This window comes from Pseudomonas putida (genome assembly GCF_026625125.1).
Classification (GTDB): domain Bacteria; phylum Pseudomonadota; class Gammaproteobacteria; order Pseudomonadales; family Pseudomonadaceae; genus Aquipseudomonas; species Aquipseudomonas putida_X.
Map to the genome: position 1 here is coordinate 337,667 of NZ_CP113097.1, position 54,942 is coordinate 392,608.

Here is a 54,942-nt window from a genome sequence, read left to right on the forward strand (position 1 = left end):
TCGTCGCTGGTGACCTTCTGGCCCTACAACATGACCCTGTCGTTCAAGCATTACATGTTCGAGGACACCGCAGGGGGCGGCTGGCTGGCGTATCGCAACAGCGTGACCATGGCCCTCGGCACCGCCCTGATCGGCAGCATCGTGATCTTCGCCGGTGCCTACCTGATGGAGAAAACCCCGGGGCAGCGCCTGCTCAATCAGGCACTGCGCCTGCTCAGCTTCATTCCCATGGCGGTGCCCGGGCTGGTGCTGGGCCTGGGTTACGTCTTCTTCTTCAACCTCAATGGCAACCCACTGCATGTGTTCTACGGCGGCATGGGGCTGCTGGTGGTATGCACCATCGCCCATTACCTGACCACCGCGCAGATGACCGCCACCACCGCGCTACGCCAGCTCGATGGCGAGTTCGAGGCCGCCGCGCTGTCGCTCAAGGCACCGCTGTACAAGCACTTCGTGCGGGTCACCGTGCCGATCTGCCTGCCTGCGCTGCTGGACATCATCCGCTACCTGTTCGTCTCGGCGATGACCACCGTTTCGGCGGCGATTTTCCTCTACAGCCCGGACACCATCCTCGCCGCCGTCGCCGTGCTGAACATGGACGATGCCGGCAACGTGGGTGGCGCTGCCGCCATGTCGACCTTGATCCTGCTGACCAGCGCCGCTGCATCCCTGCTGCTGGCCGGTGCTTCCCGCGGCCTGCTGCGCCGCTCCCAGGCCTGGCGCCAGCGCGCGCCTGGCCATTGACCGACTGCCCACTCTGATAGGAACCGCATCATGTTCAAGCCCCTTGCACTTGCCGCTGCCGTATCCGCTGTATTCAGCCTGCAGGCCTCGGCCGCCAGCACGCAGCTGACCGTCTACACCGCCCTGGAAGCCGAGCAGCTCAGGAGCTACAAGCAGGCCTTCGAAAAGGCCAACCCGGACATCGAGATCAAGTGGGTGCGTGACTCCACCGGCATCATCACCGCCAAGCTGCTGGCCGAGAAAGACCGCCCGCAGGCCGATGCAGTGTGGGGGCTGGCGGCTTCCAGCCTGGCCATCCTCGACCAGAACGGCATGCTCGAAGCCTATGCACCGAAAGATCTGGGCAAGATCTCCGCTAACTACCGTGACGCGGCCAACCCGCCAGCCTGGGTCGGCATGGACGTTTGGGCCGCGACGATCTGCTTCAACACCATCGAGGCTCAGAAGCAAGGCCTGAGCAAGCCGGTGAGCTGGCAGGACCTGACCAAGCCGGAGTACAAGGGCAAGATCGTGATGCCGAACCCGGCGTCGTCCGGTACCGGCTTCCTGGATGTGAGCGCGTGGCTGCAGACCTTTGGCGAGCCGCAAGGCTGGGCTTACATGGACGCGCTGCACCAGAACATCGGCCAGTACGTCCATTCCGGCTCCAAGCCGTGCAAGCTGGCAGCGGCGGGCGAGTTCCCGATCGGTATATCGTTCGAGTACCCGGCCGTGCAGCTCAAGCGCCAGGGCGCACCTCTGGACATCGTCCTGCCGAAAGAAGGGCTAGGCTGGGAAATCGAGGCGACCGCGCTGATCAAGGGCTCGCCAAAGGTTGAAGCCGCCAAGCGTCTGGCCGACTTCTCGGCAAGCCCGGCGGCGATGGAGCTGTACAAGGAGAACTTCGCCGTGCTCGCCGCACCAGGCATTGCCAAACCGCAGACTGAACTCCCGGCCGACTATGAGCAGCGCCTGATCAAGAACGACTTTGCCTGGGCCTCGAAGAACCGTGACCAGATCCTGGCCGAGTGGCGCAAGCGTTATGATGGCAAGTCGGAGAAAGTAGCGCAGCAGTAACCCGAGGAAGCCATTGGATGACCACGCCAGTCCAGATTATCGACCACACGTTTGCCCTGTATGACCGCCACGGCAGCGACGACTACATCGGCGAAGCCATCACCCAGCTGGAGCACATGTCCCAGGCTGCGCAATTGGCCATGGAAGAAGGCTTCGACGACGACGTGGTGCTGGCCGCGTTCTTCCACGATATTGGCCACCTGTGTGGCGGTGAAGGCGACATGGGCGGTTATGGCGTGGTCAGCCACGAGCGCATCGGCGCTGAATACCTGCGCCGTTGCGGTTTTGGCGAGCGCATGGCGCGGCTGGTGGAGTATCACGTCGAGGCCAAGCGTTATCTGACGCTGCGCAAGCCGGGTTATTACACCCTGCTGAGCGAGGCCAGTCGGCGGACGCTTGAATATCAGGGGGGCGTGATGACTGAAGCGCAGGCGGATGCCTTTGAGCGGGATCCGCTGTTCTGCGTGAGTTTGCGCATGCGGGAATGGGATGAGCGGGCCAAGGAGGTTGGCGTGCCAGTGATTGATCTGGCGGCATTGAAACGCAAGGCGTTGGCGTTGCTTCAAATGGATGCTGCCTGAGCAGGCTCCTTTTCGGGGAAAGCCCGCGAATAGGGCCTGCCAGGCACCCTCAAATCTGCAAAACCAGCGCCTCCAGCTGCTCCTGCCGCTCAGGCTGATTCACCCGCGCCCCAGGGTTGAGCGTGGACCACTGCGGATGTGCCCTGGCCTTGCTCAAGGCCTCGGGTAGCTTGCCTTCGCGCCAGGCCTTTTCATCCAGCTCACCGAGGCGAATGCTGTTCTGCGCCGCATGCCCGCGGCTGTCCAGCGCAACCATCAACTGCTGCTGACGCAACGCCAGCAAGCGCAGCACGGTATCGTCCACGGTCAGTTCGCGCTGGCCCTTCAACTTCCCCAGCAATCTAGCGCCATAATTGCGCGCAGTCTGCAGCGCGCCTCCGGCAATGGCGCCGGCCAGTGCTGCAGCACCTAGCGTGATACCACCGACCAGCAAATCGACGCCGGCACCGGCCGCGGCACCCGCCGCCACGCCGCTGCCCAGGCGCACGCCGAGCAGCTTCAGGGTTTCGGGGTTGAACAAGTCATCGCCCCAGCGCCCATCCAGCAACGGCAGATCCCCGGCATTGGCATCCTCGCGGCGGAACGCATAGAGCTTGAGCAACGCCTCTACACAACGCTGCTCACGTTGGCGTACGTCCTGGCGCAGCGCTTCGATAGCCTTGGCCTCGGCTGCCGGTTCGGCTGCAACGCTGCGCCGGCAAGCGGCGCAGTCCAGCAGCAACTCGGCGATCAGCCGCTTGCCGCTTTGCTGGCGAGCGATGCGCTGCGCCTGTTGGTCGTCGATCAACCGCTGCAGCGCTGGGCGGGCGTCCTCCAGCAGCAAGGCCAGGCTTTCGTAAAGGCGACGCTCGCCGTCTTCCGGGGGCGCCACGCTGTCGAACCGCACCAGCGCATGCAGGCCCAGGCGGGCCAGGGCATCACGCCATTCGGGTTCACGATGCTGGCTGCTGGCGACGAAGTTGAGCACCGGCAACAGCGGTTTGCCGCAACTGGCCAGTACTTCCAGTTCATCGCGGTATTTGGCCAGCACCGGCTCGCGGGCATCGATCACATACAGGCCGGCGTTGCTGGCCAGCAACTGGCGCAGCACCTTGGCCTCCTGCTCGAAGCGCTGGCGCGCCTCGCTGCCTTGCAGAAACCGCTCCAGGCGTGCCGGGCCGTCGAGGCGCTCGCCCGGGCGCTCCAGGCGCTCCAGGTAATCGAGCAGGGCGATGGCATCTTCCAGGCCCGGGGTGTCGTAGAGTTCGAGCAGCGCTTGGCCGTCCACCGACAGGCGTGCGCCTTCGACGTGGCGGGTAGTGCTTGGGCGATGGGACACCTCGCCGAATCCTACATCGCGGGTAAGCGTGCGCAGCAACGAGGTCTTGCCGACATTGGTGTGGCCGACCACGGCCAGTTTCAGCGGCTCAGTCATGGCCATGCTCCAGCCAGGTCAGCGGTGAGGTGTCAGCGTGAGGCAGGCCGAGGCGCTCCAGTGCTTCGTGCCAGTCGCCCAGGCGCTCGGCGTCCAGGGCCTGGCCGGGTTCCGCCTGCAGCAACCAGATGCGCGTGGCGCCGGCATTGCGTGCCAGTTCGGCCAGCAGCGCGAGGCTGCCACGGTCCGGCGAACGGCGCGGGTCGCAGGCGATCGCCAGGCGCGCCGGGGGGAAGCGGCTGAGCTGTTCGAGCAGGCGGTTGCGCGACTCGCGGCTGTCGAGCACACCCGCGTCGGTCACGCCCTTGCTCAGGGCAGGGGGCCACGGGCGCTGGTCGTCCAGTTCCAGCCCGACCAACAGGGCGCCGCTGCTGCCGGAATCCAATTGGCCAGCCTGGAATTGGGGCAGGGAGTGGGGCGCCGTATCTTGCACGCCGATACGTTCGCTGCGCGGCATCAACGCTTCACGCAGTTGCGCATAGCCTGGCAGGCTGAGGTCCAGGGCCAGGCGTTGGCCGCCCTGGCGCCAGCGCCACAGGCACAGCCCGGCCAACAGCACACGGGGCAGCAGGCCATACACCAGCACCACGCCGAGCAGCCAGCTGGCCCACGCCTGGCGGGCGATGTCGAGGGCGGGCAGGGTGTCGCCGCTGAGGCGGATCATGCTCTCGTCCGGCACGGCGAAGCCGAGCAGCGAGGGCAGGGCGCCGAGGGCCTGGGTCAGGTTGACGAAGGGGTCGGCAGCGAGCAGCGTGGTCTCCCAGACGAAGCCATAGCGCCGGGTGGCGAGTAGTGCCAGCAACAGCGCCAGCGCGCTGAGCATGGCCAGCGTCCACAAGCTGTGGACCAGCAGGCCAAGCAGCCAGCGGTTCAGGCGCTCGCGTTGCAGCAGCACCAGCAGCGCCGGGGCCAGGTGCGCGGCCTTGGCATCGCGGGCGAAGCGTTCGCTCAGCCACAACCACAGCCGCCCTAGGTTGGCGCCGTGTTCGCCGCTCAGCACCAGGCCTGCGGCCCATCCCAGCAGCATCAGCAGGTTCAGCCCGAGCAGGCTGCCCAGCGCCCAGAAGACGTTGACCGGGCGTTGCCCGTCGCCCAAGGCGGCAAAGGCCATGCCGGCGCCACTGACGACGGCCAGCAGCGTCAACGCCAGCAGCGCCAGGCGTGCGCCTTGCTTCCAGCGCTGCAAGGCGGTGCTGATGCCATCGCGTTCCGCCAGGAACATTGCGCGTGCTTCGATGCGCGCGGCCAGGTCGCCCCCGTGCTGGCGGGCGTGGCGGTTGGCTTCCTGGTCTTCCAGGGGGCCGGCGTGTTCCTCGCGCAGGCGTATCGCTTCGGTGAGCCAGCGCTTGTCCAGTGGAGTCGGTCCAGTCACAAGGTCTTCCATTGCACGGTTCAGGGCGCAAGCATAACCCACTGCGGGTTTGCTATCCTCGCCGGCATGACTACCTCACTCCCTCTCAGCCTGATTGCGGCGCTCGCCGAGAACCGCGTGATCGGCATCGACAACTCCATGCCCTGGCACTTGCCGGGGGACTTCAAGTACTTCAAGGCCACCACCTTGGGCAAGCCGATCATCATGGGCCGCAAGACCTGGGATTCGCTCGGCCGGCCGTTGCCAGGGCGCCTGAACCTGGTGGTCAGCCGCCAGCCGGGCCTGGTGCTGGCCGGCGCCGAAGTGTTCGCCTCGCTGGAAGATGCGCTGCTGCGCGCCGAACAATGGGCGCGTGAGCAAGGCGTCGATGAGCTGATGCTGATCGGCGGCGCGCAGTTGTATACCCAGGCGTTGGACAAAGGCCTGGTCAGCCGCATGTACCTGACCCGGGTGGAACTGGAGCCGCAAGGCGATGCCTGGTTCCCTGAGTTCGACAAGGGGCAATGGCGGCTGGCTTCGAGTGAGCCGCAGGCCGAACCGGACAAGCCTGCTTATCACTTCGAGGTGTGGCACAAGCGTGGTTGAAAGGGGGGCTGCAGCAGCGGCCCCCCTTCATTTCAGGAGTGGCTCAGCTCGGCGTGCTCATCGCCGGCCAGCACATCCTTGTCGGTTTCTTTGAGCAGTTGGCTGGTCACCACGCCCGCCGTCATCGACCCGTTCACGTTCAGCGCCGTGCGGCCCATGTCGATCAGCGGCTCGACTGAAATCAGCAGCGCCACCAGTTCCACTGGCAGGCCCATGGCCGGCAGTACGATCAGCGCCGCGAAGGTAGCACCACCGCCCACACCGGCAACGCCCGCTGAGCTCAGGGTGACGATCGCCACCAGGGTCGCGACCCACAGCGGGTCGAACGTATCGATGCCTACGGCCGGGGCTACCATTACCGCCAACATTGCCGGGTACAGGCCGGCGCAGCCGTTCTGGCCGATGGTGGTGCCGAACGATGCGCTGAAGCTGGCGATCGACTGCGGCACGCCCAGGCGGCGGGTTTGCGCTTCGATGTTCAGCGGGATGCTGGCGGCGCTGGAGCGGCTGGTGAAGGCGAAGGTCAGCACTGGCCAGACCTTGCGGAAGAAGCGCAGCGGGCTGACGCCGGTGGCGGCGAGGATGATGCCGTGCACCACGAACATCAGGCCCAGGCCGATGTACGACACCACCACGAAGCTGCCCAGTTTGAGGATGTCATCCAGGTTGGAGCTGGCCACGACCTTGGTCATCAGCGCCAGCACGCCATAGGGGGTGAGCTTCATCACCACGCGCACCAGGCGCATCACCCAGGCTTGCAGGGTGTCGATGGCCGACAAGGCCCGCTGGCCCTTTTCGGCATCGTCCTTGATCAGCTGCAACGCGGCCAGCCCGACGAACACGGCGAAGATCACCACGCTGATGATCGAGGTCGGTTTGGCCCGCGCCAGGTCGCCTACCGGGTTGCTGGGGATGAACGACAGCAGCAATTGCGGGATGTTGAGGTCGGCGACCTTGCCCGCGTAATCGCTGTGGATAACGTGCATGCGTGCACTTTCCTGGGCACCGGCGACCAGGCCTTCGGCGCTCAGGCCGAACAGGTTGGTCAGGACGATGCCGATCAGCGCAGCGATGGCGGTGGTCAGCAGCAGGGTGCCGATGCTCAGCACGCTGATGCGGCCCAGTGAAGAGGCATTGTGCAGGCGGGCCACGGCGCTGAGGATCGAGGCGAAGATCAGCGGCATGACGATCATCTGCAGCAAGCCGACGTAGCCGTTACCGACCAGGTCGAGCCAGCCGATGGTGGCTTTGAGGACCGGGTGGCCTGCACCGTAGATCGTGTGCAGCACCAAGCCGAAACCTACGCCCAGTGCCAGGCCCAGCAGGACTTTCTTGGCCAGGCTCCAGTCAGTATGGCGAGTTTGCGCCAGGCCCAGCAGCAAGGCCAGGAACACCAGCAGGTTGAGAGACAGCGGCAGGTTCATTGAAGCTCCAGGAAAAAGCAGAAGAGGCATCGCCTCTGTGAGCGATTGCGAACGGAAATGCTAACAGCCTGAAAACAAACGAATTTATACCCAAAAGTAATTGGATTAGTCGTTTATGGAATAACAGGCTGTCGCTAATAGCAATGAACACGACGTTTACCATTGTGTGAACGTCGTAGTGAAAGGGCGCACGGGTGGATTGTTGGTCTAGTTTTTCCCGGTCACTTCAGGAGATTGATATATGAAGTTTGCTCCGAAAGCCTTGGCCATCGGTTTGTCCCTGCTGTTCAGTATCGAAAGCGGAGCCACCGAGCTCAAGCATTGGCCAGCCGAGGCGGCCAAGCAGCTCGACGCGATGATCGCCGCCAATGCCAATAAGGGCAATTACGCGGTCTTCGACATGGACAACACCAGCTACCGCTACGACCTTGAAGAAGCCTTGCTGCCATTCATGGAGAACAAGGGCCTGCTGAGCCGTGAAAAGCTCGACCCCTCACTCAAGCTGATCCCGTTCAAAGACACCGAAGAGCACAAGGAAAGCCTGTTCAGTTATTACTACCGCCTGTGCGAAATCGACGACATGGTCTGCTACCCGTGGGTGGCTCAGGTGTTCTCGGGCTTCACACTGAAAGAGCTGAAAGTGCAGGTCGATGAGCTGATGGCGTCTGCCAAACCTATCCCCAGCACCTACTTTGACGGTGACCAGGTAAAAGCTATTGAGGTGCAACCCCCCAAGGTCTTCGCCGGCCAGGCCGAGCTTTACAACAAGCTGATGGAAAATGGCATCGAGGTGTATGTCATTTCGGCCGCCTCCGAAGAGCTGGTACGCATGGTGGCGTCCGACCCCAAGTATGGCTACAACGTGAAACCGCAGAACGTCATAGGCGTCAGCCTGCTGCTCAAGGACCGTACCAACGGCCACTTGACCACCGCACGCAAGCAGATCAGTGAAGGCAAGTACGATGCGACGGCCAACGCTGGCCTGGAACTGACCCCCTACCTATGGACGCCGGCGACATGGATGGCGGGCAAGCAAGCGGCGATCCTCACCTACATCGATGAGTGGAAGAAGCCGGTGCTGGTGGGGGGGGATACCCCGACCAGTGATGGCTACATGCAGTTTCATGGCGTGGACGTTGGCAAGGGCGGCATCCACCTGTGGATAAACCGCAAGGCCAAGTACATGGACCAGTTGAACGGGATGATCGCCAAAAACGCGGCGGCCCAGGCCAAGGCGGGGTTGCCGGTGACAGCAGACAAGAATTGGGTGGTGGTCACACCGGAGCAGATTCAATAGGCCATTGGGGCTGTGCAACGCCTCGCCGGCAGGCCAGCGCCCCGTACCTGTGGGCGCTGGCTTGCCGGCGATGGGCCGCAAAGCGGCCCCAAATCGCTTGACTGACTCGCATCAGCGCTCAGGGCCTCACAGCCCTTCCAGCATCGCCTTGTTGCGCACCGCACCCTTGTCGGCACTGGTCGCCAGCAGGGCGTAGGCCTTCAGCGCGGTGGTCACCTTGCGTGGGCGCACTTCGGCCGGTTTCCAGCCTTTCTTGTCCTGCTCCACGCGGCGCGCAGCCAGCTCTTCATCGCTGACCTGCAGGTTGATCGAACGGTTGGGGATGTCGATCAATACCTTGTCGCCGTCACGTACCAGGCCGATCGCGCCGCCAGCAGCGGCCTCGGGCGAGGCGTGGCCGATCGACAGGCCCGAGGTACCACCCGAGAACCGGCCATCGGTGAGCAACGCACAGGCTTTACCCAGGCCTTTGGATTTCAGGTACGAAGTCGGGTAGAGCATTTCTTGCATGCCCGGGCCGCCTTTCGGGCCTTCATAGCGGATGATGACGATGTCACCAGCCTTCACTTCGTCGGCGAGGATGCCGCGCACGGCGCTGTCCTGGCTTTCGAAGATCTTGGCGTTGCCTTCGAACACATGGATCGACTCATCGACACCTGCGGTTTTCACCACGCAGCCGTCCAGGGCGATGTTGCCGTACAGCACGGCCAGGCCGCCTTCCTGTGAGTAAGCGTGTTCGAAGCTGCGAATGCAGCCGTTTTCACGGTCGTCGTCCAGGGTTTCCCAACGGGTCGACTGGCTGAAGGCCGTCTGGGTCGGGATACCCGCCGGGCCGGCTTTGAAGAAGGTGTGCACCGCTTCATCGTCGGTTTGGGTGATATCCCACTTGGCGATGGCTTCTTCCATGCTGCGGCTGTGAACCGTCGGCAGGTCGGTGTGCAGCAGGCCGCCACGGGCCAGCGAACCGAGGATGCTGAAGATGCCGCCGGCGCGGTGCACGTCTTCCATGTGGTACTTCTGGATGTTCGGCGCCACTTTGCACAGCTGCGGCACTTTGCGCGACAGGCGGTCGATGTCGCGCAGGTCGAACGCCACTTCGCCTTCCTGGGCTGCGGCCAGCAGGTGCAGGATGGTGTTGGTCGAGCCGCCCATGGCGATGTCGAGCATCATGGCGTTTTCGAACGCCTTGAAGTTGGCGATGCTGCGCGGCAGGACCGACTCATCGTTCTCGCCGTAGTAGCGCTTGCACAGCTCGACGATGGTGCGCCCGGCAGTGAGGAACAACTGCTCGCGGTCGGCGTGGGTGGCCAGGGTCGAGCCGTTGCCCGGCAGGGCCAGGCCCAGGGCCTCGGTCAGGCAGTTCATCGAGTTGGCGGTGAACATGCCGGAGCACGAACCGCAGGTCGGGCAGGCGCTGCGCTCGTATTCGGCGACTTTTTCGTCGGACGCCGTGGAGTCGGCGGCGATGACCATGGCGTCGACCAGGTCCAGGCCGTGGCTGGCCAGTTTGGTCTTGCCGGCTTCCATCGGGCCACCGGAAACGAAGATCACCGGGATGTTCAGGCGCAGGGCAGCCATCAGCATGCCGGGGGTGATCTTGTCGCAGTTGGAGATGCACACGATGGCGTCGGCGCAGTGGGCGTTGACCATGTATTCCACGGCGTCGGCAATGATCTCGCGGCTTGGCAGCGAGTACAGCATGCCGTCGTGGCCCATGGCGATGCCGTCATCGACCGCGATCGTGTTGAATTCCTTGGCCACGCCACCGGCGCGTTCGATTTCGCGGGCGACCAGCTGGCCCAGGTCCTTCAGGTGCACGTGGCCCGGGACGAACTGGGTGAACGAGTTGGCGATGGCGATGATCGGTTTCTTGAAGTCTTCGTCCTTCATCCCGGTGGCGCGCCACAGGGCACGGGCGCCGGCCATGTTGCGGCCTTGGGTGGAAGTCTTGGAACGATAATCAGGCATGAAGCACTCCTGGCGGCTTAATCAGGTCACAAAAAGGGGAGTGAGCTTCTCTTTTCCTATGCGCCTCAGGCCGGTTGCCACTGGCACGGATGGGGCCGAAGACACTACGGGATCGCCGCGTGCTCGACCAGAGCTCATAAACCCGCCGGGGATGACTGGCGATGAATAGCCCGATTCTACACCGCTGGGGCGGTGAGGGAATGGCGATGTGTCTGGGCGGTGGTTTGGGAAGTGTGACCGGCACTTTGTAGGACCCATCCGAAAAGCCCGATGCGCTGCTGACAGGTGCGTCCTGGCTGCTTATGATCCGCCGCGCCGCATGTGCGGCTTCACGAGACACTACCTCAATGGACCTTCCCAGTTTCAGTTCTTACAGAACCTGCAAATTGGCGCTGAGCGCGCCGTCGTCAGGGCTTGCGAAGGCTTGAGTCGATCAGGCTGAGGTTCGCGGGTGCCTGTGTCGGCGCCTGGAGAATCTCATGCAACACACGTCCGATTTCGTCGTTTCCCCGCTCGACCTGCGTCAGGCTGCCCAGGCGCGGCGTGACGGCCTGCTTCATCCTGAAGGCTACGTCGAAGGCACTGCCGGCTACCTGATGACCAGCGAGTATTCGTGCCTGGATGCCGGCCTCACTGCCAGCCAGGCGATCGACATGCTGCGCCGTGAGGCTGCAGATGCCGAAACCATCTATCAGTCCTATGTGCTCGACGAGAGCCGCAACCTGCTGGGTACGCTTTCCCTGCGCGAGCTGATCCTTGCCGCGCCTGAACAGCCGATCGAGCAGCTCATGGTGCGCAAGGTCATCTACGTATTCACCTCGACCCGCCAGGAGGAAGTGGCGCGGTTGATCCGCGAGCACGACCTGCTGGCGCTGCCGGTGCTGGATGAGGCCGGCCGGCTGGTGGGCCTGGTGACCTGCGATGACGCACTCGATGTGGTTGTCGAAGAGGCTACCGAAGACTTCCACAAGGGCGCATCCATCACCAACCACGTGGGCAACCTCAGGGACGCCACTGTCAGCCTGCTGTACCGCAAGCGGGTGCTGTGGCTGGTGCTGCTGGTGTTTGGCAATCTGTTTTCGGGGGCGGGGATCGCGGCATTCGAGGAAACCATCGCCGCGCATATCGTCCTGGTGTTCTTCCTGCCCCTGTTGGTGGACAGCGGTGGCAACGCGGGCGCGCAATCGGCGACATTGATGGTGCGTGGCCTGGCAACGGGCGAGGTGGTGATGCGCGACTGGTTGCGCATGCTGGCACGTGAATGCGCGGTGGCGCTGGCGCTGGGCGGCACCATGGCGGTGGCGGTGGCATCGCTGGGGGCGCTGCGCGGTGGGGCAGAGGTGGCCTTGATCGTTGCCAGCAGCATGCTGGTGATCGTCCTGCTAGGCAGCCTGATTGGCATGAGCCTGCCCTTCATGTTCACCAGGCTCAAGCTTGACCCGGCCACTGCCAGCGGGCCGCTGGTGACTTCGATCGCCGATGCGGCAGGGGTACTGGTGTACTTCGGTATCGCTTCTTACGTGCTCGGCATCTGAGGCACCCAGGGGGCCGCAACGCGGCCCCTGGGCGTAAATCAGCTGTTGGGCAGCAGCCGGCAGGTAATGCTCTTGATGTAGCGGGTTTCAGCGATGGCCGGGTGAACCGGGTGGTCCGGGCCTTGGCCGCCGCGCTCGAGCATTTGCAGGTTGCGGTCCAAGTGGCGGGCGCTGGTCAGCAGGATGTTGTTCAGGTCGTCCTCGGGCAAATGCATCGAGCACGAGGCGCTGACCAGGATGCCATCCTTGGTCAACATGCGCATGGCCTGTTCGTTGAGGCGGCGGTAAGCGGCTTCGCCGTTTTTCAGGTCTTTCTTGCGCTTGATGAACGCGGGTGGGTCGGCAATGATCACGTCGAAGCGCTCTTCAGCGGCCTTCAGCTCGCGCAGTGCCTCGAATACGTCGCCTTCGATGCAGGTCAGTTTTTCGCTGATGCCATTGAGCGCGGCATTACGTTCCACGCCATCCAGGGCAAAGCCTGAGGCATCCACACAGAACACTTCGCTGGCGCCGAATGCGCCGGCCTGCACGCCCCAGCCACCGATGTAGCTGAACAGGTCGAGCACACGCTTGCCTTTGACGTAGGGCGCCAGGCGTGCGCGGTTCATGCGGTGGTCATAGAACCAGCCGGTTTTCTGGCCTTCGCGTACCGGCGCTTCGAACTTCACGCCGTTTTCTTCCAGCGGGACCCAGTCCGGCACTTCGCCGTAGACGGTTTCGACATAACGCTGCAAGCCTTCGGCGTCACGGGCGGCGGAGTCGTTCTTGAACAGGATGCCGCTGGGCTTGAGCACCTGGACCAGGGCGGCGATCACGTCGTCCTTGTGCAGCTCCATGGTGGCGGAGGCCAGCTGTACCACGAGAATGTCGAAGAAGCGGTCGACCACCAGGCCCGGCAGCAGGTCAGAATCACCGTAGACCAGGCGGTAGCACGGCTGGTCGAACAGGCGCTGGCGCAGGGACAGGGCGACGTTGAGGCGGTGTACCAGCAGCGACTTGTCCAGCGGCAGCTTGGCGTCGCGCGACAGCAGGCGGGCGCAGATCAGGTTGTTCGGGCTCAGCGCCACGATGCCCAGCGGCTTGCCGTTGGCAGCCTCGAGAATTGCCTGTTGGCCGGCCTGAAAGCCTTGCAGCGGCGTCGCGGTGACATCGACTTCGTTGCTGTAGACCCACAGGTGGCCGGCGCGCAGGCGGCGGTCGGCATTGGCTTTGAGGCGAAGGCTGGGCAGGGACATGACGTCGCTCCGGGAAAAAAGAGCGGGAGTATAACCGGTTGGCCCTTGGTTCGGTGCAGGGCACGACAAAGTGCCCTGCCTGTTCGCCAGCACAAGCGCTACAAGTCGAGCGAGCTACAGGGTTAGAATCGCTCGTCCTCAAAGAGTATGTACGTATGTCCCAAGAACTCAGCGCCGAACAGATCCAGCAAGCCTTGCAAGGCATTACCATCCCGCCGCAACCGCAGATCATGGTCGACCTGCAGTTCGAGCAGTACATGCCCGACCCGGACCTGGAAACCATCGCCAAGCTGATTTCCCAGGATCCGGGCCTGTCCGGTGCCTTGCTCAAGCTGGTCAACTCGCCGCACTTCGGGCTGTCCAACAAGATCGGTTCGATCCAGCGTGCGGTGAACCTGCTGGGTAGCCGTTCGATCATCAACCTGATCAACGCCCAGTCGATCAAGGGCGAGATGAGCGACGAGACCATCGTCACCCTCAACCGCTTCTGGGACACTGCCCAGGATGTGGCCATGACCTGCCTGACACTGGCCAAGCGCACCGGCATCCAGGCGGCGGACGAGGCCTACACCCTGGGGCTGTTCCATGATTGCGGCATCCCGCTGATGCTCAAGCGCTTCCCCAGCTACATGGATGTCCTGGAGGAGGCCTACGCCAAGGCTGATGTGCAAACCCGGGTGGTCGACACCGAGAACCGTGCATTCAATACCAACCATTCGGTGGTCGGCTATTTCACCGCCAAGTCCTGGCGGCTGCCGGAGCACATCAGCGCGGCCATCGCCAACCACCACAATGCCTTGGCCGTGTTCCGCGAGGAGTCGCTGCGCAACACCCAGAGCCAGCTGAAGAACCTGCTGGCGGTGCTCAAGATGGCCGAACACATCTGCGCGTCCTACCGTGTGTTGGGCAACCAGCCTGTCGACCACGAGTGGCATGCGGTCGGCCCGCTGGTACTGGACTATATCGGTTTGTCGGAGTACGACTTCGAGAACCTCAAACAGACCATTCGCGAGCTGGGCGGGCACTGATTCATGCCGGAATTACCCGAAGTCGAAACCACGCGGCGCGGTATCGCGCCGCATCTGGAAGGCCAGCGGGTCAGCCGCGTGGTGGTGCGAGACCGGCGTTTGCGCTGGCCAATCCCGGAGGACCTGGACGTGCGTTTGTCCGGGCAGCGTATTCTCAGCGTTGAGCGGCGCGCCAAATACCTGCTGATCAACGCCGAGGTGGGCACCTTGATCAGCCATCTGGGCATGTCGGGCAACCTGCGCCTGGTGCAGATGGGGCTACCGGCGGCCAAGCATGAGCACGTCGACATCGAGCTGGAGTCAGGGCTGGTGCTGCGCTACACCGATCCGCGTCGTTTCGGCGCCATGCTCTGGAGCCTCGACCCGCTCAATCATGAGTTGCTGCTGCGCCTGGGCCCAGAGCCGTTGACCGACCTGTTCGATGGCGAGCGCCTGTTCCAGCTGTCCCGCGGGCGGACGATGGCAGTCAAACCGTTCATCATGGATAACGCGGTGGTGGTGGGTGTGGGCAATATCTACGCGACCGAGGCGTTGTTCGCCGCCGGTATCGACCCACGCCGTGAGGCGGGTGGGATATCCCGTAGCCGCTACCTGAAGCTGGCCATCGAGATCAAGCGCGTGCTGGCGGCTGCCATCGAGCAAGGGGGCACGACGTTGCGCGACTTCATTGGCGGCGACGGGCAGCCGGGTTACTTCCAGCAGGAACTGTTTGTCTACGGCCGAGGCGGGCTGCCGTGCAAGCTGTGCGGCACTACCTTGCGTGAGGCCAAGCTCGGGCAACGGGCCAGCGTTTACTGCCCTCGTTGCCAGCGTTGAATGGTATGGCCCAATCGCCGGTTTAGCAGCGAGTGGGCCATACGCAGCAGCGCATCGATCACGCCTTGCCGGTGATCCGGCGGTACTTGGCCATCAACTGCTCTTCGGTTTCCGGGTGCGCCTCATCCAGCGGGATGCAGTCGACCGGGCAGACCTGCTGGCACTGCGGCTCGTCATAATGACCCACGCACTGGGTGCACAGGTTCGGGTCGATCACGTAGATCTCTTCGCCTTGGGAGATGGCCTCGTTCGGGCACTCGGGTTCGCAGACGTCGCAGTTGATGCAATCGTCGGTGATAATCAGGGACATGGGGACTCCGGCCGGGGCTCACCGCCCGGGCATGTTCAACGCAATGGGCACAATTGTGCCGCATTCGCGCCCGCAGTGCACGCGGGCGCGATAATCAGCGCTCAGGCTTACTTCTTGAAGCGTTCAGTCAGCGCTTCGGCCACCACTGGGTGCACGAACTTGGTGATGTCGCCTCCCAGCGCAGCGATTTCCCGGACCAAGGTCGAAGAAATGAACGAATAACGCTCCGACGGCGTGAGGAACAGGCTTTCGACCTCAGGCGCGAGTTGCCGATTCATGTTCGCCAACTGGAACTCGTATTCGAAGTCGGACACCGCCCGCAGCCCCCGCAAGAAGACGTTGGCGCCCTGTTCCTTGGCAAAATGCGCAAGCAGGGTGGAGAAGCCGATGACTTCGACATTGGGCAAGTGCCTGGTGACCTCACGGGCCAGCGCTACACGTTGCTCCAGCGGGAACAGCGGGTTCTTCTTCGGGCTGGCTGCCACAGCGATGATCACGTGGTCGAACAGCCGCGAGGCGCGCTCGACCAGGTCGCCATGGCCCTTGGTAATAGGGTCGAAAGTACCCGGGTACAACACTCGGTTCATCGCGTCATCCTGGCTGGAGTGCGTTGGGGAGTCGGATGGTAGCGCAGCGATTGCGCCCGGCCAAGTCATGCGGCCGGCTGATGGCACTATAGACAGCAGGGGCATTTGTTGTCATGCACTGTGTGCCAGGCGGGTTATCAGGGCGTCGGTGAGCTTCGCGCTGATGGCGTAGACCGACAGCTGTGGGTTGGCACCGATGCTGGTCGGGAACAACGAGCCGTCGTGAATCGACAGGTTTTCCAGCTGATGGTGACGGCCCAGGCTGTCGCACACCGCATGCTGTGGATCTTCGCCCATTGCGCAGCCGCCCATCACGTGGGCGCTGCCCAACCGCGTATGGAACGGCTCCAGGCGCAAACCGTCGATCATGCGTTGGGCCTGCGCCAGGCGAGTAGCTGCGCGGGCATCGCTGTGCGCGGGTGTCACCTGCGTGGCGCCCGCGGCGAACTGGATCTGCGCCATGCTGTGAAAGGCGCGGCGCAGGCCGTCTCGCAAGTAGTCGGTGACCGGGTAATCGAGCACCGGTGAGCCATCGCCACGCAGCTCCACCGTGCCGCCTGGGCTTTCGGGATGGAACCCGTCGCGCAACAGCGCAAGCATGACGTGGGTGTGCGGCAGCTCGGCCATGCGCTGGGCATTTTCGACACCCTCGCCACCGAGCAGGGTGCTGGCCAGCGCCGGGTGCAGGGGCGGCACTTCAAGTTTGTAGCCGACCGCGCCATCGACGCCGTCCTGCCATTGGAAGTGGTCACTGTAGATGGACTGCGGGGCGCCGTAATAGGGGTCGATGCGTGCGTCGAAGCGGGCCGCGCTGAAGTTGACCAGGTGCAGGAAGGTCCGTTTGCCCAGGCACTCGTGGGGGTCAGGAGCCTTGGAGCGCAGCAGCAGGGCGGGGCTGTTGATGCCGCCGCCCGCGAGGATGTAGTGGCGGGCGCGCACCGTGATGCTGCGCCCGTTGGGGTGTAGGCCTTGCGCGTCCAGGCCTTGGCAGCGCAGCTGCGCAATGCGTTCGCCGTCATGCTCGAAGCGTTCGGCCCGGGCCAGGTACAGCAGCTCGCCGCCCTTGTCGAGCAGGGCTGGAATGCGCGTCACCAGCATCGATTGCTTGGCGTTGACCGGGCAACCCATGCCGCAATAGCCAAGATTCCAGCACCCCCGGACATTGCGTGGGATCACCGCCCATCGGTAGCCGAGCTGTTCACACCCACGGCGCAGTACGTCGTTGTTGGCGTTTGGCGGCATCGCCCAAGGGGTGATGCCGAGGTCTTGCTCGATGCGTTCGAACCAGGGGCGCAGTGCGTCGTCGCCCAGCCCTTTGACGTTGTGGGCCGTGGCCCAGTGGGCCAAGGTCGGCGCGGGTGTGCGAAAGCTGGAGGTCCAGTTGACCAGCGTGGTGCCGCCCACTGCGCGGCCCTGCAGAATGGTGATGGCGCCGTCCTTGCTCATCCTGCCCAGGCCTTCCTGGTAGAGACTGGCGTAGGCCTCATTCTCTAGCAGGCGGAAGTCACTGCTGGTCTTGAGCGGACCTTCCTCGATCAGCAGTACCTTGAAGCCTGCGGCGCTGAGCATCTGCGCGCTGGTAGCGCCGCCGGCGCCGCTGCCTATCACGGCGATGTCGGCTTGCACGCTGAGGTCCTGCCCCAGGCGCGAGGCGTCATGGGTGATCCAGCCGCGTTCGAGGCCTTGGCGAAACAGGTCGATGGCAGGCATTGAAAGTGCTCTTGTTGTTGTTGTTGTTGTTGTTGTTGTTGTTGTTGTTGTTGTTCAGATTGTCGGTGGCCCCGGGTAGCCACAGGCGGCCCAGCTTTCCGGGCATTCATACCAGGCCATCGTCAGCAGTTGCACGATCGACGCGTGCCCCATGCGCAGCAGGTTCAGGGAACTGCTCTGCCAGCGTTGCAGAAACGCCGCTATCTGCTGTTCACCCGCCTGGTTCCAAGCGCCCCAGACCCCAGTCAGTGGGCCGCGGGTCAGCGGCAGGCTGAGCACATCGAACAGTTGCCGGGTGAGCTTGAGCATTGGCGGGGACAGGGCCGCCAGTTTGTCGTCCAGCCTGGGCAGCACGAGTGTTGCGCTTGCCGACGTACCGGCAAGCACCACCGGGATCAGTGCCCGCAGCAATGGCAGGTCGTCATCGCGCAGTACCTGGTACCCGGTAGCACGCCCCTGCGGGCTGCAGCCGACCAGGCTGGCACTGGCCAGAAACACGCTGGCGCCCAGGCTGAAGCGCAGAAGGTCACGACGTTGCATGGCCCAGACCTCAGCGGATGAACAGTGTGTAGACCAGGCGCTGCAGCGCCTTGCCATACGGCGGGTAAATCAGGCGCGCGGCGTTCAGGCGCTGCTTGGCCAGCACCGCCTTGGCCTTGCTGAAGGTCAGGAAGCCGTCACGGCCGTGGTAGTGGCCCATGCCCGAAGGTCCGATGCCGCCGAACGGCAGGTCGTCCTGGGCGACATGCAGCAGTGTGTCGTTGATACAGACGCCACCGGAGTGGCTGCGCTGAAGCACATGCTCTTGCTCGGCATGGTCGTAGCCGAAGTAGTACAGCGCCAGTGGGCGTGGCCGTTCATTGATGTAGGCCAGTGCACCGTCGAGGCTGTCATAGGGCACTACCGGCAGCAGCGGGCCAAAGATTTCGTCCTGCATCACCTGCATGCTGTCATTCACCTCCAGCAGCACGTGCGGCGGCAGGCGCCTGCCCTGGCGGGGCTCGTCCGGGTACAGGTCGATGACCTGCGCGCCCTTGCTGCTGGCGTCGTCCACCAAGTGTTGCAGGCGCTGCAATTGCCTCGGATTGATGATGGCGCTGTAGTCGGGGTTGTCGGCGATGCGCGGGTACAGCCGGTGGACCGCCCTGCGGTAGGCCTCGCTGAAGGCGTTCAGGCGCTCGCGTGGCACCAGGACGTAGTCTGGGGCGACACAGGTCTGGCCGGCATTGAGGGTCTTGCCGAATGCGATACGCTCGGCGGCGCTATCGAGCGGCACGCTGGACGAAATGATGGCCGGTGACTTGCCGCCGAGTTCCAGTGTGACCGGGGTCAGGTTCTGTGCAGCCGCCAGCATGACCTGGCGGCCGACGCTGGTGGCGCCGGTGAACAGCAGATGGTCGAAGGGCAGCCGGGCAAATGCCTGGCCGACTTCCACCTCACCCAGCACCACGCTGACCAGGTCGTTGGGGAATACCTGCTCAAGCAAGGCTTTGAGCGCCAGGGCGCTGGCAGGGGTGGCCTCACTGAGCTTGAGCATCACGCGGTTGCCGGCGGCCAGGGCGCACGTCAGCGGGCCGATGGCGAGAAACAGCGGGTAGTTCCACGGCACGATGATGCCCACCACCCCCAGCGGCTGGTACAGCACGCGGGCGCTGGCCGGCTGGAAGGCCAGGCCGACCGCTCGCCTGGCGGGTCGCATCCAGCCCTTGAGGTGGCGTTCGGCATGGCGAATCCCCTGTACGGAGGGCAGTAGCTCGGCCAACAGGGTTTCGTCGGCGCTGCGCCCGGAAAAATCCGCATCGATCGCCTCTATCAGCCGTTGTCGATCCGCCAGCAATGCTTCGCGCAGGCTTTTCAGCCATTGCCGGCGTTGGGCCAGCGGCGGCATGGGGTTGCCGGCAAATGCCTTGCGCTGGGCGGTGAATGTGCTTGTCAATTCAGTGTCGAACTGCAGAGGGGGCAAGGCGATAGGAGAAGTCACGGCGGCTCCCGTAGGGGCTGAGAATCTCTAGAGCCTATACTCTAATCGGTACGATGGTGCGATTTTTTTCGCGCCAGCGCACGGTGCATCCGGGCCCTGTTACACCGTAAGATGAACCCCTTACCGTAAGCCTGCAGACTGGGAGCTGAGCATGGCCCCGCGCATCAAGACCCGAGAGCGCATCGTGCAGAACAGCCTTGAACTGTTCAATCAACAAGGCGAGCGTAGCGTGAGCACCAACCATATTGCCGCGCACATGGAGATTTCGCCCGGCAACCTCTACTACCACTTCCCCAACAAGCAGGCGATCATCGCACTGTTGTTCAGCCAGTATGAAGAATTGGTGGACAGCTTCCTGCGCCCCCCGCAGGGCCGCGCCGCTACCGTCGAAGACAAACGCTTCTACCTCAAGGCATTGCTCGCAGCGATGTGGAACTACCGGTTCCTGCACCGTGATCTCGAGCACCTGCTCGACAGCGACCCTGAGCTGGCTGCCCGTTACCGACGCTTTTCCGAACGTTGCCTGCGCCAGGGCCAGGCGATCTACCGGGGCTTCGTCGAGGCCGGCATTCTGGTCATGGCCCCTGCCCAGATCGAATCGCTGACCATCAACGCCTGGATCGTACTGACCTCTTGGGTCCGCTTTCTCAGCACCACGCGGGAGCACTCCGCTCATCTGGGTGAAGAAGCCTTCAAGCGTGGGGTGTATCAGGTGCTGGTACTGGAACTCGGCTTCGTCACCGCCAACGCCCGCAGTGCCGTGGATGCCCTGTGCCATGAATTCCATGTTCCGTTCAACCAGGCCCTGGAGCGTTAGCCCAGAGCCTTCGTGCCATCGATCAGGAGATTGTCATGCCTCTTGCGCAATTGATCACCCCGCAGCAACTGGCCGAGCGTCTGGGCTCGCCCAAGCTGGTGATCCTCGATTGTCGGTTTGCCTTGGAAGACGCGGATTATGGCCAACGCAGCTATGCCGAGGGGCATATAGCCGGGGCCCACTTCGCCGACCTGGAGCGCGACCTGAGTGGCCCGGTAATCAAGGGCCAGACCGGCCGCCATCCCTTGCCTGATCCGCAGCGGCTGGTCGAGCGGCTGCGTGAGTGGGGGCTGGACAATGACAGCGAGGTGGTGCTGTACGACGACGGGCCTGGTGCCTTTGCCGCTCGTGCCTGGTGGCTGCTGGCCTGGTTGGGCAAACGCACCGGTGTGGCCATTCTCGACGGAGGCCTCAAGGCCTGGCACGCCGCGGGCCAGCCATTGAGCCTGGACGCGCCGGCACGGTACGAGGGGACGTTCAGCGGCAAGCCGGATACCAAGCTGCTGATTGACGCCGAGCACATGGTCACCGAGCTAGCAAGCCCCGAGCTGACGTTGATCGATGCGCGTGCCTTGCCGCGTTTTCGTGGGGATGTGGAGCCGATCGACCCGGTGGCCGGGCATATACCCGGCGCTCAGTGCGCAGCTTTCACCGACAATCTGAACGAAGAGGGGCGCTTCCTGGCGCCAGAGCAGCTCAGGCAGCGCTTTGCCGAGAAGCTGGCGGGGCGTTCAGCGGAACGTTTGGTGGCCTATTGCGGCTCGGGCGTGACGGCTTGCCATAACCTGTTTGCCCTGGCGTTGGCGGGGTATCCGCTGGGCAGGCTGTATGCCGGATCGTGGAGTGAGTGGATCAATGATCCCGCGCATCAGGTTGCCACGGGCGACTGAGCCGCGGGTTCATCGCCCATCCACCAGCCACTGCGGAATCCGCCGCTCAAGGTAATACCCCGGGTTTCGCAGGCTGCCCTCGACAAAGCCCACATGCCCACCCCGCTCATGCAGCTCGAACTGAGTCTGCGGTGCCAGCTCGCTCGGCGTGGGCTGGCTGTGGCGGGATACGAACGGATCATCGTTTGCGTGGATGATCAGCGTCGGCGTGCGGTTCTCCCCGAGGTAGTAGCGGCTCGATGAGCGACGGTAGTAGTCGTGTACATCGTCAAAGCCGTTGAGTGGCGCGGTCACTTTGCCGTCAAAATCCCAGAAGGTCCGCAGTTTGCGCAACGATCCGAGGCGGTCGAGTGCGGCAAGCCCTTCATGATGGCCCTGAGCACGAAAATGCCGCTGCTTCACCTGCACATAGGCCATCATTTCGCGCATGAAATGTGCCTGATAGACCTTCGAAAAGCCCTGGCCGATGCGGTCGGCGCACTGATCCAGGCGAAACGGTACCGACACCGCCACGGCCGCCTGCAGTTGGCTGGCGCTGCCACTTTCACCCAGGTACTTGAGCAGTACATTGCCGCCCAGCGAATAGCCGACGGCATACAAAGGGGCCAGCGGGCGTTGGGCACGCAGATGGGCGACCACCTCGGCCAGGTCCCCGCTGGCCCCGGAATGGTAACTGCGTGCCAGCAGGTTCGGCTCGCCCGAGCAGCCGCGCCAGTTCACCGCAACGCTGGCCCAGCCGCGGGCATCGAGCGCCTGCTGCAGGCCTTTGACATAAGGCGAATGGGACGAGCCCGTCAGGCCGTGCAGCACCAGCACCAGCGGTGTATCTGGCTGGTGCGGCCCGTGCCAGTCGAGGTCGATGAAGTCACCATCGGCCAGCCACAGGCGCTCGCGTTTGCGCTCAAGCGCAGGCAGCTTGCGCCACAGCGGGCCCCAAAGGGTTTGCAGGTGAGGGTTGGATAACCCGGTGGCCGGGCGGAACGTGGCGGTAAGGCTGGGCATGCTGGGCGACTCGTGTTGTGCCGTCCTAGATTGCCATGAAATACCGCCGTTGTACCCGCGCTATTGGTCGGTCAGCTCGGTTCGGGCAAAGGTTGTTGCGCAGGGGCCGGGCCGACAGTGATGAATACTTCCTGCGCAGGGGTCAGCCATATCCGGGCTGCTTCGCGAATGTCCATGGGTGTCAGCGCTGCCAGGCGCTGGACATAGGTCGCAAAGTGATCGGCGGGTTGCCCCAGGTGGCTTGAGGTTGCCAGGCTCTTGGCCAGCTCTGCGTTGCTCACCAGGGTGCGATGCAACCTGCCTGCTATCTGGTTGCGCGCCATGTCGCACTCCGCCTGGCTTGGGCCATGCTCGCGCAGGCAAGCCAGCATCCCTGAAACCAGCTCACGTGAGGCATCTCGGTATTCGGGTGCGATGTCCCATTGAATCTGCAGCAGGCTCGCCGCATCGAAGGGGGTGAGCGATGAGTGGATGCTGTAGGTCAAGGCACGTCGGCTTCGCAGCTCTTGTGTAAGGCGCGACTCGTAGCCGCTGCCGAGGATTTCATCGAGCATGGTCAGCGCTGCATACCCTGGCTTGTCGGGGGATGTGGGCAACAGCAGCGCCAGCGTGGCCAGTGTGGTACTTGCGGTGTGTGGTTGATGCCGGGTGAGGGGCTCTGGCAACGGTGCCGGTGGTGGGGCCTGTCCCGCCCAGTGTTGCGGTAGCGCCTGAAGGAGTTCCGTGATGAGGGTTTGCGCCTCGTCACGCGACAGGTCGCCCACCAGGCCGATATCGAGGTTGTTGGCAGAGTAGGCGCGTCGGTGGAAAGCCCGCATTTGCTGCTCGTCGATCCGCTCGAGGCTTTCAGGCGTGCCAGCCCAATGGGTGGCGTAGGGATGGCCATCGAACACATGGCTCATGATCGCCGGGGACACCCCATAGACCGGGCTCGACGCCATTGCGCGAGCGTGATTGAGCAGTCGTTCGCGGATGCCTGCGACGGCTTCCTCGCGGAAGGCGGGGCGTGCCAGCATTTGGGTGAGCAGTTGCAGGGCGCTTGTGCGAAGCGCCGGCAGGCTCAGGCAGCGCAGCGTGATCACCGCCTCGTCCTGGTTCACCCGCCTTGCCATGATCGCACCGAGCCCCTCCATAGCCTGAGCGAACTGGGCGGCGTCCAGAAGCTCGCTACCCTGATCGAGGCTGTAAAGGACAAGTGCGGCGAGGCCCGGGCTGTCGTCATCGAGCGCACTGCCAGCGCGAAAGCGCAGCGCCAGGTCGAATATCGGGCGGCCATGGGACGGGCTGAAGCTGACCCTGGCGCCTTCGTCGGTCTGCCATTGCTGTATCTGGGCCGGCAACTGCTGCAGCTGCTCCAGGTCAAGGCCTTGCGCGGACTCCAGCCTGGCCATTGCCGCCACAGCGGTATCGCTCACGGGGCCTTTGCAAATCAGAGGCAGGTTGCGGGTGGTAAGCGATGTGTTCATGCCGGTGCTCCTGCCTGCAGGTGAGTGATGGTCAGCCTTTCGCGGCTCAGGTAGTCGAACGCTACCTGCTGTAATGTCGCGCTATCGAGGTGGCGGATACTGTCGGCTTCTTGATCGATCAGCGAGGGGGGCAGGCCAGCGGCCGCTGCTGCGCCGATGCGGTCAGCTTGCAGGCTGATGCTGTCGTGGCTGAACAGGCGACGGGTGAGCATGCGCAGTTTCGCGCGCTTGAGCTCCTGGGTGGAAAGCGGCGTATGGCGCAGGGTATCGATCGCGGTATAGATCGCCTCCTCGGCCTGCTCGTGCGTAGACCTTTGACTGTTGATATAGGTTGATAGGGTCAACAGCGTGTCACCACGCGCCATTGGCTCATATGCCAGGGTGAGGCCCTTGAGCAGCCGTCGGTCTCGCACCAGCTCGCTGTAGAGCCTTGCGCTGAACCCTTTGCCAAGCACCTCGCAGAGCAGGCCCAGGGCAGGCACTGTCGTTGCGTCGGTGGCCGTGGCGTGGCTGGGTACATTGAAGGACATGAACAAACCATCACGGCCTGGCAGTGTCAGCTTCTGGCTTCGCGCCTGCAGGCGCGCGTCATGCCGGGGGACGGGTACTGCGTCAAGCGCAGCCCTGGCAATGCTGGCGAAATACCGGCTCACGTGCTGGCCAAGCGTGGCAAGATCGACGGCACCCACCACCACCAGGGTGGCGTTATTGGGCCGATACCACTTTTGATACCAGGCGCGCACGCTCTCCACGCTCAAGTTGCGCAAATCTGCCGGGTTGCCGAACGTCGCCGTTGCATACGGGCTGCTGCCGTGTGCAAGCGCGTTGTGCCGTTCAGCTGCCTGCTGTGCAGGGACGTTGTCAACTTTGAGCCGGCGCTCGTCTTCGATGGCTTTGGCTGCCCGTTCCAAGGCTGCCTGGCCAAAGGTCGCGCCCTCCATGGCATCGGCCATTATTTCCAGCGCAACCGGTAGCCGTGCCGCAGGTAACAGCATTTCGTAGACCGTTGCATCATCGATGGTAAAGGCATTGGCCTCTCCGCCGAGCCGTGCTATCACCTGGCTGTATCGGCCCGCCTCAAGTTTGCGGCTGCCTTCGAATATCAGGTGTTCCAGCAGGTGCGAGATGTTGGTATGGCCGGCTGATTCATGGCTGGTGCCCACGTGGTACCGGAGCTGGATTGCGGCGAGCGGGGTGCTGTGGTCTTCACGCAGGTAGACAGCCAGGCCGTTGTCCAGTGTGAAGTGCTGCAACGGGGGCTGGGCGGCATCGGCGATGGACTCGATGCCGGCTGACAGAGTTGTGTCGTCGAGGGTGAACGGTGGAGTCGATGGCATTGCTCAAGTGCTCCTGGTTGGGTGACCAGGAGCAGCTTCGGTGAGATTCTGCGCTTGCCTGCGTTACATAATTACGGCTTGCCGTCAGGCGCGCTGCCACAGCGCGTAATGCACCTGGCCGGTCTTTTTTTCGCGGTGCAGGCGCCAGTTGCCTGGCATTTGCAGGGTAGAGGGAGCCGCTTCGCTCTCGGTGTAGATCCACGCCTGCTCGCGCAGCCACTGGTTCTGCTCCAGCAGGTTGCAGGTGTTGGCCAGCAGGTCCTGATGGAACGGTGGGTCGAGAAACACGACGTCGAACTGTTGCTTGGCCGGTGCTTGCAAGTAGCGCTGGGCGTCGGTCTGGAGGATTTGCCCGCGCGGGCAGCGCAGGATCTCCAGGTTGTTCTTCAGGTTGCTGATAGCCGCTGGGTTGCTGTCCAGCGCAACGGCATCTGCAGCACCGCGGGACAACGCTTCGAGCACCAGGGCGCCACTGCCGGTGAAGGCATCCAGCACCCGGGCGCCTTCGATGTAGGGTGCCAGCCAGTTGAACAGGGTTTCCCGCACGCGGTCGGTGGTCGGCCGCAGTCCGTCGCCTTCAGGCACCGCCAGGCGGCGGCTGCGCCACTCGCCGGCGATGATGCGCAGGTGGCCCTGGCCCTTGCTTTGGCCCTGCTGAGGGCGGGCGGGAGGGGTGGATCTAGGCATTAGTGCTCCGGTACGCCGAGGGGCTGCTCGGCGGGTTTGTCAGTAGGGGCTGGCAGCGGTTTTTGCGGCACGCTCGGGCCGACGGTAACGATCACCAGGTTATCGGCGGCCAAGTGCTTGTTCATGGCTGCCTTGACCTGCTCGACGGTCAGTGCCTGGGACTGCTGCATGAAGTCTTCCAGCCAGGTCAAGGGCAGGTTGTAGAAGCCGATGGCGCCCAATTGGCCGACGATGCTCGCATTGCTGGCGTTCGACAGCGGGAAGCTACCGGCCAGTTCGCGCTTGGCGTCGTCCAGTTCCTGCTGGGTCGGGCCGCTCTTGAGGTAGTCGGCAAGAATGCCTTGCACCAGCTTGAGGGTGCCCTCGCTGAGTTCGGCACGGGTCTGCAGGTTGATCATGAAGGGGCCGCGCACCTGCATCGGGCTGAATACCGAGTATACGCCGTAGGTCAGGCCGCGTTTTTCCCGCACTTCGCTCATCAGGCGCGTACCGAAGGCGCCACCGCCGAGAATCTGGTTGCCCAGCGACAGGGCTGGCCAGTCCGGGTCCTGGCGGTCGATGCCCAGCTCGGCCAGCATCAGGTGGGTCTGCTTGGATGGGAAGTCTATGTGGGTCGCGCCAGCCTTGGGCTCGACGGGTTGCGCAGGCTTGGCCAGTGCCGGGCCTTTGGGCAGGGCGGCGGAGACCTGGGCGGCAATCGCCTCGGCCTCTTCACGGCTGAGGTCGCCGACCAGGGCGATTACCGCGTTGCCCGCTGCATAGGCTTTGGCGTGGAATGCGCGCAGCTGCTCCAGGGTGATGCCCGGGATGCTTTCAGCGGTGCCGTCGCTTGGATGGCCGTACGGGTGTTCGCCATAAAGGTTGCTCAACAACGCTTTGCCGGCGATCTTGCTGGGGTTCTGCTTCTCGTATTCGAAACCTGCCAGCAGCTGGTTCTTGATGCGCTTGAGTGCGTCCTCTGGGAAGGTCGGCTTGCCGGTCACTTCAGCGAACAGCTTCAGGGCCGGCTCGCGCTTGTCCTTGGCACTGAGGCTACGCAACGAGGCCACTGCCATGTCGCGGTAGGAGCCATTGCCGAAGTCTGCGCCGAGCCCTTCGAAGCCTTCGGCGATGGCGGTCACATCCTTGCCGGCAACGCCCTCGTTGAGCATGGCGTTGGTCAGGGTGGCCAGGCCTGGCGTGTTGCCGTCCTGGCTGCTGCCGGCGGCGAAGGTCAGGCGCAGGTCGAACATCGGTAGCTCGCGGGCTTCGACGAACAGCACGCGTGCACCTTCGGCGGTGGTCCAGTTCTGGATGTTCAGCTGGCGCCGGCTGGGGGCTTTGCCGTCCAGTTCGGCCAGCGATTGCAAGTTATTGGCGGGGCGGGCTGCGGTGCTGTCGGCTTCGGAATGCGCGGGGCGCGCCAGCACGGCGGCAAGCGCCACCACCAGTGCGATGATGCCTGTGCCGATCAGGGTGTAGCGTGGTGCGCTGCGATCACTCATGAGCGGACTCCTCAGGCAGTACATGGGCAACGCTCAGGCGTTCGCGGGTGAAATAGGTGCGTGCGGCGGCCTGGATGTCCTCTGGGGTCACACGCTTGAGTTCGTCCAGTTCGCTGTCGATCAGTTTCCAGGACAGGCCGACCGTTTCCAGCTGGCCAATGGTGGTGGCCTGGCTGCTGATGGAGTCGCGGTCGTAGACCAGGCCAGCGATCACCTGGGCACGTACACGTTCCAGTTCCTCGGCGCTCGGTGGGGTCGTCTTGAGCTCATCGAGCAACTGCCAGATGCCTTTCTCGACATCGGCGAGGGCCTTTTGCTTCTGCACGTTAGGGGTAGCCGAGATCAGGAACAGGCTGTCGCCGCGGGTGAAGGCGTTGTAGCTGGACGAGGCGCCGGCCACCAGTTCCTGGCCGCGCTCCAGGCGCGCTGGCAGGCGGGCGCTGTAGCCGCCGTCGAGCAGGGCCGAGATCAGCCGCAGGGCGTGCGCGGTGCGTGGGTCCTTGGCGGTCGCAAGGCCCGGTACGTTGAAGCCGTAGATCAGGCTGGGCAGTTGGGTGCGCACGTGCAGGGTCAGCTGACGCCGGCCTGGCTCGGTCAGTTCCAGCGGCAGCTTGGCCGGCGGAACAGCGCGCTTGGGGATACTGCCGAAGTATTTCTGCGCCAGGCCTTTGACCTCGGCGGCGGTAACATCGCCGACCACCACCAGGGTGGCGTTGTTCGGCGCGTACCAGGACTCGTACCAGTGGCGCAGCTCCTCGACTTTCATGCGTTCGAGGTCGGCCATCCAACCAATGGTCGGGGTGTGGTAGCCGCTGGCCGGGTAGGCCATGGCGCGGAACAGTTCGAACGCTTTGGCGCTTGGCTGATCGTCGGTACGCAAGCGGCGCTCTTCCTTGATTACCTCGATTTCGCGGCTGAACTCATCGGCCGGCAGGCGCAGGCTGGCCAGCCGGTCGGCCTCCAGCTCCAGCGCCACCGGCAGACGGTCGCGGGCCAGAACCTGGTAGTAGGCGGTGTAGTCGTCGCTGGTGAAGGCGTTCTCTTCCGCGCCCAGGTCGCGCAGGATGCGCGAAGCTTCGCCGGGGCCGACCTTGGCGCTGCCCTTGAACATCATGTGCTCCAGGGCGTGAGACAGCCCGGTCTGGCCGGGGGTCTCGTAGCTGGAGCCGACCTTGTACCAGATCTGCGAAACCACCACTGGCGCGCGGTGGTCCTCGCGCACGACCACTTTCAGGCCGTTGTCGAGGATGAATTCGTGGGTGGGTTGCACATCGGCGGCAAAGGCTGCGAGCGGCAGGCAGAGCGTGCCGAGCAACACGCCAGCGGCGCGGCGGGCTAGAGCATTCATAAGGTGTTTAACCTGTTCGGCGGCCTGCAGGGTTTAGCGTCGGCGGGCCAGGAGGTGCTAGGATACTGATCCGGTTGCCTGGCGACCATGCCTGTCGCCGTTCTGGCCTGCAGGTCCATTAAGACAAAACATTGCGCATGAACCAGCCGGCTTCAAAATAGTCTGTTCTGCGTTTAGAGAATTCCAGATGAGCCGCTGCTGGCCCATCGCTACCCTGAGATAGCCGTCTTCCATGTTTGGTTCAAACGACGACAAAAAAGCGCCGGCCGAGGCTGGCGAGAAAAAAGGCCTGTTCAGCTGGTTTCGCAAGAAGCCGCAGCAACCTGTCGCCGAACAGCCACAAGCCCCTGATGCGCAGGCAGTAGAGCCGGTATCGCCGCAGCCTGCCGCCGAGCAGCCTGAGCCGGTTGCGGCCGAAGCGCCCACGCCTGCCGTTGAGCCGGTAAGGCCCGCCGAGCCGGTGCTGGCCCCGCAGCCTGCGCCTGTCGTTGCCCCCGCTCCGGCCCAAGCGCTCGCGCCGGTGCCTGAGCCGGCCCCGGCTCCGGCTCCGGCTCCTGAAGTGGCCCCGCTCCCAGAGCCAGCTCCGCTCCCTGAGCCAGTGCCGGTTCCCGAGCCTGCTGCGGCCCCTGTGCGGGTGGACCTGCCGGCACGTTCCGAGCCTGCTGCCACTCCGCTCGAAAGCCCTGCTCCAGTGGCCGCAGCCCCCGAAGCCCCGGTCAGCAACCTGGTCCTGCCCGTTGCCGAAGAGCCGGTCGCCCTGGTTCCAGACCTGGAGCCAAAGGCCCCGCCAGCGATTCCCGAGCGCCCGGCCCCCGAACAGGCCTTCGCGGCCATCACCCCAGCCGATGCCGAACCTGCCAAGCCCGGCTTCTTCGCTCGCCTCAAGCAGGGCCTGTCGAAGACCAGTGCCAGCATTGGCGAAGGCATGGCCAGCCTGTTCCTGGGCAAGAAAGTCATCGATGACGACCTGTTGGACGAGATCGAAACACGCTTGCTGACCGCCGACGTCGGCGTTGAGGCGACCTCGATCATCGTTCAGAACCTGACCCAGAAGGTTGCGCGTAAACAGCTGGCCGATGCCGATGCCCTGTACAAGTCGCTGCAGGAAGAACTGGCCGCGCTGCTTCGCCCGGTCGAGCAGCCGCTGAAGATCCAGGCGCAGAACAAGCCCTATGTGATCCTCGTCGTCGGCGTCAACGGCGCCGGCAAGACCACCACGATCGGCAAGCTGGCCAAGAAGCTGCAACTTGAGGGCAAGAAGGTCATGCTGGCGGCGGGTGACACATTCCGTGCTGCCGCAGTCGAGCAGTTGCAGGTCTGGGGCGAGCGCAACCAGATTCCGGTGATCGCTCAGCACACCGGTGCCGATTCCGCGTCGGTGATCTTCGATGCCGTGCAGGCCGCCAAGGCCCGTGGCGTCGATGTGCTGATCGCCGATACCGCCGGCCGGCTGCACACCAAAGACAACTTGATGGAAGAGCTGAAAAAGGTTCGCCGGGTCATTGGCAAGCTTGACGCCGAGGCGCCCCACGAGGTGCTGCTGGTGCTCGATGCCGGTACTGGCCAGAACGCCATCAGCCAGGCCAAGTACTTCAATCAGAGCGTCGAGCTGACCGGCCTGGCCCTGACCAAGCTGGATGGCACCGCCAAGGGCGGGGTGATCTTCGCTCTTGCCAAGCAGTTCAACATCCCGATCCGCTTCATTGGCGTGGGTGAAGGCATCGACGATCTGCGCACCTTCGAAGCCGAGCCGTTCGTCAAGGCTCTGTTTGCCGAGCGAGAGCACCCATGATCCGATTCGAACAGGTTGCCAAGCGCTATCCCAACGGCCATGTTGGCTTGCATGAGCTGAGTTTCCGGGCGCGCCGGGGCGAATTCCTGTTCGTCACCGGCCATTCCGGGGCCGGCAAGAGCACCTTGCTGCGCCTGTTGCTGGCCATGGAGCGCCCGACCAGCGGCAAGTTGATGCTGGCCGGGCAGGACCTGGGCCAGATCAGCAATGCGCAGATCCCGTTCCTGCGTCGGCAGATCGGGGTGGTGTTCCAGAATCACCAGTTGCTGTTCGACCGCACCGTTTTCAACAATATCGCCCTGCCGCTGCAGATTCTCGGCCTGTCCAAGGCAGAGATCGCCAAGCGCGTGGATTCGGCGCTGGAGCGTGTGTCGCTGGTCGACAAGGGGGAGCTGTACCCGGCCGACCTGTCCACTGGCCAGCAGCAGCGGGTCGGTATCGCCCGTGCGATCGTCCACCAGCCCGCCTTGCTGCTGGCCGACGAACCCACCGGTAACCTTGACCCGCGCCTTGCCGCAGAGATCATGGGGGTGTTCGAGGACATCAACCGCCTGGGCACCACGGTGTTGATCGCCAGCCATGACCTGGCACTGATTGCGCGCATGCGCCACCGCATGCTGACCTTGCAGCGCGGCCGTCTGATCGGCGATGGGGAGGCCGGGCAATGAGCACTACACGTACACCCAAGGTTTCCGAGCGTGTCGCGCCCAAGGCGGCCGACGCGGATACCCGGAAAAAGCGCGGCGAGCATGATGATGACGGCCCGGACTTCCGCACGCTGTTGCATGCCTGGCTGGACAGCCACCGTGCCAGCCTGGCCGACAGCCTGCGCCGTCTGGGCAAGCAGCCAATCGGCAGCTTCTTCACCTGCCTGGTGATGGCCGTGGCGCTGAGCATGCCCATGGGCTTGTCGCTGCTGTTGAAGAACGTCGAGAAGCTGGGGGGCTCCTGGCAGCGCGCCGCGCAGATTTCCCTGTACCTGAAGCTCGACGCGGGCAGCAAGGAAGGCGAGGCCCTGCGCGAAGAGATCAAAAGCATGCCTGGGGTGGCCGATGCCTTGTACATCAGCCCAGGGCAGGCGCTGGAAGAGTTCCAGCAGCAGTCGGGGCTGGGCGAAGCCTTGCGTGAATTGCCCGACAACCCGCTGCCTGGTGTCGTGGTGGTAACCCCGACCGAAGTCGATAAGCCCGCCCTGGAAGCGCTGCGTCAGCGTCTGGCCGAGCTGCCTCGGGTTGAAAACGCACAACTTGACCTGGTGTGGGTGGAGCGCCTGGCGGCGATCCTGAAACTGGGCGACCGGTTCGTCTTCGGCCTGGCGGTGATGCTGATTTCTGCCTTGCTGTTAGTAATCGGTAACACAATTCGTCTACATATCGAAAACCGCCGTACCGAGATCGAAGTCATCAAGCTGGTAGGCGGCACCGACAGCTACGTACGGCGGCCTTTCCTGTACATGGGCGCGTTGTATGGCCTGGGTGCGGGCCTGCTGGCCTGGGGTATCCTGGCATTTGGCCTGAACTGGCTGAACGAGGCCGTGGTAGGGCTGTCCGGGCTCTACGGCAGCGACTTCTCCCTGGGCGGGGTGCCAGCATCCGATGGTCTGTCGCTCTTGATCGGAGCGGTGCTGTTGGGGTATATCGGTGCATGGATTGCGGTGGCTCGCCATTTGAACGAGCTGGCCCCGCGATAGTTTTTCTGAGCCAGCATTGACAATTTTTCATTTTTGGAACTTGCACCTTGGTTCCAGGTCTATGTTGGCAGTGCTCACAAGGCACGAGTCTGGTAAGTCGGAGGTTCTTGAATGACCACATCGTTGCAACCTGCCTATGCCCTGGTTCCCGGTGCAAACCTGGAAGCCTATGTGCACACGGTCAACAGCATCCCGCTGCTGACTGTCGAGCAGGAGCGTGATCTGGCCGAGCGTCTCTATTATGAGCAGGATCTTGAGGCCGCTCGGCAAATGGTGATGGCCCACCTGCGCTTCGTCGTACATATCGCCCGTAGCTATGCTGGCTACGGCTTGGCCCAGGCCGACCTCATTCAGGAAGGCAACGTCGGCCTGATGAAAGCGGTCAAGCGCTTCAACCCGGAAATGGGTGTGCGTCTGGTGTCGTTCGCCGTGCACTGGATCAAGGCTGAAATCCACGAATTCATCCTGCGCAACTGGCGCATCGTCAAAGTGGCTACCACCAAGGCCCAGCGCAAGCTGTTCTTCAACCTGCGCAGCCAGAAGAAACGCCTGGCCTGGTTGAACAACGATGAAGTTCACCGCGTGGCCGAAAGCCTCGGCGTCGAACCGCGTGAAGTGCGTGAGATGGAAAGCCGCCTGAGTGGCCAGGACATGGCCTTCGACCCGGCAGCAGAGGCGGATGACGACAGCGCCTTCCAGTCGCCTGCACATTACCTGGAAGACCATCGCTACGATCCGGCTGTGCAGCTTGAAGATGCTGACTGGAGCGACAATTCCACCAGCAACCTGCATGAAGCCTTGCAGGGCCTGGACGAGCGTAGCCGCGACATTCTCTACCAGCGTTGGTTGGCTGAAGAGAAAGCCACATTGCATGAGCTGGCGGACAAGTACAGCGTTTCGGCTGAGCGTATTCGCCAGTTGGAAAAGAATGCAATGAACAAGGTAAAAGCGTTGATCGCAGCCTGATTGGCGCTTGATGCCTGAAAAAGCCGCTGACCCATAGCAGGGTGAGCGGCTTTTTTGTTCGTGCAGGTTTTACCGGCTTGTGGAAGGGGCAGTTAGAGCCCGCGTATCCATTCAGGGCTTGCGCGAAGCATCCAGTTGCATCAGGTAGCTCGGCCCACCCAGCTGGCTCATCTGCCGGCGAATCCAGCCTGCCCGGCTCGCCACGTAGGCGCTTGGCCGGCTGGCGCTCCACTTGATGGGGCTGGGCAGCACTGCAGCCAATTGAGCCGCCTGCTGGCGGCTCAGCCGACTTGCATCAATACCAAAGTGGTAGCGCGCCGCAGCTTGCGCACCGAACACCCCTTTGCCCCATTCGGCACTGTTCAGGTAGACCTCAAGGATCCGCTCTTTCGACCAGAACAGCTCGATCAGCGCCGTGAACCAGGCTTCCAGGCCCTTGCGCAGCCAACTGCGGCCCGGCCACAGGAACAAGTTTTTGGCCACTTGCTGGGTCAATGTGCTGGCACCCCGGACGCTGCCGCCGCGCTCGTTATAGGCCAGTGCCGCCTGGATGGCAGGGATGTCGAACCCCCAATGGTTGGCGAACTTCTGGTCCTCACCGGCGATGACCGCGACTTTGAGGTCGTCGGAAATATTCTCCCACGGCTGCCAGTCGCGCTGCAGGTCGATCGGCTCGCCACTGACCCACGACTGCACCTTGCGCTCGACCATCAATGCCGTGCCGGGAGGCGGCACCCAGCGGAACACCAGCACCAGTACGATGCTGCCGGCAGCGAACCAGAGCAGGGCGCGGGCGAGGCGGCGGAGTAGGGATGACAGCATGGCGATGGCTTGGCCGGACCGGTGGAACGGGCCATTATACAGACCCGATCCCAGGAGTCGTCCCATGCTTCGCACCTTCCTCATGCTCGCCGCCTTTTTTGGCTTTACCGGCGTCGGCCTGGGCGCATTCGCCGCCCACGGCCTGAAAAACCGTCTGAGCGCAGATTACCTGGCCATCTTCCAAACCGGGGTGACCTATCAACTGGTGCATGCCTTGGCAATCTTCGGTGTCGCGCTGCTCGCCGCGCACTTGCCGGGGCGCCTGGTTGGCTGGGCCGGTGGTCTGTTCGCCCTGGGCATCGTGCTGTTCTCCGGTAGCCTGTACCTGCTGACCCTGAGCGGGCTGGGCAAGCTTGGCATCATCACCCCTATCGGTGGCTTGTGCTTCCTGGCCGGCTGGCTCTGCCTGGGCATGGCGGCATGGCGCTTAGGCTGACCAAGCGGTCCACAATCACGACTAATGGCGTGCACTGCCCTTGGGTTAACGCGTTGATCGGCGCTAGAATGCTGGCCCCCAACGCACAATGGTGGCCGTGCGCATGCGCATTCAATTGAACGGTGAACCCTACGAATTGCCCGCTGGCGAAAGCGTCGCGGCGCTGCTGACCCGCCTGGAACTTACCGGGCGCCGGGTGGCAGTGGAATTGAACCTGGATATCGTGCCGCGCAGTCAGCACGACAGCACGCAGCTCAACGACGGCGACCAGGTCGAAGTGGTGCACGCCATTGGTGGCGGCTGATTCCGGCCTGGTGATTCACCTGCAAGCCCAGCAATCTATTCCAGAGGATCTCTGATGAGCAACGTTCGTAGCGACAAGCCCTTTACCCTGGCCGGGCGCACTTTCCAGTCGCGCCTGCTGGTTGGCACCGGCAAGTACCGTGACATGGAAGAAACCCGCCTGGCCATCGAGGCCTCGGGCGCTGAAATCGTCACTGTCGCCGTGCGCCGCACCAACCTCGGCCAGAACCCGGGCGAGCCGAACCTGCTCGACGTGTTGCCGCCGGACCGCTACACCATTTTGCCGAACACCGCCGGCTGCTATGACGCCGTCGAAGCGGTGCGCACCTGCCGTCTGGCCCGTGAATTGCTCGATGGCCATAACCTGGTCAAGCTGGAAGTCCTGGCAGACCAGAAGACTTTGTTCCCCAACGTGATCGAAACCCTCAAGGCCGCCGAAGTGCTGGTCAAGGACGGCTTCGACGTGATGGTCTACACCAGCGATGACCCGATCATCGCTCGTCAACTGGCCGAAGCAGGCTGCATCGCGGTGATGCCGCTGGCCGGCCTTATCGGCACTGGCCTGGGCATCTGCAACCCGTACAACCTGCAGATCATCCTGGAAGAATCCAAGGTGCCGGTGCTGGTCGATGCCGGCGTGGGTACTGCCTCCGATGCCACCATCGCCATGGAAATGGGCTGTGAAGCGGTGCTGATGAACTCGGCCATCGCCCACGCCCAGCAGCCGGTGCTGATGGCCGAGGCCATGAAACACGCAATCGTCGCCGGGCGCATGGCCTACCTGGCCGGGCGCATGCCGAAGAAACTCTATGCCAGCGCGTCTTCGCCGCTGGATGGTCTGATCAAGTAAGAGCTACTGATGACTGAATCGCAAGATACGCCGATCACCACCGACGGCGAAGCGCGCCCACACCGCCGCATCAAGAGTTTCGTGATGCGCGCCGGGCGCATGACCGAAGGCCAGCAACGTGGCCTGGACCAGGGTGGCCCGCTTTATATCCTGCCGCTGGCCGACAGTCCGGTGGACTACGACCAGGTGTTCGGCCGCTCGGCGCCGCGCACCCTGGAGATCGGCTTCGGCATGGGCCATTCCCTGTTGGAAATGGCCGCTGCCGCACCTGAACAAGACTTCATCGGTGTTGAAGTGCACCGCCCAGGTGTGGGTGCACTGCTGAACGGCGTGCTGACCGAAGGCCTGAAGAACCTGCGGGTCTACGATTGCGACGCCATCGAAGTGCTCAACCGCTGCGTGGCCGATAACAGCCTCGACCGCTTGATGCTGTTCTTCCCCGACCCATGGCACAAGGCGCGCCACCACAAGCGCCGTATCGTGCAGCTGGAGTTCGCCGAGCTGGTGCGTCGCAAGCTCAAGCCGGGTGGCGTATTCCATATGGCCACCGACTGGGAACCGTATGCCGAATACATGCTGGAAGTGATGAGCGCGGCTCCGGGATACCGCAACCTGGCAGCGGACGGGGCTTATGTACCGCGTCCCGAAGAACGTCCCATCACCAAGTTCGAGCGCCGTGGTGAGCGCTTGGGCCATGGGGTTTGGGATTTGAAGTTCGAGAAGGTCGATTGATTGGCCGTTTGAGCCTTTCGATTGTGCGCTGATCTGCCTGTGCAAGCCCTTCGGGGCTTGTTTGCATTCAAGGCCCGGGGTGATTTCATGCGGATCACTTCGGCGCACCCTGTATGGGCAGCCCAGTGGTAGGGCTGCCCTGATGCCGGGGCAGCGTCCAGTGAGCGTTATCCCCGCCGATCAGCGACCACGCCAATCAACACCAGCACCACCAACAGCACCGGCGCCAACGCGTAGTTGTTGAACTGGCTCAGGCCCCTCACCACCCACGGCGTGGCATAGATCAACGCCGCGCCGCTGCCGATCATCACCAGCAGCGCCATGAACGGCACCCGCAGGGCTCCTGCCAGGCCGCCCAGCCGTTGTTCCACCCAGCCCTTGATGTCGGTACCAAACAGCACCAGCAGGCAGCCTACCAAGGCCAGCGAAATCTCAGACAGGTTGCTACGGCTCCAGCGGGAAACCGTTGCCAGCAGGTCAAGTACCAGATCCATGGGTCATCCTTAGGTCAAGAAATACTGCAGCAGGTCATTGAGGAACAACTGGCCGCGGGGCGTGGCCACCAACCGATCCGGTTCGACCTGCAAAAGGCCTTTTTGTTCGGCGGCGCGGCGGGCCTCAGCCAGCTGTGCCAGTGGCAGGCCGGTACGCTGGCTGAACATCTGGGCTTCCACGCCATCGGTCAGGCGCAGGGCGTTCATCAGGAACTCGAACGGCAGTTCGTCCACCGGCAGCAGCTTCTCGCCAGCCTTGAACGGCTTGGCCAGGTTCAGGTAGTCCTTGGGCAGGCGGGTCTTCCAGGTGCGCAGGATGCGCCCATCGGCAAAGGTCAGCTTGCCGTGGGCGCCAGCGCCGATGCCGATGAAATCGCCAAAGCGCCAGTAGTTGAGGTTGTGCTTGGCGGCACGCCCAGCCTGGGCATAGGCCGAAACCTCGTACTGCTTGTAGCCGTGGGCCGCCATCAGGGCCTGGCCAGCCTCCTGGATGTCCCAAAGGATGTCGTCCTCGGGCAGTTCCGGTGGCTGGTTCCAGAACACCGTGTTTGGCTCCACGGTCAGTTGGTACCAGGACAGGTGCGTCGGCCCCAGGTCGATGGCCTGGCGCAGGTCGCCCAGCGCATCGTCCAGCGACTGATCGGGCAGGCCGTGCATCAGGTCCATGTTGAAGTTGTCGAAGCCGGCTGCCCGGGCCATGCCCGCTGCGCGGATCGCTTCGTCGCCATTGTGGATGCGCCCGAGCGCTTGCAGTTTGGCCGGCTGGAAGCTCTGCACGCCAATCGACAGGCGATTGATGCCCGTTTGCCGGTACGCCTTGAACTTCTCCTGCTCGAACGTCCCTGGGTTGGCTTCCAGCGTGATTTCAATGTCCGGGGCGAAGGGGATGCGTTGCTCCACGCCGCGCAGCAGCCTGCCGAGGGCATGGGCGCTGAACAGGCTCGGAGTGCCGCCGCCGAAGAAGATCGACGAAATCGGCCTCCCCTGAACCGCTGGCAGCTCTTGGTCGAGGTCGGTCAGCAGGGCATCGACATAGGCCTCTTCCGGAAGCTCAGGCCCGGCCGCGTGGGAGTTGAAGTCGCAGTACGGGCATTTGCGTACGCACCACGGAATGTGGATGTACAGCGCCAAAGGCGGCAGCGTGGCGAAACCCGCCACGCCAGGCTGGCGCGGCTGGGTGGGCAGCACTTCGATCATGCCAGGCCCAGACGTTGGCGCAGCAGGACCATGGCCCGCGCGCGGTGGCTGAGCTGGTTCTTGTCGGCAGGCGCGAGATCGGCGCTCGAGCAGTTGCGCTCAGGCACCCAGAACAGCGGGTCATAGCCAAACCCTTGATCGCCGCTGGCTTCGAACATGATGCGCCCATGCCACAGGCCTTCGCAGAGGATGGGCAGTGGGTCGTCGGCATGGCGTACCAGCGCCAGCACACAGACGAACTGGGCGCCGCGCTGATCTTGCGGGACATCCTTGAGTGCTTCGAGCAGTTTGGCGTTGTTTGCTGCATCGCCCTTACCGTCGGCATAACGCGCCGAGTAGATGCCTGGCGCGCCGCCGAGAAAGTCGACCGCCAGCCCGGAGTCGTCGGCCAGCGCCGGCAACCCGGAAATGCGTGCGGCATTACGCGCCTTGAGGATGGCGTTTTCGACGAACGACAGGCCGGTTTCTTCCGGCTCTACCTGGCTGAACTCACCGATCGAGCGCAGTTGTACAGTCTGGCCGAGCATGGCCTGAAGTTCCTTGAGTTTGCCGGCATTGTGGCTGGCCAATACGAGTTGCTGGAGATTCATCATTCGCCTGGGAACACTTCCTGGTTGAAGCTGAGTTTATGACTGATCCCGCCGGTTTCGACATTCAGGTCGAAGGTCAGCGTCTCGGCCTGGTCGATCTTGAACTGGGCGATATAGTAGATCGCGCCGCGATCGGTGATTTGCTTGAACGATAACGGGTTGCTGCGCCCGGTGAGGTCTTTCACCGTGCCGCTGACCACCGCCATGGCGGGTTTGCTGGCCTTGAGCACGGCAATGTTGAGCACCCCCTGATTCTTGCTGCGTACAAGCCCAGTGGCGGCGGCAATGTCCGGCTGCAGCATGCTGGAGGTGAAGGCGCTGTAGTGCACCGTCACGTCGCCGAACACCTCCTTGCGCTCGGCTTTGGCGGCATCGGCCGCCAGTGCCGGCAGCGCCAGGCACAGGCTGATCAGGAACAGGGCTAGGCGACGCATGGGGCGATTCCTCTGCTGGGCGTCAGACCGCGAGCGGGTGCTCCTGCAGGCCTGGGCTACTGACGCGGTAGATGCCGATTTCCCCTAACAGATTAGGCCAAAGCCGGCCGCCCCACCCGTTGCGGTGCAAGTGGTCGACGGCCAGGCGGTCCAGGACTTTGGCGCGGCGCTCATGGCACAGCTGTTCGAAGTCGGCGAATGTGCAGAAGTGGATGTTCGGCGTGTTGTACCAGGTGTACGGCATGAAGTCCGAAACCGGCATGCGGCCTTTGGTTGCCAGGTACCAGCGGCAACGCCAGTGGCCGAAGTTCGGGAAGGTGATGATGCACTGGCGGCCCACCCGAAGCATCTCGTCGAGAATGCGGTCGGGGTACTCCACGGCCTGCAGGGCCTGGGTCATGATCACAACGTCGAAGCTGTTGCTGGCGAAGTTGCCCAGGCCTTTGTCCAGGTCCTGTTCGATGACGTTGACGCCTTTGGCCACGCACGCGGCGATGTTGTCGGGGTCGATTTCCAGCCCGTAGCCTGTAACCTGCTTGCGGTCACGCAGCGAAGCCAGCAGCTCGCCACTGCCGCAGCCCAGGTCGAGTACCCGGCTGCCGGCGGGAATCCAGTCGTGGATGATTTCCAGATCGGCTCTCATGCTGTCCTCAGATGGCGATGCGGTTCATGTAGTTCGCGAAACCCTGCATGTAGCGAGGCGTGGGAATCAGGAAGGCATCGTGCCCGTAAGGGGAATCGATCTCCAGGTAACAGACGTTCTTGCGTGCCGCCATCAGGGCATTGACGATCTCACGCGAGCGAGCCGGCGAGAACCGCCAGTCGGTGGTGAACGACATGATGCAGTAGTCGGCTGTGACGTGGGCCAGGGTCGCGGCCAGGTCGCCGCCATTGGCTGCCGCCGGGTCGAAGTAGTCCAGCGCCTTGGTCATCAGCAGGTAGGTGTTGGCGTCGAAGCGCCCGGAGAACTCTTCGCCCTGATAGCGCAGGTAGCTCTCTACCTGGAATTCCACGCTGTGGAAGTCGTAATTGAGCTTGTCGCTCTTGAGCTCCCGGCCAAACTTTTCACCCATCGAGTCGTCGGACAGGTAGGTGATATGCCCGACCATGCGCGCCAGCATCAGACCACGCTTGGGGATCACGCCCTGGTCCTGGAACGAGCCGCCGTGGAATTCAGGGTCGGTGAGGATGGCCTGGCGCGCCACTTCGTTGAAGGCGATGTTCTGCGCCGACAACTTAGGTGCCGAGGCAATGTCGACGCAATGGCGCACGCGGTCGGGGTAGGTCATGGTCCACTGCAGGGCCTGCATGCCGCCGAGGCTTCCGCCGACGATGGCCGCCCACTGCTGGATGCCCAGGCGATCGGCCAGGCGTGCCTGGCTGTGTACCCAGTCTTCGACGGTCAATACCGGGAAATCGGCGCCATACGGCTTGCCGGTGGCGGGGTTGACGCTGCTGGGGCCAGTGCTGCCGTTGCAGCCACCGAGGTTGTTCAGGCTGACCACGAAGAAACGGTTGGTGTCGATCGGCTTGCCGGGGCCGATGCAGCTGTCCCACCAGCCGGGCTTGCGGTCGGTGGCAGCGTGGTAGCCGGCCGCGTGATGGTGGCCAGACAGCGCATGGCAGATCAGCACAGCATTGCTGGCGTTGGTATTGAGGGTGCCATAGGTCTCGTAGACCAGCTCGTAGCTGGCCAGGGAGCGGCCACAGGCCAAGGCCAGCGGTTCATCGAACCGGGCTATTTGCGGTGTAACCAGACCGACGGAATCTTCGGGAAGGACAGTGGACATCGACCCTGCTCACGCTTGACGGAGGCGTAAGTCTAAAGAGCGCTACCCCCAGCGGCAAGCAAAGGCTTGCCGCTGAGAACAACAGGGGTCAGATCATCCGCCACAGTTCCTGCGGCATGCCGGCATAGGCTGCCAGCGGGGGCATGACGAACGATTGCAGCACCTGGATCGCGATGAAGGCGAAGATCGGCGAAATGTCCATGCCGCCCAGGTTGGGTACGATGCGGCGGAACGGCGCCAGCACGGGTTCGCTGATCTGGTAGGCCAGCTCGGCCGCTGGGTTGTGGCTGTTCGGCGCCACCCAGGACACGATCACCATGACGATCATCGCGACCCAGAAAATCTTCAGGAACAGCGAGGTGATGCCGATGATCGCCCACATCAGCAGGTGCAGCACATCACCGAAGGTGCCGTAGGTCACCATCAGCACGAAGCCCATCAGCAGAGCCTGGATCACCACTGCCAGCAGCAGCGACGAGGTATCCAGGCCGCCGACGCTTGGGATGATGCGACGGATCGGCTTGAGCAGCGGTTGCGTGGCGCGCACCGCGAATTGGCACAGCGGGTTGTAGAAGTTGGCCTTTACCAGCTGTAGCACGAAACGCAGCAGGACGATCACCAGGTACAGGCTGACCAGGGTTTGCACCACGAAGATCGCGGCGCCGGACAATGCATTCATCTAAGACTCCTTATTTGCCCAATTGCTCGGCCAGCTCGGCAGAACGCTTCGCTGCGGCGGCCAGTGCCTGCTCGACAATGGCTTCGAAACCGTTGCTCTGGAACGACTTGATCGCGGCCTCTGTGGTGCCGGCTGGCGAAGTGACCCGGCGGCGCAGCTCGGCGGCGTCAACGTCGCTGGCCACCGCCATGTGCGCGGCACCCAGTGCGGTCTGCAGGGTCAGCTGGGTAGCGGTTTCGCGTGGCAGACCAAGCTTCTCGCCGGCGGCAGTCATGGCTTCGATCAGCAGGAAGAAATAGGCCGGACCGCTGCCCGAAACCGCTGTCACGGCATCGAGCTGGTGTTCGTGCTCAAGCCACAAGGCGGTGCCCACGGCCGATAGCAGCTGCTCGGCCTGCTGGTGCTGTGTGCTGGTGACTTCGGCGGTGGCATACAGCCCGCTGACGCCTTGGCGCAGCAGGGCCGGCGTGTTGGGCATGCAACGTACCACCGGGCGGGCGCCTAGCCAGGCCTGAAGGCTGGCGCAGGTGATGCCGGCGGCAATCGAAACGATCAGTTGGCCATCCTGCAGGTTCGGCTGCAGGGCCTCGCAGACGGTTTTCATCACCTGCGGTTTGACTGCCAGGACGATCACGTCGGCCCCGGCGGTGGCTTGTGCGTTGTCTTCGAATACCTCGATACCGTGCTCGGCCTGGACCCGGGTGCGGGTTTCGGCGCCTGGATCGCTGGCGCGGATCTGCGTGGCGTCCAGGCCTTGGGCGCGCAGGCCGCCGATCAGGCTGGCAGCCATGTTGCCGGCGCCGATGAAAGCAATACGTGTCTTGCTCATGTCAGGTCCTTGAGGGAAAGAGTGAGTAAAGCATGGAATCAGACGGGGCCGTAGCTGCGGGCCCCGAACAGGGCGGTGCCGATACGCACCCAGGTCGCACCCTGCGCGATGGCGGCTTCCAAGTCATGGCTCATGCCCATGGACAGGGTATCAAGGCCAAGATTCAGGCCCTCCTGCAGCTGGCGCAGGCTGGCAAAGGCGGCTTCTTGCTCGGCGCGGTCTTCGCTGGGTTCGGGGATGGCCATCAGCCCGCGCAGGCGCAGGTTGGGCAGTGTGGCCACGGCATTGGCCAGGCCCGGCAAGTCCTCGGGCGCATAGCCCGATTTGCTGGCCTCGCCGCTGACATTCACCTGCAGGCAGATGTTCAGTGGCGGCAGGCTGGGTGGGCGCTGTTCAGACAGGCGTTGGGCGATCTTCAGGCGGTCCACGGAGTGTACCCAGTCGAAATGCTCGGCAATGGCTTTGGTCTTGTTCGACTGAATGGGGCCGATGAAGTGCCAGATCAAGGGCAAGTCCTGCAGGTCCTGCTGTTTGGCCAGGGCTTCCTGCAGGTAGTTCTCACCGAAATCGCATACCCCTGCGGCATGCAGCTCGCGGATGGCACTGGCCGGTTTGGTCTTGCTGACTGCCAGCAACGTGAGGCTGGCCGGGTCGCGCCCAGCCGCCTTGGCTGCGCTATCGATACGGGCGGCAAGGGCGCGAAGGTTGTCTGCTATGGTGGACATGGATCGATGCCGTTGGCTCAGGAGTCAGCGGCATTCTACCTGCTTGATGGCCGTTGGGGAGTCTCATGGACGTGACTGACCTGTTGGCTCGGGCTGGCGATGCAGGGGCGAGCGACCTGCACCTGGCCGCGGGCGAGATACCGATGCTGCGCGTGGAGGGTGAACTGCGGCGCATGGCGCTACCGAGCATGACGCCTTTGGCGTTGACCAATGCCCTGGCGCCGCTGCTCGATGAGCGCCGGCGCCAGCAGTGGGCGCAAGGTGACGAGCAGGACCTGGCACTGGAACTGCCCCCGCTTGGGCGCTTTCGCCTGAACCTGTTTCGCCAGTTGAATGGCCCGGCGGCCACCTTTCGCTTGATCCCGAAGCGGATCGCGACACTCGACGAGCTCGACCTTGAAGATGTGTTTCGTTCTGTTGCGCAGTGGACTGACGGCCTGATTCTGCTCGGTGGGCCTACCGGCAGTGGTAAGTCCAGCACGTTGGCGGCGCTGGTCGATCAGCTGAACCGGCAGCGGCCCTTGCACATCATCACCCTCGAAGACCCTGTCGAAGTTATCCACAGCAGCCAGCGAAGCCTGGTCAATCAGCGTGAGATCGGTCGACACTGCCGCGATTTTTCCCAAGGGTTGCGCAGCGCCTTGCGTCAGGACCCGGACGTGATCGTCATAGGCGAATTGCGCGACCTGGAGACGATTCGCCTGGCGTTGCGGGCTTCGGAGACCGGGCACCTGGTGTTGGCAACCGTACATACGCGCTCGGCTGCCGGTAGTGTCGACCGGCTGGTGGACGTGTTTGCCGCCGAGGAGAAACCGCTGGTGCGGGCGATGTTGGCGGAGTCATTGCGCATGGTGGTTGCGCAGGTGCTGGTCAAGCGTGCGGGGGGCGGGCGGGTGGCAGCCCGGGAGGTGCTGGTGGGTACGTCTGCGGTGCGCAACCTCATCCGCGAGGGGCGCATGGCGCAATTGAATTCGGTGATGCAGGCGGGTGCTGCGCAGGGTATGCGCACGATGGAGGGGGCATTGCAGCGATTGAAGGCGCAGGGATTGATCGGGGCCGTGTAGCGGTGGCCCCAGCAATCGATGGGTCGCCTGGCAGGTCAGCGCTTGGCCAGAGCCAACTGCTGCGGCTGCTTCGGCAGCACCCGCTTGGCCACGACGTAATGCTTCTGCCAGTAAGGCTTGCTCAGGTTGTCGATGCTCACCCGCTTGCCGCGGCGCGGTGCGTGGATGAAGCGATCGTTGCCCAGGTAGATGGCGACGTGGTTGACGCGGCGGCTCTTGATGTTGAAAAAGATCAGGTCGCCAGGCTTCAGGTCGCTTTTGGCCACCTTCACGCCGTGGCCCTTGGCCATGGCATTGGAGGTGCGCGGCAGGTCGACGTCAGCCACCTCGTTGAAGGCATACTTGACCAGCCCGCTGCAATCGAACCCTTTTTTAGGGCTGCTGCCGCCCCAAACATAAGGTGTGCCGAGCACATTCACGGCGCGGCTAAGCACGTCGCTGCTCTGTTTCGGCGACATGGCGGCGACCGGCAGGTTGTGCACCTGGCCAGCGTTAGTGGCGCGTGCACGCATCGCGATGTGCTTGCTCGGTGCGCGTTTCACCGTGGCATTGGTGGTATAGCCGGTGAAACCATTTGGAAGACGTTGCTCACGGTTGGTGGCGTGGGCGGCCAGGGGCAATAATAGGCAGAGGGTCAGCCATGTCTTTAACAAAGGCGGCATAGATGAAGCTCTTGTGAAGTTTTAATAGTGGTTTTGGTGTTGGCGCGCAACTTTATAACAGCTTTTCGATCAATTTTTGATCCGTTGGTCGATTGTCATGTTGCCGTACGTCGGCCTGCCGCGAAAAAGTCACATTTTTTTTTAGAAAATTTTCGGCTAACCCATGGGGGCTATGAATGAACAGTTATGAACACGGGGCGCCGTTTCACGACACCCACAGCAAGGTCATTGGCTACCTGTTGTGGATTTTCGGCTTCACCGGCTCGCACCGCTTCTACTACGGCAAGCCGATCACCGGGACCATTTGGTTCTTCACGCTGGGCTTGCTGGGCATAGGCTGGCTGATCGACCTGTTCCTGATCCCGTCGATGGACCGGGAGGCCGACTTACGCTTCCAGTCTGGGCGCATCGACTACAACATTGCCTGGGTACTGCTGACCTTCCTCGGCATTTTTGGCGTGCATCGCCTGTACCAGGGCAAGTGGATCACCGCGATCATCTACTTCTTTACCGGTGGCCTGTTCCTGGTGGGTGTGCTGTATGACTTCTGGACGCTGAACGGCCAGATTTCCCAGGCCAACGCCGAGCGCCGTTGAGCACAAAAAAGGCCTTGTCACGCTGAGCGACAAGGCCTTTTTCGTTACTGGCGGGTCTGCCGCTGCTGCAGTAGCAGGTTGCTGAACCCTGCGCCGGCCAGTTGCTTCTGCGCACCGGTCAACTGCTCGCGGTTGCTGTAGGGGCCGACCAGCACGCGGTACCAGGTTTCATCCTTGACCGTGCCTGATTCCACCTTCACCGTCTGGCCCAGCAGGATGATCTGCGCCCGCACCCTGTCGGCGTCAGCCTGCTTGCGGAACGAGCCCGCCTGAAGGAAGTACTGCGTGGTGGCTGCAGGTTTGATCACTGGTGGCGCCGGCGGTGGCGTCTGGCCCAGCAGTGCGGCCTGGGCGCGCGCAGTGTCGATTTTCGCCGCTTCGGCAGGTGTGACCGGGGTCACCGGCTGGGCTGGGACAGGCGGCGTCTTCTCAGGCACGGCTTCTGGCGGCACGATCACTTCCGACTCGGGCAGCAGGGTGTAGAAGTCATACTTGGGCTTTACCGGCTGCTGCGTCGTGGCCGTCGCGGTCTTGCCCGCTTCGGCCACTTTCGCGGGCTTCTGCTGATCGGGCTGGGCGCGCTTGATGTCGCCGCCCCCAGGCTCGAGCTTCATCAGGAAGACGATGAAGGCGCCGACCGTCAGGCCGACTGCCAGCCATATCCAGCCGGGAATCGGCTGTTTGGCCGGTGCCTGGGTGCGGCTTGCGCCGCGCTTCGGAGCTGGTTTTTTCTTGGCAGCCAACTTACATGCGCTCCAGGGTTTCCAGGCCGAGCAGCTCCAGACCTTGCTTCAGGGTGCGCCCCGTCAGGGCCGCCAGGCGCAGGCGGCTCTGCTGTTGCTCGGGGGTTTCGGCGGCGAGGATCGGGCAATTCTCGTAGAAGCTGGAGAACAGGCCGGCCAGGTCGTACAGGTAGGTGCACAACACGTGCGGGGTGCCTTTCTCGGCAACGTTGTTGAGGACTTCACCGAACTGCGCCAGGCGTGCAGCCAGGTCCTGCTCGTGGGCAGCCTGCAGCACGATGTGGCCATCCACCTCGTCAAAGCCCTTGCCCAGCTTGCGGAACACGCCGGCCACGCGGGTGTAGGCGTACAGCAGGTAAGGCGCGGTATTGCCTTCGAAGTTGAGCATCAGCTCGAAGTTGAAGCTGTAGTCGCTGGTACGGTGCTTCGACAGGTCTGCGTATTTCACCGCGCCGATACCGACCACTTCACCGATGCGGCGCAGTTCGTCCTCGGCCAGGCTCGGGTTTTTCTCCTTGACCAGGGCGTAGGCACGGTCCTTGGCCTCGGTGAGCAGGTCGATCAGCTTCACGGTGCCGCCATCGCGGGTCTTGAATGGGCGGCCATCGGCGCCGTTCATGGTGCCGAAGCCCATGTGTTCCATCTGCATCGGGTGGCCGACGAAACCGGCGCGGCGCGCCACTTCGAACACCTGGTTGAAATGCAGGGCCTGGCGTTGATCGACGAAGTACAGCGCGCGGTCGGCCTTGAGCACATTGCTGCGATAGCGCACGGCTGCCAGGTCGGTGGTGGCGTACAGGTAGCCGCCGTCGGCCTTCTGGACGATCACGGGCAACGGCTCGCCTTCGCTGTTCTTGAACTCTTCGAGGAACACGCACTGGGCGCCTTGGTCCTCGACCAGCAGGCCTTTGGCCTTGAGGTCGGCCACCACGTTGGCGAGGTCGGCGTTGTAGGCGCTTTCGCCCATCACGTCGGCCATGGTCAGTTTGACGTTGAGCAGCTCGTAGGTTTTCTGGCAGTGCGACAGTGAAATGTCCTTGAAGCGCGTCCACAGCGCCATGCACTCGGGGTCGCCGGCCTGCAGCTTGACCACCAGGCCTCGGGCGCGAGTGGCGAAATCCTCGGACTCGTCGAAGCGCTTCTTGGCCGCGCGGTAGAAGTTTTCCAGATCAGACAGCTCGTCGCTGGTGATCGGGTTTTCTTCCAGATAGGCCAGCAGCATGCCGAACTGAGTACCCCAGTCGCCCACGTGGTTCTGGCGGATGACCTCATCACCCAGGAACTCCAGGACGCGGGCGACGCTGTCACCGATGATGGTCGAGCGCAGGTGCCCGACGTGCATCTCCTTGGCCAGGTTCGGCGCCGATAGGTCGATCACGACCTTCTGCGTAGGGCCAGCCTTGCGCGCACCCAGGTGTGCATCGGCCAGGGCGGCATCCAGGCGGTTGGCCAGGGCGTCGGTGTTCTGGAAGAAGTTGAGGAAACCTGGGCCGGCGATCTCGACCTTGCTGATGTCGCTACTGGCCGGCAGGGCTGCAATCAGCTTTTCGGCCAGGTCGCGTGGTTTCATGCCGGCCGGCTTGGCCAGCATCATCGCGATGTTGCTGGCGAAGTCGCCGTGGGTCTTGTCCCGGGCGTTTTCCACCTGGATCGCCGGCGACAGCCCTTCAGGCAGCACACCGTCGGTGACGAGTTGGGTGAGGGCTTGCTGGATCAGCTGGCGAATGGTGTCTTTCATTGGGATCTCTTTTCGACCGCTAGCGCGGAGGAGCGCCTGGGTGCGCAGGTGGAAAAACTGGGCATTATCCGTTGCTGGGCTCGGGTTGCCAAGCTTCAAGCTTCAAGCCGCAAGCCGCAAGCCGCAAGCCGCAAGCCGCAAGCCGCAAGCCGCAAGCCGCAAGCCTCAAGCTGCAAGCTGCAAGAAAAAGCGCGATCGCCACCGGCCTGCTCTTGCTTGCCGCTTGCAGCTTGCCGCTTGCCGCTCAATAGAGGTCAACCGGGTCGACATCCAGCGACCAGCGTACTTGCCGGCCGCCTGGAAGCTGCTCCAGCACCAGTAGCCAGGCACTGATCAGACGATGCAGTGGTGCCCGGGTTTCGGCCTGTATCAATAGCTGCGCACGGAAGCGCCCGGCTTTGCGCTCCATCGGAGCAGGCACCGGGCCCAACAGTTCAATGCCAGGCAAGTGTTGCTCCGTCACCAGGCGCTGCGCTGCGCTGCAGGCTTCGTCCAAGAAGCCTTCGGCCTGCCCGGGCTTGTGCGCTTCGGCGCGCAGCAGGGCAAGGTGGGAATACGGTGGCAGGCCGGCGGCGCGGCGTTCGTCCAGGGCCTGTTCGGCAAAGGCGAAATAGCCTTGCTCGGTCAACTGCACCAACAGCGGGTGGTCGGCCAGGTGCGTCTGGATGACCACCTTGCCGGGCTCCTCGGCACGCCCGGCGCGCCCGGCCACCTGCACGATCAGTTGTGCCATGCGCTCGGTGGCGCGGAAGTCACCAGAGAACAGCCCGCCATCGGCATCGAGAATCGCGACCAAGGTAACCCGGGGGAAGTGATGCCCCTTGGCCAGCATCTGCGTCCCGACCAGGATGCTCGGCTGGCCGCGCTGGATGGTGCTGAACAAATTGTGCATGGCGTCCTTGCGGGCCGTGCTGTCGCGGTCGACCCGCAGGATCGGGTAATCGGGGAACAAGACCTTCAGGCGTTCCTCGGCGCGCTCGGTACCTGCACCTACCGGGCGCAAGTCGACATGGTTGCACTTGGGGCACTGGTGCGGCAGGCGTTCGTCGTAGCCGCAATGGTGGCAGCGCAGTACGCCGGCGCGCTGATGCACGGTCATGCGCGCATCGCAGCGCGGGCATTCGCTGAGCCAGCCGCAGTCGTGGCACAGCAGCGTCGGGGCGAAGCCACGGCGGTTGAGGAAAACCAGCACTTGCTGGCCTGCTTCCAGTGTCTGGCGGATGGCCTGTTGCAGCGGGCCGCTGATGCCGCTGTCCAGCGGCAGGCTTTTCACATCCAGGCGTAGCATGCGTGGTGGGCGCGCGCCTCCGGCGCGCTGGTTCATGCGCAGCAGGCGGTAGCGACCGGTCAGGGCATTGTGCAGGGTTTCCAGCGACGGGGTGGCCGAGCCGAGCAGGATCGGGATGTTTTCCTGGTGCGCGCGCACCATCGCCAGGTCGCGGGCGTGGTAGCGCAGGCCTTCCTGCTGTTTATAGGAGCCGTCATGCTCCTCGTCGATGATGATCAGGCCCGGGTTCTTCATCGGCGTGAACAGCGCCGAACGCGTGCCGATGATGATATCGGCCTCGCCATCTCGCGCCGCCAGCCAGGCGTCGAGGCGTTCGCGGTCATTGACGGCCGAATGCACCAGGGCGATGCGTGCGTTGAAACGCTGTTCGAAACGCGCCAGGGTTTGCGGGCCGAGGTTGATTTCCGGGATCAGCACCAGCGCCTGCTTTCCAGCCTCCAGGGTTTCGCGGATCAGTTGCAGGTAGACCTCGGTCTTGCCGCTGCCGGTAACGCCAGCCAGCAGAAACGCATTGAAGCCGTCAAAGCCATCGCGCACGGCCTCGAAGGCCACTCGCTGCTCTTCGTTTAGCGGCAGTTCCGGCTGGGCCAGCCAGTGCTCATGGCGCTGTTCCGGCAGGTGACGGCGTGTTTCGAGCTGAACCAGGTCCTTGGCCAGTAACAGGTCAAGGCTGTCCTTGTTGAGGTTGAGCTTGCTCAGCAGGCTGTGCGCGACGCCGTGCGGGTGCTGCGCCAGCGTTCTGAGAGCGTCCCGCTGGCGCGGTGCGCGGGCGATGCGCGGGTCTTCCAGGCGGGCGCCTGGGGCCACGTGCCAGAAGCGCTCCTGGCGCATCTCGGCCGGCTCGCCTTGGCGCAGCAAGGTCGGCAAAGCCCAGCTCAGGGTGTCGCCGAGGCTGTGCTGGTAGTATTGGGCTGTCCACAGGCACAGCTTGAACAGCGGTGCAGGGACCGGTGAAACCGGGTCGAGCAGGGCGCTGGCCGGCTTCAGCTTGTCGGCAGGGACCTCGCTGTGGTCGCAGACCTCCACCAGCACGCCGATCATCTCGCGGCGGCCGAACGGCACGCGGATGCGCATTCCGGGGGTCAGTGCCTGGCGCGCCATGCTCGCCGGCGCCCTGTAATCGAACAGGCGACGCAGGGGGGAAGGCAGGGCAAGGCGTAGAATGACGTCGGACACGCGTAAGGTCTCGCAGGGCGTTTCAAAGACTGGCGAGCCTAGCAGACGACAGTCGGTGCAAGCGACAACTTGCGTCGAGGCGGCGCTCTGGTATTATTCCCCGCCTAATTACGTGCGGTATTCAACAATTGGTGTTGGGTGGCGGCACGCAGCTCGAGGAAGTGACCATGAAAGCTGATATTCATCCGAACTACGAAGCAGTTGCTGTGACCTGCAGCTGCGGCAACAAATTCGAAACCCGTTCGACCCTGGGCAACACCCTGGCGATCGACGTTTGCAACCTGTGCCACCCGTTCTACACCGGTAAGCAGAAAGTGCTGGACACCGGTGGCCGCGTTCAGCGCTTCGCCGATCGCTTCGGTATGTTCGGTACCAAGAAGTAATCATGCGCATGGCGAACCCTTCGGGTTTCGCGTTGTTGCTGAAAAAGGCGCCCCTTGTGGGCGCCTTTTTTGTGGGCGCTCTTTGGCAGATGTCGGCCCTGGCGTTTTGCCCGTTGCCGGACGGGCCGCAGAGCGCGGCGGTGCGCCAGGTGGTCGATGGCGACACGCTGCGCCTTACCGACGGTCGCAGTGTGCGCATGATTGGCATCAACGCCCCGGAGGTCGGGCGTAAGGGGCGCGCCAGCGAGCCTTTTGCAGTGACTGCCAAGCAGCGTTTGCAAGCGCTGGTCAAGGCCAGCGACGGCCGTGTCTGGTTGGTGCCCGGCGTCGAGCCCAAGGACAAGTATGGGCGGACCCTGGCGCACGTTTACGCCCGCAATGGCGACAATCTTGAAGCGCGGTTGCTTAGCGAGGGGCTTGGTTACCGCGTCGCGGTTGCGCCCAATGTGCGCCTGGTGGCCTGCCAACAGCTGGCCGAGCAATCAGCGCGCAAGGCAGGCGCTGGCCTTTGGCGCAGTTCACCGGTGCTGCGCGCCAGCCAGGTCCGCCAGTCGGGCTTTGCGGTGATCGGCGGCAGTATTCGCAATATTGCGCGCAATCGTGGTGGCATCTGGCTGGAGCTGGAAACCGACGTGGTGTTGCAGGTTCCCGCTCGTCTGCAACGCAACTTCCCCGCCGGCTTCTTCGATAACCTCAAAGGACGCCAGGTCGAGGCGCGTGGCTGGGTGCTGGATCGTTCCCGCAAGGGTGGGCTCAAGCCGGGGCAGCGACGCTGGGTGTTACCAATCACCGATCCGAGCATGCTTGAACGTATTTCGAGCTGAAAAGATGTAGACATTTCGCTGTTAGATTGTACACACTGTAGTTCGAATGCCCCCGTGTGTTATAGCGTAAAGTCTTAGGCTAAAGGCCTTGACACAAGTGACCGGCCAGTCTTGTGGCTCCCCGGCTCTTTGCGTATCCTCGGCGGTCCGTCAGAACAGTAAATAGCGGAATGCCCACCATGTCAGACCTGAAAACCGCCGCTCTCGAATACCACGCTCAACCTCGTCCGGGGAAACTGAGCGTCGAGCTCTCCAAGCCCACTGCCACCGCCCGTGATCTCGCCCTGGCCTACAGCCCAGGCGTTGCAGAACCGGTGCGTGAAATTGGCCGTGATCCTGAGCTGGCCTACAAATACACTGGCAAGGGCAACCTTGTTGCAGTTATTTCTGATGGCACCGCCATCCTCGGTCTGGGTGACCTTGGCCCACTGGCTTCCAAGCCGGTCATGGAAGGCAAGGGCGTTCTGTTCAAGCGTTTCGCCGGTATCGACGTATTCGATATCGAAGTCGAGTCGGAAAGCCCGCAAGCGTTCATCGACACCGTTCGCCGCATCTCGATCACCTTCGGTGGCATCAACCTCGAAGACATCAAGGCGCCAGAGTGCTTCGAGATCGAGCGCACCCTGATCGAGCAGTGCGACATCCCTGTGTTCCACGATGACCAGCACGGCACCGCTATCGTTACCGCGGCCGGCATGATCAACGCCCTGGAAATCGCGGGCAAGAAGCTTGAAGACGCCAAGATCGTCTGCCTGGGGGCTGGCGCTGCCGCCATCTCTTGCATGAAGCTGCTGGTCAGCATGGGTGCCAAGGTCGAAAACATCTTCATGATCGACCGCAGCGGCGTTATCCACGCTGGCCGTGACGATCTGAACCAGTACAAGGCCCAGTTCGCTCACGCTACCGACAAGCGCACCCTGGCTGATGCACTGGACGGCGCCGATGTATTCGTTGGCCTGTCCGGCCCGAACCTGCTGAGCGCGGAAGGCCTGAAGTCGATGGCTGCCAACCCGATCGTGTTCGCCTGCTCGAACCCGGACCCGGAGATCTCGCCAGAGCTGGCTCATGCCACCCGCAGCGACGTGATCATGGCGACCGGTCGTTCCGACTACCCGAACCAAGTCAACAACGTGCTGGGCTTCCCGTTCATCTTCCGTGGTGCCCTGGACGTTCGCGCCAAGCGTATCAACGAAGAAATGAAGATCGCCGCAGCCATCGCACTGAAGGACCTGGCCAAGCTGCCGGTGCCTAAGGAAGTTTGCGAAGCCTATGGCGTGGAAGGCCTGGAGTTCGGTCGTGAGTACATCATTCCGAAGCCACTGGACGCCCGCCTGATCACCGTCGTTTCCGATGCCGTAGCCAAGGCTGCCATCGAATCCGGCGTAGCTACCCTGCCATATCCGAAGCACTACCCGCTCAACAGCGTGGACGAAGTGTTCAACGGCTGAAGCAAGGCGCAAAAAAGAACCGGCTCAAATGAGCCGGTTTTTTTTTGCTTCGAGCTGCAAGCTGCAAGCTGCAAGCTTCAAGCTGCAAGCTACAAGCCTGACCGCGTCAGCATTGACTGGCGCGGTGGGTCAGTCAGCCGAGAACAGCTTGCCGCTTGCCGCTTGCAGCTTGCAGCTCAAGATACAAGCTACAAGCCTGACCGCGTCAGCATTGACTGGCGCGGTGGGTCAGTCAGCCGAGAACAGCTTGCCGCTTGCCGCTTGAGGCTTGCCGCTTAAAACAGATCCATGGGCGCCGCTTCGTCGGCTGGGAGGGGGCTGCCCGGGGCTGCTCCGTTGCCGAGTTCGTCAACCGAGGGGGGCGAATCTTCAGCTTTGAACAGCTCGAAATAGGCGTTAGGCGTGCTCGGGGAGGCGGCGCGGCCGCTCACCGGGTCGACCCGCAGGCTGAGGATGCCTTCCGGTTCTGCAGGCGGATGGTTGGGTTTGTCCTTGAGCGCCGCGCCCATGAAGCTCATCCAGATCGGCAGTGCAGCCGTCCCGCCATATTCGCGGCGGCCCAGGGTTTCCGGCTGGTCGAAACCTACCCACACGGTAGTGACGTAATCGGCATTGTAGCCAGAGAACCAGGCATCCTTGGACTCGTTGGTGGTGCCGGTCTTGCCCGCCAGGTCCGTACGGCCCAAGGCCAGGGCACGGCGCCCGGTGCCGCGTTTGATTACGTCCTGCAGCATGCTGGTCAGGATATAGGTGGTACGGCCATCGATGATCTGCTCGGCGGTTACCGGCACTTGTGGAGCAGGGGCCGGCTGGTTCGCAGCCGACTGCCCCTCACCTGGCAGCGACGCCGTGCTGATCGGTTGCTCTGGTGCAGCGAGGCCCGCATCGTCCTCGGCGCCCTGCGGCACGCGCGCAGGGTTGGCGGTGAACAGCGTCTCACCGTTGCGGCTCTCGATGCGCTCGATCAGGTACGGGTTGATCTTGTAACCACCGTTGGCGAAGGTGCTCCAGCCGGTGGCGATTTCCATCGGCGTCAGGGTCGCGGTGCCCAATGCCAGCGAAAGGTTGGGCGGCAAGTCCTGCTTGTTGAAGCCGAACTTGGTGATGTAGTCGATGGTGCGGCCTACGCCCATGGCCTGCAGCAGGCGGATCGATACCAGGTTGCGCGACTTGTACAGCGCTTCGCGCATACGAATCGGGCCGAGGAAGGTGTTGGTGTCATTCTTGGGCCGCCATTCCTTGTCCAGGGATTCGTCGACGAACACGATCGGCGCGTCGTTGACCAAGCTGGAGGCGGTATACCCGCTGTCCAGTGCCGCACTATAGATGAAGGGCTTGAAGCTCGAACCGGGCTGGCGCTTGGCCTGCATGGCGCGGTTGTAGTTGCTCTGCTCGAACGAGAAGCCGCCAACCAGTGCACGAATGGCGCCGTTGTAAGGGTCCAGCGTGATCAGCGCGCTCTGCGCTGCCGGCACCTGGCTGAATTTGAGTGTGCCGTCGTCCAGGCGCTGCACGCGTATCAGGTCGCCGACCTGGGCCACATCCGCCGGCGATTGTGGCGCCCGGCCCTGAGCATTGCTATTGATGAACGGCCGCGCCCACTTCATGGTGTCCCAGGCGATGTCTTCTTCCTTGCCGCCACGGGTCAGCACCTTCAGGCCACTCTTCTCGACCTGGGTGACGATGGCCGGTTCCAGCCCGCCCAAGGTGCGCTGCTTGTTCAATTCCTGCAGCCAGGCAGCCTGGCCTTTGCCCGGGAAGCGCGATTCAGGGCCGCGGTAGCCGTGGCGCTCATCATAATCGGACAGGCCACCGTGAACGGCCTTGTTGGCCATTTCCTGCATGTCGCTCGGCACGGTGGTGGTGACGCGGAAGCCCTCGGTATACGCCTCGCTGCCATAGCGGCCGACCATTTCAGCCCGGGCCATCTCGGCGATGTAGGGCGCATTCACCTCTGGTGCCGATACGTGGTAGCTGGCGTTGAGCGGTTCGGCCAGGGCGGCCTGGTAGCTCGCCT

The 54,942-nt window shown here is 63.4% G+C and carries 55 protein-coding genes (2 of these 55 only partly in view); 24 read left to right on the top strand and 31 right to left on the bottom strand.

Annotated features, from left to right (window positions below):
* The 3 genes in view from OSW16_RS01630 to OSW16_RS01640 are tightly spaced (at most 30 nt apart) and all read left to right on the top strand, a layout consistent with a single transcriptional unit that may run on beyond the window.
* A protein-coding gene (locus OSW16_RS01630) for a putative 2-aminoethylphosphonate ABC transporter permease subunit (RefSeq protein ID WP_241805058.1) crosses the window boundary here: on the top strand, positions 1 to 744 show its 3' end. The gene continues 972 nt to the left of window position 1, outside the view; only the last 744 of its 1,716 coding nucleotides appear in the window; the start codon falls outside the window, past its left edge; the stop codon is at positions 742 to 744.
* Between the two features lie 30 nt (positions 745 to 774).
* Positions 775 to 1,800, top strand: coding sequence for a putative 2-aminoethylphosphonate ABC transporter substrate-binding protein (locus tag OSW16_RS01635; protein ID WP_267820265.1), 1,026 nt, complete (start codon positions 775 to 777; stop codon positions 1,798 to 1,800).
* Between the two features lie 17 nt (positions 1,801 to 1,817).
* Positions 1,818 to 2,381 carry a phosphonate degradation HD-domain oxygenase gene (locus OSW16_RS01640; protein WP_267820268.1) on the top strand — a complete coding sequence of 188 codons (564 nt, stop codon included), beginning with the start codon at positions 1,818 to 1,820 and terminating at the stop codon, positions 2,379 to 2,381.
* Between the two features lie 49 nt (positions 2,382 to 2,430).
* Here the strand turns inward: OSW16_RS01640 and OSW16_RS01645 are convergent, their stop codons facing one another.
* Both OSW16_RS01645 and OSW16_RS01650 read right to left on the bottom strand, forming a co-directional pair.
* A complete protein-coding gene (locus OSW16_RS01645) occupies positions 2,431 to 3,795 on the bottom strand; it encodes a GTPase/DUF3482 domain-containing protein (protein ID WP_267820270.1) in 1,365 nt (454 codons plus the stop codon).
* Positions 3,788 to 5,179 (bottom strand): DUF2868 domain-containing protein, encoded by a 1,392-nt coding sequence (locus tag OSW16_RS01650; protein ID WP_267820272.1) that lies wholly within the window; start codon positions 5,177 to 5,179, stop codon positions 3,788 to 3,790. The genes OSW16_RS01645 and OSW16_RS01650 overlap by 8 nt, the downstream gene beginning before the upstream one ends.
* A 54-nt stretch (positions 5,180 to 5,233) precedes the next feature.
* On the opposite strand from OSW16_RS01650, the gene OSW16_RS01655 reads away from it, so the two are divergent.
* Complete coding sequence (locus OSW16_RS01655) at positions 5,234 to 5,752, top strand: dihydrofolate reductase (protein ID WP_267820274.1); 519 nt, start codon at positions 5,234 to 5,236, stop codon at positions 5,750 to 5,752.
* A 32-nt stretch (positions 5,753 to 5,784) separates the two neighbouring features.
* Here the strand turns inward: OSW16_RS01655 and OSW16_RS01660 are convergent, their stop codons facing one another.
* Positions 5,785 to 7,176, bottom strand: coding sequence for an L-cystine transporter (locus OSW16_RS01660; protein WP_241805064.1), 1,392 nt, complete (start codon positions 7,174 to 7,176; stop codon positions 5,785 to 5,787).
* A 241-nt stretch (positions 7,177 to 7,417) separates the two neighbouring features.
* Here OSW16_RS01660 and OSW16_RS01665 point away from each other — a divergent pair, with 241 nt between their 5' ends.
* Positions 7,418 to 8,473 (top strand): haloacid dehalogenase-like hydrolase, encoded by a 1,056-nt coding sequence (locus OSW16_RS01665; protein ID WP_267820276.1) that lies wholly within the window; start codon positions 7,418 to 7,420, stop codon positions 8,471 to 8,473.
* 126 nt (positions 8,474 to 8,599) lie between these two features.
* On the opposite strand, the gene ilvD is transcribed toward OSW16_RS01665, so the two are convergent.
* On the bottom strand, positions 8,600 to 10,441 hold the full coding sequence (ilvD, locus tag OSW16_RS01670) for a dihydroxy-acid dehydratase (protein ID WP_016393334.1): 1,842 nt from the start codon (positions 10,439 to 10,441) through the stop codon (positions 8,600 to 8,602).
* A gap of 479 nt (positions 10,442 to 10,920) precedes the next feature.
* Here ilvD and mgtE point away from each other — a divergent pair, with 479 nt between their 5' ends.
* Positions 10,921 to 11,976, top strand: a complete 1,056-nt coding sequence (gene mgtE / locus OSW16_RS01675) for a magnesium transporter (RefSeq protein ID WP_267820280.1) — start codon at positions 10,921 to 10,923, stop codon at positions 11,974 to 11,976.
* A 38-nt stretch (positions 11,977 to 12,014) separates the two neighbouring features.
* On the opposite strand, the gene OSW16_RS01680 is transcribed toward mgtE, so the two are convergent.
* Positions 12,015 to 13,211 (bottom strand): class I SAM-dependent rRNA methyltransferase, encoded by a 1,197-nt coding sequence (locus OSW16_RS01680; protein WP_046787023.1) that lies wholly within the window; start codon positions 13,209 to 13,211, stop codon positions 12,015 to 12,017.
* Positions 13,212 to 13,420: 209 nt separating this feature from the next.
* Between OSW16_RS01680 and OSW16_RS01685 the strand changes: the two genes are divergently transcribed.
* Both OSW16_RS01685 and mutM read left to right on the top strand, forming a co-directional pair.
* Positions 13,421 to 14,239 carry an HDOD domain-containing protein gene (locus OSW16_RS01685; protein ID WP_267824158.1) on the top strand — a complete coding sequence of 273 codons (819 nt, stop codon included), beginning with the start codon at positions 13,421 to 13,423 and terminating at the stop codon, positions 14,237 to 14,239.
* A gap of 3 nt (positions 14,240 to 14,242) precedes the next feature.
* Positions 14,243 to 15,055, top strand: coding sequence for a bifunctional DNA-formamidopyrimidine glycosylase/DNA-(apurinic or apyrimidinic site) lyase (mutM, locus tag OSW16_RS01690; protein WP_241805067.1), 813 nt, complete (start codon positions 14,243 to 14,245; stop codon positions 15,053 to 15,055).
* A gap of 58 nt (positions 15,056 to 15,113) precedes the next feature.
* Here the strand turns inward: mutM and OSW16_RS01695 are convergent, their stop codons facing one another.
* The 5 genes from OSW16_RS01695 to OSW16_RS01715 form a co-directional block, all read right to left on the bottom strand.
* Positions 15,114 to 15,365, bottom strand: a complete 252-nt coding sequence (locus OSW16_RS01695; RefSeq protein WP_009683359.1) for a YfhL family 4Fe-4S dicluster ferredoxin — start codon at positions 15,363 to 15,365, stop codon at positions 15,114 to 15,116.
* Between the two features lie 107 nt (positions 15,366 to 15,472).
* Positions 15,473 to 15,952 carry a pantetheine-phosphate adenylyltransferase gene (gene coaD / locus OSW16_RS01700; protein WP_039601221.1) on the bottom strand — a complete coding sequence of 160 codons (480 nt, stop codon included), beginning with the start codon at positions 15,950 to 15,952 and terminating at the stop codon, positions 15,473 to 15,475.
* A gap of 111 nt (positions 15,953 to 16,063) precedes the next feature.
* Positions 16,064 to 17,662, bottom strand: coding sequence for a GMC family oxidoreductase (locus OSW16_RS01705; RefSeq protein WP_267820291.1), 1,599 nt, complete (start codon positions 17,660 to 17,662; stop codon positions 16,064 to 16,066).
* A 54-nt stretch (positions 17,663 to 17,716) separates the two neighbouring features.
* Complete coding sequence (locus OSW16_RS01710; RefSeq protein WP_267820293.1) at positions 17,717 to 18,202, bottom strand: twin-arginine translocation pathway signal protein; 486 nt, start codon at positions 18,200 to 18,202, stop codon at positions 17,717 to 17,719.
* A 10-nt stretch (positions 18,203 to 18,212) separates the two neighbouring features.
* Entirely contained in the window at positions 18,213 to 19,643 is a 1,431-nt protein-coding gene (locus tag OSW16_RS01715; protein ID WP_267820295.1) for a coniferyl aldehyde dehydrogenase, read from the bottom strand.
* A 151-nt stretch (positions 19,644 to 19,794) separates the two neighbouring features.
* On the opposite strand from OSW16_RS01715, the gene OSW16_RS01720 reads away from it, so the two are divergent.
* Together OSW16_RS01720 and OSW16_RS01725 are read left to right on the top strand one after the other, a co-directional pair.
* Positions 19,795 to 20,460, top strand: a complete 666-nt coding sequence (locus tag OSW16_RS01720) for a TetR/AcrR family transcriptional regulator (RefSeq protein WP_241805071.1) — start codon at positions 19,795 to 19,797, stop codon at positions 20,458 to 20,460.
* 35 nt (positions 20,461 to 20,495) lie between these two features.
* Positions 20,496 to 21,350 (top strand): sulfurtransferase, encoded by an 855-nt coding sequence (locus OSW16_RS01725; protein ID WP_267820297.1) that lies wholly within the window; start codon positions 20,496 to 20,498, stop codon positions 21,348 to 21,350.
* A 9-nt stretch (positions 21,351 to 21,359) separates the two neighbouring features.
* On the opposite strand, the gene OSW16_RS01730 is transcribed toward OSW16_RS01725, so the two are convergent.
* The 6 genes from OSW16_RS01730 to OSW16_RS01755 form a co-directional block, all read right to left on the bottom strand.
* A complete protein-coding gene (locus OSW16_RS01730; RefSeq protein ID WP_267820299.1) occupies positions 21,360 to 22,352 on the bottom strand; it encodes a hydrolase in 993 nt (330 codons plus the stop codon).
* Positions 22,353 to 22,423: 71 nt separating this feature from the next.
* Positions 22,424 to 23,818, bottom strand: a complete 1,395-nt coding sequence (locus tag OSW16_RS01735; RefSeq protein ID WP_267820301.1) for a M16 family metallopeptidase — start codon at positions 23,816 to 23,818, stop codon at positions 22,424 to 22,426.
* Entirely contained in the window at positions 23,815 to 25,155 is a 1,341-nt protein-coding gene (locus OSW16_RS01740) for a M16 family metallopeptidase (RefSeq protein WP_267820303.1), read from the bottom strand. The genes OSW16_RS01735 and OSW16_RS01740 overlap by 4 nt, the downstream gene beginning before the upstream one ends.
* An 84-nt stretch (positions 25,156 to 25,239) precedes the next feature.
* Positions 25,240 to 25,842, bottom strand: a complete 603-nt coding sequence (rsmD, locus tag OSW16_RS01745; protein WP_267820305.1) for a 16S rRNA (guanine(966)-N(2))-methyltransferase RsmD — start codon at positions 25,840 to 25,842, stop codon at positions 25,240 to 25,242.
* A complete protein-coding gene (locus OSW16_RS01750; protein WP_267820307.1) occupies positions 25,842 to 27,326 on the bottom strand; it encodes a M16 family metallopeptidase in 1,485 nt (494 codons plus the stop codon). Before OSW16_RS01750 ends, rsmD begins: the two co-directional genes overlap by 1 nt.
* Complete coding sequence (locus tag OSW16_RS01755; protein ID WP_267820308.1) at positions 27,319 to 28,674, bottom strand: M16 family metallopeptidase; 1,356 nt, start codon at positions 28,672 to 28,674, stop codon at positions 27,319 to 27,321. Before OSW16_RS01755 ends, OSW16_RS01750 begins: the two co-directional genes overlap by 8 nt.
* 232 nt (positions 28,675 to 28,906) lie before the next feature.
* Here OSW16_RS01755 and ftsY point away from each other — a divergent pair, with 232 nt between their 5' ends.
* The 4 genes from ftsY (at position 28,907) to rpoH (ending at position 33,122) form a co-directional block, all read left to right on the top strand.
* On the top strand, positions 28,907 to 30,466 hold the full coding sequence (ftsY, locus tag OSW16_RS01760) for a signal recognition particle-docking protein FtsY (RefSeq protein WP_267820310.1): 1,560 nt from the start codon (positions 28,907 to 28,909) through the stop codon (positions 30,464 to 30,466).
* On the top strand, positions 30,463 to 31,134 hold the full coding sequence (ftsE, locus tag OSW16_RS01765; RefSeq protein WP_241805080.1) for a cell division ATP-binding protein FtsE: 672 nt from the start codon (positions 30,463 to 30,465) through the stop codon (positions 31,132 to 31,134). The genes ftsY and ftsE overlap by 4 nt, the downstream gene beginning before the upstream one ends.
* A complete protein-coding gene (gene ftsX / locus OSW16_RS01770) occupies positions 31,131 to 32,156 on the top strand; it encodes a permease-like cell division protein FtsX (RefSeq protein WP_267820313.1) in 1,026 nt (341 codons plus the stop codon). Before ftsE ends, ftsX begins: the two co-directional genes overlap by 4 nt.
* A 111-nt stretch (positions 32,157 to 32,267) precedes the next feature.
* Positions 32,268 to 33,122, top strand: a complete 855-nt coding sequence (gene rpoH, locus OSW16_RS01775) for an RNA polymerase sigma factor RpoH (RefSeq protein WP_012312302.1) — start codon at positions 32,268 to 32,270, stop codon at positions 33,120 to 33,122.
* Between the two features lie 111 nt (positions 33,123 to 33,233).
* On the opposite strand, the gene mtgA is transcribed toward rpoH, so the two are convergent.
* Entirely contained in the window at positions 33,234 to 33,944 is a 711-nt protein-coding gene (gene mtgA, locus OSW16_RS01780) for a monofunctional biosynthetic peptidoglycan transglycosylase (protein ID WP_267824160.1), read from the bottom strand.
* A gap of 64 nt (positions 33,945 to 34,008) precedes the next feature.
* On the opposite strand from mtgA, the gene OSW16_RS01785 reads away from it, so the two are divergent.
* The 4 genes from OSW16_RS01785 (at position 34,009) to trmB (ending at position 36,265) form a co-directional block, all read left to right on the top strand.
* Complete coding sequence (locus OSW16_RS01785; RefSeq protein WP_241805082.1) at positions 34,009 to 34,380, top strand: DUF423 domain-containing protein; 372 nt, start codon at positions 34,009 to 34,011, stop codon at positions 34,378 to 34,380.
* 103 nt (positions 34,381 to 34,483) lie between these two features.
* The gene (gene thiS, locus OSW16_RS01790; RefSeq protein WP_012312305.1) at positions 34,484 to 34,684 is read left to right on the top strand and encodes a sulfur carrier protein ThiS; all 201 of its coding nucleotides are present in this window, start codon (positions 34,484 to 34,486) and stop codon (positions 34,682 to 34,684) included.
* 54 nt (positions 34,685 to 34,738) lie between these two features.
* A complete protein-coding gene (locus OSW16_RS01795) occupies positions 34,739 to 35,533 on the top strand; it encodes a thiazole synthase (protein WP_008092966.1) in 795 nt (264 codons plus the stop codon).
* A gap of 9 nt (positions 35,534 to 35,542) precedes the next feature.
* The gene (gene trmB / locus OSW16_RS01800) at positions 35,543 to 36,265 is read left to right on the top strand and encodes a tRNA (guanosine(46)-N7)-methyltransferase TrmB (protein WP_241805083.1); all 723 of its coding nucleotides are present in this window, start codon (positions 35,543 to 35,545) and stop codon (positions 36,263 to 36,265) included.
* A 167-nt stretch (positions 36,266 to 36,432) separates the two neighbouring features.
* On the opposite strand, the gene OSW16_RS01805 is transcribed toward trmB, so the two are convergent.
* From OSW16_RS01805 to OSW16_RS01845, 9 genes are all read right to left on the bottom strand, one after another.
* Positions 36,433 to 36,759, bottom strand: coding sequence for a DUF3392 family protein (locus tag OSW16_RS01805; RefSeq protein ID WP_241805084.1), 327 nt, complete (start codon positions 36,757 to 36,759; stop codon positions 36,433 to 36,435).
* A gap of 9 nt (positions 36,760 to 36,768) precedes the next feature.
* Positions 36,769 to 37,956 (bottom strand): radical SAM family heme chaperone HemW, encoded by a 1,188-nt coding sequence (hemW, locus tag OSW16_RS01810; protein WP_267820319.1) that lies wholly within the window; start codon positions 37,954 to 37,956, stop codon positions 36,769 to 36,771.
* On the bottom strand, positions 37,953 to 38,549 hold the full coding sequence (rdgB, locus tag OSW16_RS01815) for an RdgB/HAM1 family non-canonical purine NTP pyrophosphatase (RefSeq protein WP_046787037.1): 597 nt from the start codon (positions 38,547 to 38,549) through the stop codon (positions 37,953 to 37,955). Before rdgB ends, hemW begins: the two co-directional genes overlap by 4 nt.
* Positions 38,546 to 38,980, bottom strand: a complete 435-nt coding sequence (locus OSW16_RS01820; protein ID WP_267820322.1) for a DUF4426 domain-containing protein — start codon at positions 38,978 to 38,980, stop codon at positions 38,546 to 38,548. Before OSW16_RS01820 ends, rdgB begins: the two co-directional genes overlap by 4 nt.
* A gap of 22 nt (positions 38,981 to 39,002) precedes the next feature.
* Complete coding sequence (gene metW / locus OSW16_RS01825) at positions 39,003 to 39,623, bottom strand: methionine biosynthesis protein MetW (protein ID WP_241805087.1); 621 nt, start codon at positions 39,621 to 39,623, stop codon at positions 39,003 to 39,005.
* Between the two features lie 7 nt (positions 39,624 to 39,630).
* Positions 39,631 to 40,770: a homoserine O-succinyltransferase MetX gene (metX, locus tag OSW16_RS01830; RefSeq protein ID WP_267820325.1), complete on the bottom strand. Its 1,140-nt coding sequence runs from the start codon at positions 40,768 to 40,770 to the stop codon at positions 39,631 to 39,633.
* Between the two features lie 88 nt (positions 40,771 to 40,858).
* Entirely contained in the window at positions 40,859 to 41,449 is a 591-nt protein-coding gene (locus tag OSW16_RS01835) for a YggT family protein (protein WP_012312312.1), read from the bottom strand.
* Positions 41,450 to 41,459: 10 nt separating this feature from the next.
* Complete coding sequence (proC, locus tag OSW16_RS01840; protein ID WP_267820327.1) at positions 41,460 to 42,278, bottom strand: pyrroline-5-carboxylate reductase; 819 nt, start codon at positions 42,276 to 42,278, stop codon at positions 41,460 to 41,462.
* A gap of 38 nt (positions 42,279 to 42,316) precedes the next feature.
* Positions 42,317 to 43,003, bottom strand: a complete 687-nt coding sequence (locus tag OSW16_RS01845) for a YggS family pyridoxal phosphate-dependent enzyme (protein ID WP_267820329.1) — start codon at positions 43,001 to 43,003, stop codon at positions 42,317 to 42,319.
* A 65-nt stretch (positions 43,004 to 43,068) separates the two neighbouring features.
* Here OSW16_RS01845 and OSW16_RS01850 point away from each other — a divergent pair, with 65 nt between their 5' ends.
* Positions 43,069 to 44,067: a type IV pilus twitching motility protein PilT gene (locus OSW16_RS01850; protein WP_267820331.1), complete on the top strand. Its 999-nt coding sequence runs from the start codon at positions 43,069 to 43,071 to the stop codon at positions 44,065 to 44,067.
* Positions 44,068 to 44,102: 35 nt separating this feature from the next.
* Here OSW16_RS01850 and OSW16_RS01855 read toward each other — a convergent pair whose 3' ends face one another.
* Positions 44,103 to 44,729 carry a C40 family peptidase gene (locus tag OSW16_RS01855; RefSeq protein ID WP_267820333.1) on the bottom strand — a complete coding sequence of 209 codons (627 nt, stop codon included), beginning with the start codon at positions 44,727 to 44,729 and terminating at the stop codon, positions 44,103 to 44,105.
* Positions 44,730 to 44,905: 176 nt separating this feature from the next.
* Here OSW16_RS01855 and OSW16_RS01860 point away from each other — a divergent pair, with 176 nt between their 5' ends.
* Positions 44,906 to 45,325: an NINE protein gene (locus OSW16_RS01860; protein WP_267820335.1), complete on the top strand. Its 420-nt coding sequence runs from the start codon at positions 44,906 to 44,908 to the stop codon at positions 45,323 to 45,325.
* A gap of 44 nt (positions 45,326 to 45,369) precedes the next feature.
* On the opposite strand, the gene OSW16_RS01865 is transcribed toward OSW16_RS01860, so the two are convergent.
* The 3 genes from OSW16_RS01865 to OSW16_RS01875 form a co-directional block, all read right to left on the bottom strand.
* Positions 45,370 to 46,068, bottom strand: a complete 699-nt coding sequence (locus OSW16_RS01865) for an SPOR domain-containing protein (protein WP_267820337.1) — start codon at positions 46,066 to 46,068, stop codon at positions 45,370 to 45,372.
* 1 nt (position 46,069) lies between these two features.
* On the bottom strand, positions 46,070 to 47,806 hold the full coding sequence (gene argS, locus OSW16_RS01870) for an arginine--tRNA ligase (protein ID WP_267820339.1): 1,737 nt from the start codon (positions 47,804 to 47,806) through the stop codon (positions 46,070 to 46,072).
* Between the two features lie 244 nt (positions 47,807 to 48,050).
* On the bottom strand, positions 48,051 to 50,270 hold the full coding sequence (locus tag OSW16_RS01875; protein ID WP_267820341.1) for a primosomal protein N': 2,220 nt from the start codon (positions 50,268 to 50,270) through the stop codon (positions 48,051 to 48,053).
* A 167-nt stretch (positions 50,271 to 50,437) separates the two neighbouring features.
* Between OSW16_RS01875 and rpmE the strand changes: the two genes are divergently transcribed.
* The 4 genes from rpmE to OSW16_RS01895 all read left to right on the top strand — a co-directional run bounded on the left by rpmE (position 50,438) and on the right by OSW16_RS01895 (position 53,190).
* Positions 50,438 to 50,653, top strand: coding sequence for a 50S ribosomal protein L31 (gene rpmE, locus OSW16_RS01880; protein WP_039603147.1), 216 nt, complete (start codon positions 50,438 to 50,440; stop codon positions 50,651 to 50,653).
* A gap of 2 nt (positions 50,654 to 50,655) precedes the next feature.
* The gene (locus OSW16_RS01885; protein WP_267820345.1) at positions 50,656 to 51,477 is read left to right on the top strand and encodes a thermonuclease family protein; all 822 of its coding nucleotides are present in this window, start codon (positions 50,656 to 50,658) and stop codon (positions 51,475 to 51,477) included.
* A 179-nt stretch (positions 51,478 to 51,656) separates the two neighbouring features.
* Positions 51,657 to 52,925, top strand: coding sequence for a malic enzyme-like NAD(P)-binding protein (locus OSW16_RS01890; RefSeq protein ID WP_241805102.1), 1,269 nt, complete (start codon positions 51,657 to 51,659; stop codon positions 52,923 to 52,925).
* A gap of 28 nt (positions 52,926 to 52,953) precedes the next feature.
* A complete protein-coding gene (locus OSW16_RS01895) occupies positions 52,954 to 53,190 on the top strand; it encodes a hypothetical protein (RefSeq protein WP_267820347.1) in 237 nt (78 codons plus the stop codon).
* Positions 53,191 to 53,200: 10 nt separating this feature from the next.
* Here OSW16_RS01895 and OSW16_RS01900 read toward each other — a convergent pair whose 3' ends face one another.
* Positions 53,201 to 54,942 carry the 3' portion of a penicillin-binding protein 1A gene (locus OSW16_RS01900; protein ID WP_267820349.1) on the bottom strand. The gene runs 712 nt beyond the window's last position, so the window shows 1,742 of its 2,454 coding nt (coding positions 713-2,454); its start codon lies beyond the right edge, outside the window — the gene reads right to left on this strand; its stop codon occupies positions 53,201 to 53,203.

Bases quoted from the DNA above. Each gene is read 5' to 3' on its own strand.
- trmB (WP_241805083.1), top strand. From the start codon at position 35,543: ATGACTGAATCGCAAGATACGCCGATCACCACCGACGGCGAAGCGCGC.
- OSW16_RS01640 (WP_267820268.1), top strand. From the start codon at position 1,818: ATGACCACGCCAGTCCAGATTATCGACCACACGTTTGCCCTGTATGAC.
- rpoH (WP_012312302.1), top strand. From the start codon at position 32,268: ATGACCACATCGTTGCAACCTGCCTATGCCCTGGTTCCCGGTGCAAAC.
- OSW16_RS01725 (WP_267820297.1), top strand. From the start codon at position 20,496: ATGCCTCTTGCGCAATTGATCACCCCGCAGCAACTGGCCGAGCGTCTG.
- OSW16_RS01720 (WP_241805071.1), top strand. From the start codon at position 19,795: ATGGCCCCGCGCATCAAGACCCGAGAGCGCATCGTGCAGAACAGCCTT.
- OSW16_RS01635 (WP_267820265.1), top strand. From the start codon at position 775: ATGTTCAAGCCCCTTGCACTTGCCGCTGCCGTATCCGCTGTATTCAGC.
- OSW16_RS01785 (WP_241805082.1), top strand. From the start codon at position 34,009: ATGCTTCGCACCTTCCTCATGCTCGCCGCCTTTTTTGGCTTTACCGGC.
- OSW16_RS01655 (WP_267820274.1), top strand. From the start codon at position 5,234: ATGACTACCTCACTCCCTCTCAGCCTGATTGCGGCGCTCGCCGAGAAC.
- hemW (WP_267820319.1), bottom strand. From the start codon at position 37,956: ATGATCGAAGTGCTGCCCACCCAGCCGCGCCAGCCTGGCGTGGCGGGT.
- OSW16_RS01855 (WP_267820333.1), bottom strand. From the start codon at position 44,729: ATGCCGCCTTTGTTAAAGACATGGCTGACCCTCTGCCTATTATTGCCC.
- ftsY (WP_267820310.1), top strand. From the start codon at position 28,907: ATGTTTGGTTCAAACGACGACAAAAAAGCGCCGGCCGAGGCTGGCGAG.
- proC (WP_267820327.1), bottom strand. From the start codon at position 42,278: ATGAGCAAGACACGTATTGCTTTCATCGGCGCCGGCAACATGGCTGCC.
- rsmD (WP_267820305.1), bottom strand. From the start codon at position 25,842: ATGCCTAGATCCACCCCTCCCGCCCGCCCTCAGCAGGGCCAAAGCAAG.
- rdgB (WP_046787037.1), bottom strand. From the start codon at position 38,549: ATGATGAATCTCCAGCAACTCGTATTGGCCAGCCACAATGCCGGCAAA.
- OSW16_RS01845 (WP_267820329.1), bottom strand. From the start codon at position 43,003: ATGTCCACCATAGCAGACAACCTTCGCGCCCTTGCCGCCCGTATCGAT.
- OSW16_RS01795 (WP_008092966.1), top strand. From the start codon at position 34,739: ATGAGCAACGTTCGTAGCGACAAGCCCTTTACCCTGGCCGGGCGCACT.
- metW (WP_241805087.1), bottom strand. From the start codon at position 39,623: ATGAGAGCCGATCTGGAAATCATCCACGACTGGATTCCCGCCGGCAGC.
- OSW16_RS01850 (WP_267820331.1), top strand. From the start codon at position 43,069: ATGGACGTGACTGACCTGTTGGCTCGGGCTGGCGATGCAGGGGCGAGC.
- OSW16_RS01680 (WP_046787023.1), bottom strand. From the start codon at position 13,211: ATGTCCCTGCCCAGCCTTCGCCTCAAAGCCAATGCCGACCGCCGCCTG.
- rpmE (WP_039603147.1), top strand. From the start codon at position 50,438: ATGAAAGCTGATATTCATCCGAACTACGAAGCAGTTGCTGTGACCTGC.
- OSW16_RS01885 (WP_267820345.1), top strand. From the start codon at position 50,656: ATGCGCATGGCGAACCCTTCGGGTTTCGCGTTGTTGCTGAAAAAGGCG.
- OSW16_RS01740 (WP_267820303.1), bottom strand. From the start codon at position 25,155: ATGCCATCGACTCCACCGTTCACCCTCGACGACACAACTCTGTCAGCC.
- OSW16_RS01890 (WP_241805102.1), top strand. From the start codon at position 51,657: ATGTCAGACCTGAAAACCGCCGCTCTCGAATACCACGCTCAACCTCGT.
- OSW16_RS01705 (WP_267820291.1), bottom strand. From the start codon at position 17,662: ATGCCTGCCATCGACCTGTTTCGCCAAGGCCTCGAACGCGGCTGGATC.
- mtgA (WP_267824160.1), bottom strand. From the start codon at position 33,944: ATGCTGTCATCCCTACTCCGCCGCCTCGCCCGCGCCCTGCTCTGGTTC.
- OSW16_RS01645 (WP_267820270.1), bottom strand. From the start codon at position 3,795: ATGACTGAGCCGCTGAAACTGGCCGTGGTCGGCCACACCAATGTCGGC.
- OSW16_RS01710 (WP_267820293.1), bottom strand. From the start codon at position 18,202: ATGCAACGTCGTGACCTTCTGCGCTTCAGCCTGGGCGCCAGCGTGTTT.
- OSW16_RS01895 (WP_267820347.1), top strand. From the start codon at position 52,954: ATGAGCCGGTTTTTTTTTGCTTCGAGCTGCAAGCTGCAAGCTGCAAGC.
- mutM (WP_241805067.1), top strand. From the start codon at position 14,243: ATGCCGGAATTACCCGAAGTCGAAACCACGCGGCGCGGTATCGCGCCG.
- OSW16_RS01665 (WP_267820276.1), top strand. From the start codon at position 7,418: ATGAAGTTTGCTCCGAAAGCCTTGGCCATCGGTTTGTCCCTGCTGTTC.
- OSW16_RS01835 (WP_012312312.1), bottom strand. From the start codon at position 41,449: ATGAATGCATTGTCCGGCGCCGCGATCTTCGTGGTGCAAACCCTGGTC.
- metX (WP_267820325.1), bottom strand. From the start codon at position 40,770: ATGTCCACTGTCCTTCCCGAAGATTCCGTCGGTCTGGTTACACCGCAA.
- OSW16_RS01660 (WP_241805064.1), bottom strand. From the start codon at position 7,176: ATGAACCTGCCGCTGTCTCTCAACCTGCTGGTGTTCCTGGCCTTGCTG.
- ilvD (WP_016393334.1), bottom strand. From the start codon at position 10,441: ATGCCTGATTATCGTTCCAAGACTTCCACCCAAGGCCGCAACATGGCC.
- OSW16_RS01750 (WP_267820307.1), bottom strand. From the start codon at position 27,326: ATGAGTGATCGCAGCGCACCACGCTACACCCTGATCGGCACAGGCATC.
- OSW16_RS01695 (WP_009683359.1), bottom strand. From the start codon at position 15,365: ATGTCCCTGATTATCACCGACGATTGCATCAACTGCGACGTCTGCGAA.
- OSW16_RS01820 (WP_267820322.1), bottom strand. From the start codon at position 38,980: ATGCGTCGCCTAGCCCTGTTCCTGATCAGCCTGTGCCTGGCGCTGCCG.
- thiS (WP_012312305.1), top strand. From the start codon at position 34,484: ATGCGCATTCAATTGAACGGTGAACCCTACGAATTGCCCGCTGGCGAA.
- OSW16_RS01735 (WP_267820301.1), bottom strand. From the start codon at position 23,818: ATGAACACATCGCTTACCACCCGCAACCTGCCTCTGATTTGCAAAGGC.
- ftsE (WP_241805080.1), top strand. From the start codon at position 30,463: ATGATCCGATTCGAACAGGTTGCCAAGCGCTATCCCAACGGCCATGTT.
- ftsX (WP_267820313.1), top strand. From the start codon at position 31,131: ATGAGCACTACACGTACACCCAAGGTTTCCGAGCGTGTCGCGCCCAAG.
- argS (WP_267820339.1), bottom strand. From the start codon at position 47,806: ATGAAAGACACCATTCGCCAGCTGATCCAGCAAGCCCTCACCCAACTC.
- OSW16_RS01860 (WP_267820335.1), top strand. From the start codon at position 44,906: ATGAACAGTTATGAACACGGGGCGCCGTTTCACGACACCCACAGCAAG.
- OSW16_RS01805 (WP_241805084.1), bottom strand. From the start codon at position 36,759: ATGGATCTGGTACTTGACCTGCTGGCAACGGTTTCCCGCTGGAGCCGT.
- OSW16_RS01755 (WP_267820308.1), bottom strand. From the start codon at position 28,674: ATGAATGCTCTAGCCCGCCGCGCCGCTGGCGTGTTGCTCGGCACGCTC.
- OSW16_RS01730 (WP_267820299.1), bottom strand. From the start codon at position 22,352: ATGCCCAGCCTTACCGCCACGTTCCGCCCGGCCACCGGGTTATCCAAC.
- mgtE (WP_267820280.1), top strand. From the start codon at position 10,921: ATGCAACACACGTCCGATTTCGTCGTTTCCCCGCTCGACCTGCGTCAG.
- OSW16_RS01650 (WP_267820272.1), bottom strand. From the start codon at position 5,179: ATGGAAGACCTTGTGACTGGACCGACTCCACTGGACAAGCGCTGGCTC.
- coaD (WP_039601221.1), bottom strand. From the start codon at position 15,952: ATGAACCGAGTGTTGTACCCGGGTACTTTCGACCCTATTACCAAGGGC.